The organism is Pseudohongiella sp., from assembly GCF_040877505.1.
In the GTDB taxonomy this organism is placed as follows: domain Bacteria; phylum Pseudomonadota; class Gammaproteobacteria; order Pseudomonadales; family Pseudohongiellaceae; genus Pseudohongiella.
Genome location: NZ_JBBDNQ010000045.1, coordinates 1 through 57,671, shown reverse-complemented (window position 1 = coordinate 57,671; position 57,671 = coordinate 1). Strand labels below are relative to the sequence as shown.

Sequence of the window (57,671 nt, the reverse complement as noted above, 5' to 3'; positions counted from 1 at the left end):
GCTGCCCATGACAAAACTGAGCATGCCCTTCAGGTAAGGCGTGCTGGCGTTCGCCAGGCGCGCGCTGTGCTCGGCATGGATTCTGTCCCATTGCCCAAACACTTTATCGATAACCCATTCATGCGCGATGTTCTTCTGACCCCGACCGCTGGCAACAGACGCATTGGCGGCATTGCGGGCCGCGGCCTCAGACGCCTGCGCATAGTTGCCCTGCAGCATGTTGGCATAGCGCACAAAATCCAGTGCGTGTCCTGCGTGTGAGCGGTGCGACAACGAGTAAGTGCCAATGGTCGGGAAATTGGTGTCACCCCACAGCTCGGCAAACTGCTGGTCAACAATCTGTGAACGCTCATTGGTGCTGACCGCTTTTTCGTATTCACCCACACGCAAATAGATGTGCCCCGGCATGTGCACCATGTGCCCGGAAATCGGCACGATGGATTCCAGCTTCTGCGCGGCCGGCATGGCCAGTTCAGGCTGGGCAGAGGCTTCCATCAAATGGATATACAAATGATTGGCGCCGGGATGATCGTGCTCCACCGTCATCGCAGTTTCCAGTGCCGTCTGCGCTTCGGCAGTACCCGGTTTTGCCGAGCCGTCCAGGTTCCAGTAATCCCAGCGCGTGGTGTTCATGTAGGCTTCGGCAAACACGGTGGCGATATCCGGATCGTCCGGGTATTGCTGATGTAATTCACGCATGGCGTTCAAGTAGGCGGCATCACGCTCACGATCATCGGCAATGGCATCTTTGTTGTACAGCACAAACAGTGCGTTGATCATGCCCTGCTCTTTGACGCTGCCGTTGTTGGACAATTCCAGCGCGCGGCGAATTGCGGCCAGGCCGGCGCCTTGCGGATCATCCGGCATATTGGCGTAACGGCTGTTAGGGTTTGGGCCCGCCGCATGCGCCAGGCCCCAGTGGGGCATGGGATTGTCCGGTGCCAGGCGGGCAGCTTCCTGATACGAAGCTATGGATTCCGGGAAATAGAAACTCCACGCCATGCGCAGCCCCTGATCAAAAAATGCCTGCGCATCGGCATTGTCCAGAGACGTCGGGCGGCTATAGCTGCCGCCACCGGGCACCAATACTGCCAGCGGTTCATCCTGCGCCAGCGCCGCGGGGGTGAACAACAATCCTGACATCAGGAGAAATATGGGTAGTACTCGTTTCATAATCATTACCTTGCAAGCGGGTCAGGCCGCATTTGAAATTGATACACCTTGCTGGTGGCATCCGTGTCGGTTTCTTCCATGTGAAAAGGTGCCCGGCTGCTGATAGTAGCCCACACGCCCCGGCCCTTCCAGCCCGCGTCCGGATCATCAATACGCCCATCCAGCCACTTGGTGTAGAACCCAAGCGGATACGGCACCCGCATGGTCACCCACTCACCGTCATCGAGCACCTGCAGACCATCGGCCTGATTGCCGGTATTGATGGGAGTGTTGTCGCCCAGCCCCAGGGTATTGAACTGATCCACCCAGGTGTAATAGCTGCCCTCGGAGCTGCCTGGCAAGTCCAGGTTCTTGAACTGTGGCATGGGTTCAGTGTAGAAGGTCCAGCCTTCCGGGCAATGCTGGCCGGTGGCTTCAGGGCCATTCAGCGGACCGGTGCACAAACGCCGGTCAAAGCTGGCCATATGACCACTGCCCATGGCTGCCCAGGCCACGCCGTTGCGGTCTACGTCCATACCGCGCGGCGAGAAACCTGCCACCGCATCTCCATTCTCGTCAAGCGGGGGCTGGTAGTACTCGATCAGCGCCGTTTCGGTGGGATTATCCCCAGGTATCAGGCGCACCAGGCCGCCCGGATAACCCAGGCTGGAGCCCCACACCGAGCCGTCAGGGGCCGGTGAAACGGCATAAAAACCAGTGGTAATGCGCTTGTCCCGCGCCGGATCCACCTCGTCATCCGGCCCGACATAGTCTTCGTCGCGCACGCCATTGCCGTTGGTATCCAGAATCAGCGGCGTCCAGCCCTGCGCAGCCACTGCATCGCCGGTTTCCAGATATTCGTTGGTATTCAACCAGCCAATGACCTGCCCGCCGCCACTGGTCCACAGGGTGTTGCTGGCATCCTCGGCAAACATCAGATGATGCGTCGAGAAGCAGGTATCGATGGGCGTGTATTCGTCAGTGGTCGGGTCATACAGACCCAGGTGACGACCGGACCGTTCGACCGGGAACGCCACTGCAGATGGATGTTCGGAACCTTCCCGGCAGAATTCGGGGTTGTTCTCTGGCGCACGCGTGCGGGCAGTGATCCACACCCGGCCTTCGGCATCCATCATGGGGTTATGCACCGTGGTGGCACTGTCCCAGATGGATTCATCATCCCAGTAGGGAGACGGCGCCGCCACGGCCGCGGGCTCCGGGTCGTAACCCGATTCAGGCAGCGGGAACACGGGCACCTCATCGATGCTGTGGGTCTGCGGGTCAAGCACCGGCAGATAATCCGCGCTGTTCTCCAGTGCGCCGTAGATCTTGCCATAGGCATTGACCGTGGGATCGCGCCTGTCGGTGGATACCAGGTCGTGCAGATACGCGGTCGGGTCGGCCCAGTCCCACTGAGTGATCACAACGTTACGCTCGGCGCCCTGCGGCCTCAGTGGGACCGGTGGCAGTTCACCCGCCTCAATACGGTCAGTCCAGTCAGCATACATCGCCAGCGTCCGTTCCGCGCCCATGGCCGTGATGGTGCCCAGCATGCTGCCGCCCGCCTGACCCGACTGCACCCGGCGATGCCAGGCTTCAACGGTGGTGTCAAACTCCTGGAACATGGGCAACAATTCACGTGTCGCCTTATTGCCCATCTGGTGACATACCACACAACCACCATTCGTCAGGCGGCGAATATAGTCGGCCTGGTTGGACACACCGGGGGATATACCGTTGCCCTGCGGACCAGTGCCAGGAAACTCGCTCTGCCCGGGAACCTCAAGCAAGGAATACCAGTAACCCGCAGGATAGTACTCGGCAGCCGCAGCCGCATCGGGCGCAACCACAGCTTCCAGGTCCAGTTGCACACCCGGTACAGCGGACACTTTGGGAGAATCCACCAGGCCATAACCACGCACCCAGACATCGTAATTTGCGTCCGGCAGATCCGGAATCAGGTAACGTCCTTCGTCATCGGTGACCACGATCTTCGCATAACGCGTTGGCAGATCCATGGTTTCGGCAATGACCCAGACCCCGGCTTCGGCGCCATCGGGGCCGGTGACCACACCTCCAACATCATCGGCGTCGATACTGACCGTGGTTGAAGGTGAGGTTGCAGGCTCGGCGCTGACCGAAGACGTCGTCACAGGCGTATCCTGGGGTGCATCAGGGCCACAGGCTGCCAGTGCCAGAACGGAGGAAGTTACCGCGAGAAAAAGCGCTGTGCGTTTGAAGTGCATGGTGCCTCCAGAACAGGACAATTCCTGATTTCTGTTATTAATGTTTGGATGGACCTGTGAAAACATTACCTGAAAATAATCGCGGCGGGTAGTTCTGCCTTGCACGGCTACATGCGGCAGCTAACATACGCGCCCTGCGCTAATTTGATAGCATGGTGCTCGCACCCCGATATACCTGCTGTGGTCGCGCCAACCGTGGAGCAACCACAGCAGGCTCCAGGAGGACAGCATGACCAACAACAGTTCAGCGCCGGACAAGGAAGACGCTGTTGCAGGTTTCGCGCGCTGGGGCTACGCCTCGCGCGGTGTGGTCTATGTCATTATCGGCAGCCTGGCAGCACTGGCCGCGCTGGGCCAGGGTGGTGAAACAACTGACAGCCAGGGCGCTCTGGAATGGATTCTGGCTGCCCCGCTGGGCAAAATACTCCTCGGTCTCATGGCGCTGGGTCTGCTGGGCTACGCCATGTGGCGCTGTATCCAGGCGTTAAAAGACACCGATGATCACGGGCATGACGCCTCAGGTTTGGCCGTGCGGGCGGGGCTGCTGGTAAGCGCCATAACGCATACGCTGCTGGCGTTGTCTGCGGCGAATTTGATATTCAATATTGTTGGGCCTTCCGGGGATTCGGACGGTGGTTCCCAGGGCATTTCCGCCTGGCTGATGCAACAACCATTCGGTCGCTGGATGGTGGGCGCGGTAGGTCTGGTTTTGATTGGGGTGGGATTCGCACATGCACGGAAAGGCTTGAAAACGCAGTTTCATCGCCACTTCAGCATGCCAAAAAACGTCGAATACTGGGCCTATCCGGTGTGCCGTTTCGGCCTGGTAGCGCGTGGTGTTGTCTTCACCATGATTGGCGCCTTTTTTCTTATCGCCGCTTACCAGTTTGACGCAGACCAGGCCGGTGGTCTGTCTGAGGTGTTCAACACACTTCGTGAGCAGCCCTTTGGCCCATGGTTGTTGGGTTTCATGGCCTTGGGCCTGATTGCCTTTGGCATCTACAGTTTGATGCAGGCCGTTTATCGAACCATCAATCCGTCGTCATAGGTCCTAACGCAGCATGGCATTGCATTCACAACGCGCCAAACAATGGCTGGACCGATTAAACGCATCGAACCACATGCTCTGGCTTCTGGGCGTGATTTCATTTCTGGAAACCATCATCATCCCCATACCGATCGAAGTGGTGCTGATTCCACTGTTGGCCGTCAACAGAGATCGCGTCTGGGTCATCGCCACCGTGGCGATGACCGGGTGCCTGATCGCCTCTCTGGTGGGTTATGGCGTAGGCATGGTGTTGTTCCAGTCCATAGGCGTCTGGTTTATAGACGCCATGGGCATGCAGGACGCGTACGCTGCCTTCCAGGCCTTCTTTGATGAACACGGTTTCATCGCCATCATAACGCTGGGCATTTTGCCCATCCCTTTCCAGGTTGCAATGATTACGGCGGGACTGTCCGGCTACCCTGTGCACCTGTTCGTGCTCGCCGCGGTGATCTCTCGCGGGATTCGCTACTTTGGCCTGGCCTGGCTGGTCCTTAAGTTTGGCGAGCGGGCGCAAACGCTTTGGCAGCGCCATGCCCTGGTCACCAGTATCGTGGCCGCAGCTCTGGTGCTGGGTTTTTCACTGGGCATGAGGGCATTGGCAGGCATGGTGATGTGATGTTCACCGGGGCTACGTGCATGATAGTATTAATAGTCATTGTTACCGAATCAGGGCCAACACGTCTGACGACACGAACATTGCTGAACACGAGTTTTGCATGACTGATCCCAAACAAAAGGACAACATGGCCTGCAGCCCGCACGATGCAGGCTTTCGCACCGGTGGCAGCTGGATGTCGAAACTGCAGACGGGTGACGAATCGCCCGCGGCGCTTTTGTGGCAACGCTATCACGTGAAGCTGGTTACGCTGGCTCAGCAACGACTGAGCATGTCGCCTCAGCGCCTGGCCGACGGCGACGACGTCGTGGTATCGGCTTTTGGCAGCTTTTTCCGCGCTGTGCACGAATCCCGTGTTGACCGTAATATCTCGGAAAACGAACTGTGGCGACTGCTGGTTACCCTCACCGCACGCAAAGCCATCAAGGTACTGCGCAGTGAAGGTCGTCAGTGCCGTGATTCGCGTGCCAGCAAGGATTCCGTCGATATGGATTCTCTTGTCAGTGACGAACCCGGCCCGGAATTTGCCAATGCCCTGGTGCAGCAGTATCACTGGCTAAATGCACAACTGGTCGATGATGACATGCGTTTGTTAGTGCAGCTTAAACTGGAAGGTTTCAGCAACGCCGAAATTGCCCAGCAGCTTGATTGCAGTGTCCGCACGGTCAAACGCCGCCTTTTGCTCATTCGTACCCTGATCAGCCAGGCCATAGACCAGGCCGGCAACGATGAAGGGGTGCCTTTGCAGCTGTCGCCTCGTGAGCCCCGATTACTGCAATGACTAGTACAAGCCATGACCTCTCTCTGGATGACCTGATAGTGCTGGACGGTCTGGCCGTTCAGTTTGAGAAAGCGCTGTCAAAGGCAGACCCGACAAATATTGAGAGCGTACTGGCATCTGCGCCAGACCACATCAAAACGGCCCTGTTCAGCGAACTGATTGCGCTGGAACTGTCATATCGTCGCCGCACACATCATGCGACGCCCCTGCAACAAAGCTACTACACACGGTTCCCGCAGTACAAAGACATCATTGATGAAGCCTACTCGGAACAGGGCATACCACAGCCTGACAAAACGGAACGGGTCATCGACGGCTACCTGCTTCAGCGCCAGCTTGGTCGCGGTGGCATGGGTGTGGTTTATCAGGCACTCGATCTGCACCTGAACCGGACTGTGGCGCTGAAAATGCTGTCCGCCGATTGCATCAGCGGCGAGCAATTGTCGCGATTTCAGACCGAATCCCGCGTACTGGCAAAACTGGACCATCACAATGTGCTGAAGATCCACGCTGTCGGCTATTGGCACGATCAACCTTATCTGGTGCTGGAATATGCTGATGGTGGTTCTCTGGCTGATCGTCTGGCACAGGGACCGCTGGGTCTTCAGGACACATTACAGTTGATGACGGCGCTGGTGGACGCCGTCACCTTTTTACATGAACAGACCTTGATTCACCGGGACCTCAAGCCCTCCAATATACTGTTCACTCAGGACGGAACGGTGAAAATTGCCGACTTTGGCCTGGTGCGGGACTCGTTCAGTGATGCATGCCACACGCACGCCGACTCACAACTGGGCACGCCCGCCTACATGGCCCCAGAGCAGCTGAATGCCGACATGGGGGTCGCCAGTCCGGCGTCCGATATATTTTCACTGGGCGCGATCATGCACCATATGCTCACCGGCACGGTGCCTTATGCCGGTCTGGCCGTATCCGACATGGTCAGCGCTCTGTCCAGCCAGCGACCCGTGCCTGTCCAGCATCTGCAACAGGGCGGCATTCCAGCCTCTTTCGCGCGAATCTGTCGACGCTGCCTTAAGAAAGAGCCCGCACAGCGCTATCCTTCCGCGGCAGCTTTGTCAGCGGACCTGCAGCGCCTGCAACAGGGGCTGCGGATCAGTCCGCTGCCACTATTCTGGCAAAGTGTGCTTGGGCAATCACGCAAACTTGCCGCCACAGTGGCAGTTTTTGTACTGGGTGCTGTTCTGATGGCCTCATTTCAGTATTCCGCAACAGACACTGAACCCGGTTTCATGAGCAGTGAAAGACTGGGCAGGCTGCCGCCGGAGACTCTCGCGTTGCTTCGTGAAGGCACGGCAGTTGAAAACGCTTCTGTTGACAACACGTCCACGGAAAACAGCCCTTTGGCGATGACGCTACTGGATGGGAATACGCTGCCGGGTGTGTCTCTCAAAGCACCACTCGGCCTCGCCCTGCATGACGAGCGTTACCTTGCCATCGCCGATACGCTCAATAACCGTATATTGCTGCTCGATCTGCAGTCTGGCGAACTGAGCCGGCTTGCCGGCAATGGCGACGCCAGTTATGCCGGCGACGGCGGCCCCGCAATCAACAGCACGCTTAATACACCCGGCGCCCTGACGTTCGATCCGGATGGCAATCTGTATGTCGCCGACCGACGTAATCACACCATTCGCGTTATTGATCCGACCGGTACAATACAGACGCTGACCGGGTTCAACGGTTGCCTCGCTCCCACGACATTGTCTTCGCGCCCCTACCTTTGCCATCCCACCGATATAGCAACGCCTGACAACATGGCAACACCTGGCGGGCAAGGCTACTACGTCGCGGACGGATTCCATCAGCGTATCCGCCATCAGCAGAACAATGTTGTCATGACCACGATTCTGGATGCCAGCGAAGCTGGATACGATGCTGTCGAGGCCCGACCGTTTGCACCCTTCCCGCGCGCAATCGAGTATTCCGATGGACGCCTGTACTTTCTGGATGCCAGTGCGGGGACGCTGAACGCCCTGGACGAGCAAGACGGGATCGAGCAGATTGCCAGCGGTTTTTTCCACCCCACGGCACTCGCGATTGACCACAACGGATACCTGTACGTCAGTGATGCCAGCAATGTTCCGATTACCCGCGTCAATCCGGCAAATGGTCACACAACGATGCTGACGGCCACGGCCCTGTTCGGCGACCCGGACCAGGCTTACAGCGTAGATTCCCTGGCAATCGACAGCACGGGCAATCTGTTTTTCACCAGCCTGACTGACAACAGCCTGCGCATGGTGCCATCGGCGCAATTAACACGATGGTTGTCAGAAACCACTGCCGACGACCTGTCTCCGCGACTGGCAAGACATACGGATCGAGTCTCTGATTCACTGTCTGAGATCACTGCCTTCAGCTATGTAGGTTTCCCCTATCAACTACTGATGACCGATATTACCGCAAGACTCGGGTTCGATCTGATCATGGAGAATGGTTTTGACAGCGATTCCCGCATCAATCTGACTAATTATCCACTCACCGGACGCGACATGCTGGCGGTGAGCTGCTTTTTCATCGGGGCGCAATGTGGCATTGAAGGCAATCGGTTGATTGTGGCCAGTCCTGAGCAATACGACAACTTCACGGGAGTGCCCCCCTTGTCGTTGCCAGACATTGTGACGCGCATCGAAAACGCCAGCGCATTACCTGAGACCTGGCGTGAGGCGCTGCGGCGGACCTACGATATGAGTCGATCCGACAGCAGGACATTTGGTGAATTTCTGGCATTCATAGAGCAAGAGTCTGTCATCGAATTCGAACTGAACGCCAGTGCCGAAGAGTTCCGCAACGCCAGCTACCATCTTGAGCATGAATACCGATTGAGTGACCTTCTGGTAACCATGATTCTGGCCAGAGACATCAGTTTTCACTTCGTCGCCAATCCTGATCGTCTGCAAATAGGCTACCAACCGAACAACAACGACTGAATCCCTCAGCGTGTCCCCTTTCTCCTGTCGGTGACTATACGCTTACCTTTGATAGCTTCGAATTCTGCGCACATCCCGCCCGACTTCCCACAACGGAAATAAGGCAATGATTACCAGCGTGATCACAGCGCTGCGCTCAAGTTGCGCCAGGTCGAATACATTCTGCCACTGCGCGGCATCGGCATGGATCAGCGGTCCGCTGGCGGCCAGTGTCAGCGTGACGACGACCAGGGCCAGATTCAATGCAATATTGCCCATCAGCATCTGTCGGCTCCAGAAACGCTGGCGCAGTTGCCACAGGCTGGCAGCAATGCCCAGCACGGCCAGCGGGCTGACCCACTTGAGAAACTGATGTGCCTGGTCACTGACCATAAAACGCAGGGTATCCAGCTGATCTGCGGGCATCCATACCGGATACCAGATGACCACCAGCAAAAACATATACGTTGCCAGATCGGTAAATATGTCCTGAAAGGAAATATGTTGCCAACCCGGCCCTGCATCAGGTAACTGGTCTGGCTGCCAATCCGTATCGCAGCCTGGACCGGTTTCAACAGGCTGGCGCGACATCAACCAGAAGCCGGCGGTAATGCTGGCAAAACCGAAAATGGCATCGTCAAGAAAACCACCGGCCAGATTCAACAGATACCGCACCAGTCCCATATCAGCACTGGACAGCCAGGCCATGGTTGTCTGCAGTACCTGCAGCAAAAACAGAATGCCCAGCACCATAAACAGCGTGTACTGATACAGCGGCATATATGACAGCCGAATCAAGGGCTGCGGCGGGACAAACTGCTGCGCCACCGAACGTGGCCGGCCCATCTGCTTCAGCACGACCGCGATATCTGACTCACTCAATTCACCCTGCTGCTCAGCCAGCGCATCCAGCTGATCCATGATATTGGCTTTGAGTTCGCGACCAATTTCTTCCCGTTTGTTGTCGGGCAATTCACGCTGCACGGCAGCGACATAACGTGTGACCAGATTCATCAGCAATCCTCCTTTTCTGCGCCGCCGAGGATACTGCCCAGCGCGCCGTTCAATTGTTGCCACTCTTCACTCAACTGCCCAAGCAACTCTGCCCCCAGCTCTGACAGCTGGTAATAACGCCGCTCACGACCCTCACCCTGCCGCCATTCGCTGTCCAGCAGCTCCTGCTCAGCCAGCCGACGAATCAGCGGGTATAACGTGCCTTCGTCAATCTCTATGCCACGGGCCTGCAACTGCCTGCGCAAAGAGTAGCCATAATGCGGCTGTTTCAGGGAGGCCAGTACCGCCAGCACCAGCACACCACGCCGAAGTTCCAGTCGCATCTTGTCCAGTTGGGCTGCTGTCATCATTTAGATCCTTTGTTATACGACTACTGCGATATTACTGTGTAGCGCATACTGTGTGACACACAGCAATATACTAGGCGGCACACAGTAAGAATGCAAGGTTTTTCTCAGATTCGGTGCACTTGCTCAATTCGCCGCTTGCAACAGCATCGAAGTGATACTAATATTCAAATAACAACGATTCTTATTCTCGTTACACTCAAGAGCCACAATCAGGCTCCAGGTGTTCCGTCACAGGCCGGAAGTCATGACCTCAAAGCGTTCCACTGCCAGACCGCCTCTATTTACGGCTCCGTTTTCCCGAACCATCGCCTGCACTCTGGGCGTGCTGATTACCTCGGTGATTGTGGGCGCCGGCGCCACGCTCTATCTGCCCATCAATGAAATCGACCGCATTGGCATGCCTGCTGTGCTTTTCCCGTTGATATGGCTGGGCCTGCTTTTTTTCGCAACGATGACCCGCAACATCCGGACCGTCTGGTTGTGGCTGACGGGCCTATGCACCCTACATACCGTGCTTATCTATTGGCACCTGACAGGAGCCTGACAGCTATGCAACGGGACACGACGCGCAAATATTACGCACTGTACAGCTGGGTTGGTGCTGTCACCGCCATTTTGCTGTTCATCATCGCCTTCACCGGCGCTATGTCGGTATTTGGCCGAGGTGAGTTACAGGTCTGGTCGAACGAGTCCATTCGGGGCCTGGACAACATAGATCTTCCGGCCATAGAGCTGTTGCTGAAAGAACACGCGGCGCAAGTGGACCCTGCTTACCATGATCACGTTCAGGTTATTTTTCCCGGACCCCATGCCGGCAATACGCTTGCCATGATTTTCGAGAAAGAAGTCGAAGCGCCTCAGGGTGGGCATATTCATGAAGCCATCTGGCTGGGTTTTGATCCTGAGACCCTGGAGCTGATAGAGCGCCACGAAGGTGAAATAAATGAACTGTTTCTGAATCGACCTTCTAATATGTCAGATTTTCTGATCACCTTTCACGGCGATCTGCATCTTGGCTCACCGCTTGGCCTGATACTGACTGGACTGTTGGGGCTGACACTGTTCGCGTCGGTGATTACCGGCGTAGTGATTCACCCAAAAATTCTCAAAGAACTATTCAGCTTGCGCCCGTGGCGCAGCCTGCGTTTGCTGTTCACGGACACCCATAAGGTGCTTGGTGTCTGGGGGTTGTTGTTCCACGGCACCATCGGTTTTACCGGCGCCTATCTGGGGCTGACAGCTGCCGTGTTGATTCCGGCAGGCGCTTTTGTCAGTTTCGGCGGTGACCAGGAAAAACTGATCGCGACATTTCTGCCGGAAATTGAACCGGTCATGACCGGCGCGCCAGCAGAGATGCACCTGACCCGTCCTCTGCTTGACCTGCAGGCGGAACATGACTCGGTCATCGTGGGCAGTGCCATCTATCATGGCTGGGGTGATGAAGGCGCCGTGGTGGCATTCAGCGCGCTGGGCGGATCCAGCCTCAGCGGCGAAACACATGAATACAGTGCGGCAACGGGTGAACCCATTCAGCACTACTCCGGTTTTGGCCGCCTGCAGGGCGTCACCAAATATCTGCTGGATGCCATGGTGCCTTTGCACTACGGTAACTTCGGTGGCTTCTGGGTCAAGCTTACCTGGTTTGTACTGGGCCTTGGCACGGCACTGGTTTCCGTCAGTGGCATGATGATCTGGCTGGAGCGGCGAGCCTACAGCAGCGAGGGCAGCCTGTCCGCAGCGCAATACCACTGGATCGGCAAATTTACGGCGGGTTGCTGCACCGGCGTGGTCGTGGCTACCCTGAGCCTTTTCCACGCCCAGCTTTTATTGTCGGTACCCGCAGCACAAATGGGTCAGGCGCTGGGCACGGTATTTTTTGGCACCTGGGCGCTGGCAACTTGCTGGGCCCTGCTCCGGCCCAACGCCTACCTGGGCACACGCGAACTTTTATTTATCGGCGGGCTGATCGCGATGACCGTGGCGCCCGTTAACGGGCTCATGACAGGAGACTGGTTCATCAGCACCTTGCGTCAGGGACACTGGATCACTGCCGGCGTGGACCTGGCATTACTGGCCAGTGGCATTTTGATGATACTCGCCGCGCGCGCCATTCCCGGGCAAAGACCGCTGCGCGAACGCAGCTCCCGTGCCGAACAAGTTGTGCGCAATGAAGCGCTCAATTCTGACTACACGGAGGGCGCTACTCCATGAGCACCCTGCCGTTTCTGATCACGCTGGCATTGTGTGTTGCCGCGCTGTTTTTCCTGCGGCAATGGCACAGGCATCGACGTCATGCCGGGGTCGCGCTGCGCCCGGCATTATTTTCAGGTATTCTGCTGACAGGTGGTCTGTGGGTGGCGGGCATCGACATGGGGTGGCAGCGGGCACCATTCATGTGGCTGGGCATACTGAGCATGGTCGCCCTGTTCTACGTGATTCTGGTCAACCTGCGCCAGACATCAGAACCCGGCGCTTGAAGATACGTTTAATAAACAGTTGTATTTTTAGTGGAGTCGAACATGAACAAACTGCTAAGCATGACAATGCTGTTATTTTTTTCGATCGTCGCACAGGCAGAGCAATACGGTGCCGCAATCAGTGACGGCCAGGCCATCTCAGTGCCGGAGGCGATTGCGTCTGCCGACGCTGGCATTCAGGAAACCCTGCTACTTGAGGCCGACGTCACATCGGTCTGTCAGGCCAAGGGCTGCTGGCTGGGATTCTCCAGCGAAGCGGGTGATGTGCGTGTCACCTTCAAAGACTACGGTTTTTTTGTGCCTTTTTCTATCCGTGGCAAAACAGTACGCGTCGAAGGCACCCTGGAAAAAACTGAGCTCAGCCTGGAAGACAGCAAACATCTGATTGAGGATGCCGGCGGCGACCCGGCAACCGTAACTGAACCCATCGTGGAATACCAGTTTGTTGCATCAGGCGTTGACGTGCTGTCCTGACGTAAATGGGGTAAACGACAGTGAATGGCATATCGAAAACCTTGTCACAAAAAACGCCCCCGACAGACCAGTCGCCCGCAGACACTATCGCGGATCAGTGGCGTGAATGACAACCCTCGGTGCCGGTGCCACACCCATTTTGTAAACGTTCCACGGACGATCGGTCGGTGGCAGCTCATCGTCTCCGGGAGCTTCGTAAGCCAGGTGTCCGTCCAGCCGGCAGATGCGCCAGCATTTAAAACCAATGGAGTAAGAAATGGCCGGGCTTCTGGCCGCCTTGCCATCCGCCCTGTCCCACGCCATCTTTCCATTCCAGTAGCCCGTACTGGACATCACATTCGCCTCCGACTTGGCAGGCGGTGCCTCTGAGGGTACATACAGGCCATCGACCTCGGGCAACCCTGAGCCGGTTACTTCAATAAAAAGGGTGTTGGATGGTTGTGTAACAGTATCTGTCATGCTGTGGTCCTTGTACGTTCGGGCAGGGAGCTGAAACCCTCTGCATTTCTCAGATGGCCGTCAGATCGGCAACTTCGGTTCGTGATTATACCTGAACCCGCTTAATCTATCATTTAATACGATATCGTACTTGTTTAGTTCGATATCGTACTATATGCTGATTTGCCGTTTTGTTATTATTTGAGGCAGATTTCATGAAAACACATCAAGCTGGAATGACCCGAAGAGGATTTATTGCCGTGCTCGGCGGCGGCATCATTGTCGCCGCTGGCGGTGGCGCCACCGGATTCGCCCTGACCCGCACACCGCACGCTGCCCTGGCGCCATGGACAGAGGCCGGACAAACCAACGAGCCTCGCCGGTTCGCCCTGTCGTATGCGATTCTTGCGCCCAATCCACACAACCTGCAGCCCTGGCTGGTGGACCTTGCCGAACCAGATGTGGTCACCTTGCTGGCCGACCCGACGCGCCGCCTGCCGGAGACAGACCCGTTTGACCGCCAGCTGACCATCGGCCTGGGCTGCTTTCTGGAACTGATGCGCATCGCAGCTTCGCAGCTAGGTTATGAGTTGGATATGACCCTGTTTCCGGAAGGCAGTGATGCGCAACTGCTGGGCTCACACCCTGTCGCCAGAGTCGTTTTCCGACAAGTTGCCAACTCAACTGGCAACCAGCCGCTGGCCGCCGATCCGCTGTTTGACAGCATTCTGCGGCGCAGCTCAACCAAGGAACCGTTCGACATGCAACGGCCCGTTGCGACCAATGCCATTGATGCTCTCAACCCGGCAATCGAGGGAGTCCGTTTTGCGGGCAGTATCGACCCCGACCAAGTCACGGAATTGCGCGAATTGATCTGGCAAGCCTTCAAAGTAGAATATGAAACGCCTGCCACACTGCAGGAAAGTATTGACCTGATGCGTCTTGGCAAGGCCTCAATCAATGCCTCACCGGACGGTATTGACGTCGGGGGCATGCCGCTGGAGGGACTGCAGCGCCTGGGTCTGCTGACCAAAACAGCGCTGGCCACACCCGGCTCATTCGCCTGGCAGACCGGTCTGGACATGTACCAGACCATGTTCGCGGCGACACCGGCCTTTGTCTGGCTGTGTACACCCGGTAATAGCCGCGAACAACAGATTGCCACGGGTCGGGCCTGGCTGCGGCTGAACCTGATGACAACACAGACAGGCCTGGCCCTGCACCCGGTCAGCCAGTGTCTGCAGGAATATCCAGAGATGTCGACTCACTTCAGTCATGCGCATGAAATGCTATCGCAGCCCGGCGAAACCGTGCAGATGCTGGGGCGATTGGGTTATGCTGCACCGGTTGCACGCACACCTCGCTGGAGACTGGATGAAAAAATCCGACGCACCTGAAACCGCCAACGGCAATGAAGGCAATGACAGCCAATTGATGTTCGATGTGCTGAACGAGATTGGCATCATCGCCCAGCTCAGCCGCTCATTGCTGGAATCCAGACTGGGTGACGGACTGACACAACATCATTTTGGCGCTCTCAATCATCTTGTCAGGCTCGGTGATGGCCGCACGCCGCTGCAAATGGCGCGATCCTTTCAGGTGCCCAAAACCAGCATGTCACACACGCTGGCGGGGCTGGAAAAACGCGGCTTGATCGAGATGGTCGCGAACCCGCAGGACGGACGTGGCAAACTGATCTACCTGACTGACGCCGGGCGTACGCTGCGCGATCATGCCGTGGCAAACATCACGCCCGATGTCATGACGCTGATTCCCCAGTTCGGACTTGACGATGCCCGGGCGGCCTTGCCCATTCTTAGAAAGTTGCGCGTCCTGCTTGATGAGGCGCGCGACAGACGAAATTAAATGCGGCATTCCCACCAAGAGCCCTGATCTTTTCGCACATGAATGCGCACATGGATGGAAGTCAGTTATTTAGCCATCTTGCCAAGCCGTTTTCGCAAATCATCGGGTGCGTAAAATACAAAAGCGTTTCCCTGACGGGTTACCTCCAGTAAGTTCAATTCTGCCAGTGTCAGCAGATCACTACGTGCAGTTTGATAAGCAACTGCGTGCGAGCGCTGATGGGCATCCACTCGATAGCCTTCACCGGTGTTTCGCAGAGCATGATTCAGCAGTGCAACCTGCCGGTGGTTAAAGCGTCCTCTCAGGGCGGCCGAGCGCGACAGTAGCTGTTGAGTCTCTCTCTGCTCCGTGACCTTCCTGTCTACGTAGGCATGTAGTGCAGCAATTGCCTGCCGGATGGTCTGCAGTTGGTGCAGCAGAAAGTAGGTTGTATCGTTTTTGTCGGTTTCCGTGTGCAAATAGGCGCGCATGTACTTGACCGGCGCTTTGCGCAAAATGTGGCTGATAGAAGTGTACTCCATCAACCAATAACCACTGCGCGCCATGGACCAGTAAAACAGCGCCCTCGCGGTACGGCCATTGCCGTCCGCAAAGGGATGGTCATAACCGATCATGAAGTGCAGCAGGACGGCACGAATGACCGGGTGGATAAAGGGTTGCGATTGCTCATCAGCATTGGCAAAGTCGCACAAACGCTGCATGCGCTCCGGTAGCTCAGTATGGCTGGGAGGCACATGCAAGGCAGTATTGTCGCGTACATCGACCACCTGAACACTGTCATTGCGACGATAACAACCCACATCGGCAGCATCCTCCAGCGTGTCTTCCGACAACATACGATGCAATGCCAGCACATGGTCGGGTGTCAGCGGCTCGTCCCGGAGCGAACGAAGATGTTCCATCGCCTGGTAATTGTTAAAAATCATTCGTTCGCTGATATCTCTGGGCCTGCGCCCACTGCGCAACATCGCAGCCGCTACCTTGCGCGTGGTGGCCGCACCTTCCAACTGACTGGAGGTGATAGCTTCCTCAATCAGCGAACTGATCAGAAAACGATGAGAATCGGTCTTTAAGGTGTCTCCTTCCCCTCGAATCTGGCCTGCCGCGTCCCGATCAATGTGGTGCAGGTCGATGGTCACCGGAGCGGGCGTCGCAAACATGAACGGCTCCCCCTGCTTGTCCTTCAAGGGCAGTGTTTGCACCAACGCTCCCCTTGAAAGCGTAACGGCTGCCCACCATTCCGCGTGCGTCAGCCCCTCTGGCGTGGGCCTGCGCCGCAGCTCATCCCAATGCAGGTATTTGCCACCGGGTAATGGTGTCATGTGAGGCAGTAGCTGAGACATCCGGTCGGGTGTCAGTGCTTTCATGCTCTCACTGAGAGAAGGAGATGTTTGAGGAAGTCGCATTTTCTACTAATTTAGCAATGGATTAGTAGAAAATAGTATAGATGCAGAGCGTTTATAATGTCTACTAATTTTCTATTAAATTAGTACAAAAATGAAACCAGTCACTTTGCAGCGCCACCACAGCCAATCAGCGTTGCGAAACCATCTAGTTCTTTGACGGATGTAATTCTGTAGACATCCGTATCTTTGCTGCACGACCGGGTTTTCCAAAAACAACGATCCTGTTCATTTATTGATGAATCCTTTATAGCCATCATCACCAGCCGCATGCCCATACTCTGCCGCCGTCAAAACCGCCGCCAAACGCTGCCAGTTCACATCACTATCCGGCTGCGCCTGACCCACTCGCCCCAAATGCGCAGCAATCGTCTCCCCCGGCTCCCGCCCTAGACTTTGCTTGCGCAACTTCGCATCCAGCCGCAAATATTCTCGCATCGCCGGCGACAATTTTTGTCTGCCCCGCCGCCCGCTCCACATTGCTCGCACACCCACGGCGACCAACAGCAAAGCCAGCAGCCACACCGGCAGATTACCCAGGCCCTGACCGTCAAGCCAGTCGCTGAGGTCTTCAGTCCGCAGATTGCCCTGATCGTCATACATGCTCAGGTTCCAGCCGTATTGCAGTGCGTCCAGGGTGTTACGGACGCTTTGGTAGCCGGGGATGGCGGCCAGTTGCAGGCGCAGCCGGGTGTTGCGGTCAACGCCGGGGTCGCGGGAAGTGTCAAGGGACGACAGCCAGGCATCCATACCCAGCTGAATACGTTCGGGCGCGATGTAACGGGTAGGGTCAAGTTGCTGCCAGCCGCTGCCGGGGAACCAGGCTTCAACCCAGGCGTGGGCATTGTACTGATAGACACTCCAGTGGCCGGTGATGGGATTGTAGTTGCCGCCCTGATAGCCCGCGACGATACGCGCAGGAATACCGGCGGTGCGCAGCACAAAGGTCAGCGCGCTGGCGTAGTGTTCACAGTAACCCTGGCGGGTACTAAACAGAAAATCGTCCACGCTTTGTTCACTGTTCTGTCCGGGCGTCAGCGTATAGTAGAAATTCTGCTCGGTAAATTGACGCAGCACGGCATCGGTTAATGACCGGTCGTTTGTGTACTGTGACCTCAACGCTTGCACCCATTGCCGGGTCTGTGGATTACTGTTGGTGGGTAATGCCAGATTGCGTTGACGGGTGTCTGCGTCCAGTGTCAATTCGGGTTGCGGGGGGATGGAGGTGACCGGGTAGCGGACACGCTGGCGGATCATGTCGGATGTCACCAGCACACCGCGGGCATCGCGGTAAGTCTGCGGGCGCATGACGTAGGCCTGATGCAGACCATACAACCAGAACTGGCGGGCAGGCTCCAGGGTCACCAGATAACGCAGTTGCTCATTGGCCGGCACCCCGTCAGGCACCGGGTCCAGGTCGAACTCCAGACGATTGCTGCGTGACCAGCTGCGACCGTCAAACGCTTCCAGTACCAGACCACGCCAGTACAGATCCTGCGGCTGCAAGCGTTCAGCGCGGTCGCCTTCCGTGAAACTGACGCGCATGGCCAGATTGTTGTCATTGGCCAGTTCGCTGACCGCGCCGGGTGTCATGGTTTCACTGACGCCAGTGGTGGCACGGTCGGGTGAACTGCGCTCGGACCAGCGGGCACCAGCGGCCAGCATTAACAACAAGATCACCAGCAAAATCGGTATGGCCAGGACAATCTGCCGCAAGGCGCCGGCCACCTGGGTCAGGCTGTTGGCTACAGGATTACTGTGCAGGCGCATCAACACCAACACACTCAGCACAAAATAGTACCCGCCAGTAGCCCAGCTATCGGCAAAACTCATACTGGCGAACAGCAGTACAAACGCAAACAGCTGCCAGCGCAGAATCAGGCAGATCAGACAGGGTAATATCAGCCACCAGGGCTGGGTCTGCAGCGGCGGCAGAATCAGGACAATCGCGGCCATCAATGTGGCGGGTATCACCAGATCCGGGTTGGCGCCAGAGTGGGTGCTGCGACTTGCCGTCGGCATGTTCATGTCCATAACGCCAACGCCCGCAGCAAAGTGTGCTTGTGGGCATCGCCCTGCCCCGGCTTGAAGGTTGTGTCACGGCTTTCACCACCGGCCAATTGCAAACCCACACGCAGGCCATGGCGGCTGAGTTGCAGCACCTGAAAACACAGGCAGGACAGCACTGCCTCTGGTTCGCGTCCGGGGAACTGATCAAACGACAGCAGAATCTCGGGCTCGGCTTCGCGGGCAAACTGTTTGGTTTTGATGCCCTGCCCGCGCGCCAGCGAATGCCAGGCAATGTGACGTTGGCGGTCTCCAGCCTGGTAGTTACGCAGGCCGACAAAGTCGTCGACACCACTGTTCCGACCGGCAAGCTGTTGACCAACGGCATTGGCAGACGTTCGCAACGCAGCGGCAGGCAACGCGCAGATTTGCGGCTGCGGATACACCAGCGCACGCATGGCCAGATCCGGGCGGCTCCAGGCCTGCCATAGACCGGCCGGGTAGCGTGTGCGCAGTATCAGCCGTGGCGCTGACATCAGGCCACGCTGCACGGCGGCAGATGTCAACGCGACCGTGGTTACAGCGCCAGGTAGCACAGACACCGGCTGCAGGGCATCAGCCGCAAGACCCAGCCACAGATCCTGATGCCTGCGGTGTTTACCGGCAGCTTGGATTGTCAGCGTAAATGTCGCCGAGTCACCGACAAAACAGCGTTGCGCCGGACTGACCGGATCAACGTGCGCCGCCTGCAGACGCAGACCACTCAGATTGCGGTAGCACAGCACCAGACTGAGCAGAAACAGGCTCAACAACAGGGAAGACAAAAACAGCGACACCGGATTGCGTTCAGCAATGGCAATGATCATCACCACAATCGCGCCCAACGCAAACAGCGCGCCTTGAAAGGTGGGCAGAATGAAGATGGTTTTCTGACCCAGTTGCAGACTGGTGGCCGGGGGCACACGCCGGTCCAGCCATCGGGCCTGGCGTTTTGCCAGCGCCTGCGAGAACAACTGTTGCCAGCGCTGCCTCAGACCGGCAGCACGTTGACGGATGCCAGTATCCATTGCGCCAGGGTCCTGTGCTCCGGGGTGGGTGTGCCGGTCGCGGTGCCGGTCTCTCTGTCGGCCTTTCTGTCCGCCTTTCTGTCGGTCAGGGCAGCCAGATTGGTCTGCTCATCCGAGCTCAAACGATGATCAGCCACCGCCGGAAACACCGCCTGCACATCATCAGGTGTCACGTAGTCACGCCCGGCCATCAGCGCATAACAGCGCGCCGCCCGCACAATGGCCAGACCGCCACGCGGCGACAGGCCCAGCTGAATGCGTTGGTTTTGACGCGAAAACTCAATCAGTCGCTGAATATAGTCCAGCACCGCATCGCTGCAATGTATCTGGGTCAGTTGCTGCCGCCACTGCTGCAGATCAGCCGCTGACAGGCAGGGTGCAACAGGCATGGGTTTCAGGCGCTGATCAGGCCGGGCCAGCAACTGGCGCTCGGCATCGCGATCGGGATATCCCAGCGACAGACACATCAAAAAGCGGTCAGTCTGTGACTCGGGCAACGGATAAGTACCGGCCAATTCAGAAGGGTTCTGGGTGGCAATGACAAAAAACGGCTCCGGCAAGGGCCGGGTCTCGCCATCCATTGACACCTGCCCTTCTTCCATGGCTTCCAGCAAGGCGCTCTGGGTGCGCGGCGTGGCACGATTGATCTCGTCGGCCATCAGCACTTGGCAGAATACCGGGCCTTCATGAAAGTGGAATTTTGCAGTGGATGGATCGAACACCGATCCGCCCAGTATATCGGCTGGCAACAGGTCACTGGTGAACTGGATGCGCCGGAACGACAGTCCCATCACCCCGGCCAGCGCGTGCGCCAGCGTGGTTTTGCCCATACCTGGCAGATCTTCCAGGAGAAGATGGCCGCCGCTGAGCAGGCAGCACAGTGCCAGGCGGATTTGTTGATCCTTGCCCAGCACGGCACTTTGTATCTGTTCCAGAGCGTGTTGAATGCTGCGTTGAGCTGTGTTCTGCATCGGCTGTTTTACTCCATGACTAGCGGGAGTGTAGCGCGAATCAGAACATCAGGGCCATGCTCAGTTACCGGTGCCATCCCTGGCACCGGTTCCGGTTGACGTCAGAAGTCGTAGACCATACGGGCATAGATTGAACGCCCCATCGGGTCCTGCAATTCACCCAGCACACCAGCCAGTTGTGGCGTACGCTGTGCTTCACGGTCAAACACGTTGCGTGACCCGACACTCATCGCCAGTTCACCATCGAACAATTGCAGTCCACGATAGGTGTAGGCGATATCCATGTCGGTCCAGGCCTTGATGCCGGTTTCGACAATATTACCGGGACGATAGGTGCCGCCGAAGAAGTCTATGTGGCCGAATGTCGGACCATCGTAGATCATATCGTCGACGTAGTGAACCGTCGATACGATGGAGTGGTCGCCCCTCGACCATCCCATAGTCAGATTGACTTTCCACTCCGGCAGCGCCGGTGCGGCGCCAGTTCCGTCGTTCTGGATTCCGGCCCCGTCCGAGACAGGATCGCTGGCGCGGGCCTGGAACAGGAACTCATCGATGTACGTTGCCTGCAGGCCAATGCGGAAGTCACCCCAGTCATTGAAGCCGAACCGGTAGTTCGACTGGATATCGTAGGCTGTCACCTTGACAGTTTCCGCGTTGACACTGCCGGTGTTGTTTATCTGCAGAATCGCCTGGATATTGTTCGGATCGCGAACGATGGACGCATTGGCCAGACCGCTGTTAACCCAGTCCGTCAGCTGCGCAGCAGTAGGCCTGTTGCCTGGCGTTCCGTCGCCTGCAAAACCGGACCAGTCCTTGAAGTCCTGGAAGTCTTCGTTCACGATTTGCTGACCGGTAGTGCCGACAATACGATTCTGGAAATCGGTCTCGTTCCAGGTGAGACTGAAATCGAATTGATCGAAGTCCAGGTCAATGCCCAGTTGCCTTGATTCTGACGACTCGTTTTCCAGGGTCGGGTTACCGCCGCCACAGGCAACCGTGAAGCCCGAGTGAGGGCCGAACAGGTCGGTGACTTCATTCAGAGCGCAGGTGACCGGATCCAGCAGTTGCTCCAGGGATGGTGCGATGAACGCCTCTCCCATCGTGCCGCGCAGAGTCAGCCAGTCGGTGGCCGCCCAGGTCACGCCGACTTTGGGGTCGGTGGACTTCTGCCCGGTGCTGAAATCCTCATGCCGCACTGCGGCTTCAATCTCGACGGAGGGCAGAACGGGGATAGCCAGTTCCATAAAGTACGCATCCACCTCACGGCTACCGCTGGTAACCCCTTCGGTGGCGGCGGTACCGATAAAGGTATCGCCACGGATCTCCTGCAGGGAGGGTGTGTTGCGATAGCTGTTGGCGCGGTTCTGGAAACCCACGGCGGCGCCGATTATGCCGCCAGGCAGTTCAAAGCCACCGGGAAGAGGCACTTCACCGTTGAGCACGATGTCGACGGTAGACAGCGTGTCCCGCGTGTACTCGTAGCTTCGACCTGCAACCGCATTCATCACGTCCTTGGTGTTATTGGTTGACTCGTCCACCACAATGAAGGGGTTGTAGCAGGCCTCGCGGTCGTTGGCCACGTCGCAGTTCAGGCCTTGTACCATGGCTGAAAAAGAGTAGTTCTGGTTCGACATGAACTTCAGTTCCGCCTCGCTGTAGGAGTAGGCCGCCATACCTTCCCAGCCCTCGATAAACGGCACGGCAAAGTCAGCCTGGAACGAGTAACGACTGACCCGGTCGGTCCAGCTACCCAGGTTGTCCATATCCGAGGTGTGTCCATCAGAGGGCGTATGGGTTTTGTTGATCGGACGCAGGCTGCGTGCCTGGACATCCTCGTACAAAGGAACCAGCCCGGGGCCGGCAGCCGTGCCAGCGACGATGGCGTCCATCCAACCGTCGTTGTTAAGATCCTGCGTACCGCGATCGGGCACACCGTCGCCATTGGCATCGACGCCGAACAACGGCTGATTATTGGCATTGACCGCGCGGAAGGGGTTACCGGGAATTTCGCCGCGTACAGTCGGAAGCTCAGGGACGCGGGAGTCCCCGGGGTTGGATGTGGATGTATAGGTAAGCGAGTGGTACCGGGTGCGATAGGCCTGCAGAGACAGTGTCAGGTCGTCGTCTACGTCCCAGGTGATGTTGCTGAAGTACTGTGTGATGTCCTGGGGCTCGCGGAAGCTTCGGGTATCACCGAAGTCGAAGTAGCAGTTGCTGCCCAAACGCGCCCCGGTGGGGTTATTGTTTGCACCTGCCACGTAATCGGTACGCTGTGAGGCAGGTGCACAGTTCGGGTCGACGGCGGAAGAGCGGCTGCCGGTATATTGCCCGCTGGCGTCACGCTCGGGAACGAACCAGTTACCGGGTGCATTGCTGGAGAGCACCAGGCCGGAATTGGTCAGCTTGTTGCGCTCGTCCCAGGCAAGGCGGCTGTTGGTACGGAACTGGCCCGCCAGGACAACATCAAGGGGGCCAATTTGCTCACCCCACAATGCCTGCACGGAATGTTCTTCGTAGTCTCCCCGAGAATCCTGCTCCGAGAAGACATCGAGCTTTAAACCGTCATAGGACTTATACGGGATAAAGTTGACCACGCCGGCCACTGCTTCGTTGCCGTAGAGTGCGGCGGCGCCGTCAGCCACGATGTCCAGGCGCTGAATGGCGATGGTGGGGATCATGTTATTGAGGTTCTCATCCACCACCCGCTTGCCGTCAAGCAACGTCAGCGTCGAGCTTGCACCCAGACCTCGCAGGTCAACGGAGTTGCTGAGGGAGCTTGTCCCCTGGATGGTATTGGTGGTCGAGGAAGCCGCGCCATTAACGAAGCTGAGGTTTTGAATCACCTCACCCATGTTCAGTGTGCCTGTGTCTATCAAATCTTCAGCGGTGACCTGGGTTACCGAGGATGCCTGGCTGAAACCTTCACTGCGTCGGATAAAGGTACCGGTCACAACGACTTCTTCGATTTCCTGATCCTGCGTATTCTGGGCTTGTGTATGACTTGCCAGAGGGACTAATGCGAGGGTGATTGCGGTGCACAGCAAGCTGCGCTTGTGGGGAATGCGGTTCTTCATAGCTCGTTCCTTTTTATTGGAATTATTGAGATACGAGGAGCAAAGCAAATACTTGGCTAACTTCGGATGCCTCGCCCCAAACTAGTGGCGGAGTAATGCCGACTCTCCATTAAGTAACACAATGTTACAAACTGGACTCTAGCAGCGCATATATATAATTGGAAGTGTTTTATATCATCAGTTATGTGAATGATCCGGCCAGCACATTAAAACTGATGCTGACCCGGTCACTGTCGCTGTGGTTGATTTCGACACCATGTTCCAGCCAGCCGGGGAACACATACAGCCGCCCCTCCTCAGGTCGCATGCGCACCTCGCTGGTGGTGAAATCAGTCGCCTGATCAACGGGATAGGTCAGCATTCTGGAGGCCACGCGCGGATCCCGAAAGTAGATGCTGCCACAGTCAGGCGCCTGCAGGCTGACGTAATAGACGCCACTGAAATGGCAGTTGGCATGGTAGTGAACACTATTGAATGCGCCCGGCGGGCTGATATTGACCCAGGCCTGATGCCTGTAACGGGTGCCCGGCTTGAACCCCTGGGACTCCCCGATACGCTGACACACCTGCAGAATCCTGCGATTTATATCCTCAAATTCAGGCAGGTTCTGCAGAATGTTGGGACTTTGCCAACCATTGACGTTGGAATTTGCGACGCCGTCCGGATCTTGCTCACGCAACTGATACGCAAGTTCCAGCATCTGCGCGTTGAAGCCTTCGCGATCATCAAACAGGGTGGTCCATACCAGACTGGGGAATAGGGTTTGTGGGACTATCTGCACGGAATCTCCTCCTTGCTTCCGGCCCGGGTGCTCTGCGACCTGCCCGGCAGTTTATCCAAATCAGCGGCGACACGCCAATACCGCTTTGACTTCAACTTCCCTGTTGCCTTCGGTATTCCGACGGTGTTCTGCCCGTTCGCTCTTTAAACGCCCGATTGAATGCTGACAGCGACGAATAGCCCACATCCATGGCAATGCGGGAGACAGGGAATCTTGTGCTGTGGATCAGCTGACATGCTTCCTTGATCCGATAGTTATTGAGAAACTGGTTAAAATTCTTGTAACGCATTGACTTGTTGATCAATTGCCTGGCTTTGTACTCCAACACGCCAACGTGTTTAGCAAGATCAGCTATGGTCAGTCCGGCTTCACGGTATAGATGTTCGTCCTGCATGGCTCGCTCAATTGCCTGCACCAGATTTACATCCAGGGTATCAGTAGTATGGTTGCCCGGCTCGGCTGCCAGTTCAGTTGTCTCGTACGCCAGGACGCGGTTCAATGCGCCGCTCGACGACTGAACCAACCCCAGGTTAAAAATCAGCGCAACCAGAAAAAGACACAATGATGCCAGGATGACATACGGAGCACCGCCGCCAGCAAGCCCATCCTGAAGGACATCATTGAGAATGTCGCAGGTCACAATAAAAATAACCACCACACCCAGACCGGTAATGAAAGCCAGGCGGAACGTTCTGCGCTCCTCAAGCAGGTCAGAGTCATAACCGCGTATCGCCATATAAATGGCGTGCAGTGGAAAACCCAGCAGAATCAGCTGCGGCACAAAATAGACGGTGAACGAGACAGTTGTGTTCGAACCGTTCATGGCATTTCCGACAAAGCCTGCTGCGCTGACAATATCCAGCGTATAGCACAGTGCTATTGCCAGCCAGGCCAGCGTCTGTTTTTCCCGTTCATCAATAAACAACTTTGATGCGATGAGCCAGAGTAAAAATGGCGCCAGTGTGGCCATGACGTCCAGAACAATATCTGTCAGCGAGCCGTCCTCAAGACCCATGGATTCATTCAGCAGATACGCAATGGTACACACCGAAAAGGCGGCTACCAGTTTGCCCATGGATTGCCGGTAGTGAATCAGAAAATGCACCGCCAGAAACACGAACTGTGAAATGGCCATCGCAGAAATAATGATCGTCGCTGTGTTCATGAAAGCGGACTCGAGCCAAATGGACGGGTAGCTGACAGCTCAATGCCAAGCGCAACCAATTTTGAACGATGGCGGTGATGGTTGAAACACAAATTTGCCGAAAAACCTGAACAATTCCGGAGAACTCGGATACAGTCAGCGTAACAACCTGAAATAAAACAAAATAGTGCGAAAACTGAGCATTTCTGAAATCTGCAAAATAGTGTGTGCCAGTTCGATATAAGGCAGCGCCGCCCTGCCACCCTCCGCTACCATGACTCACGAAAGCATTCACAACATTGTCTGGAGAAACGCAATGATATCAACCAATCCCAACCGCTGGCTGCGCGGCATACTTTTCTGTGTGATATCGATCTGGCTGGCGGTGAGCACCGCCCATGCAGATGAACGCGTCACCAATTTCACCTTGATAGACCAGCATGGCGAGGCGATGGAGCTGCACTATCATGGCGATGCCTCCGCCGTGGTGCTGCTGGCACACCGCAACAATTCCCCGCTGGTGGCGGAATCAGCGCGAGCCCTGGCGGCACTGAAAGACGATTTCAGCGACGTGCGAATTTTCCTGATCAACGCCGTCACCGAGGAAGGCCGTGATGCCGTGCGCGCTGACATGCAGGCGCTGGGACTTGACCTGCCCGTCCTCGACGACCGCGCGCAACTGGTAACCCGGGCTCTGGGGCTGACCCATGCCGGCCAGGCACTGGTTGTCGATACCAAACGCTGGCAGGTGCTGTATCGCGGGCCGGTCACCGGCCAGCCCGGCGACAGCACCAACCCGGTCGCTGATGTGCTGACCCAATTCGCGGCAGGCGAAACCAACACAGTGGCATCACTGGACATGCCGGCAACGTACAACAGCGAAAAACTCGACCTGCCTGACGCCGCCGCGCGCGAAGCCTACAAAAACATCTCGTACAGCAACACCGTGGCGCCGATATTGATGCAGAAATGTGTCGACTGTCACCGCCCCGGCGGCATCGGACCCTGGGCCATGACCGGCCATGCCATGGTGCAGGGCTTCTCACCCATGATTCGTGAAACCATCCTTACCAAACGCATGCCGCCCTGGCACGCCGATCCTGAGACTGGCAGTTTCGCACACGACATCAGCCTGTCGATTGACGAGCAGCAGACAATAGTGAACTGGATAGATGCCGGTGCCCCGCGCGGCGACGGCCCCGACCCATTGCATGAGGTTACCGCCATCGAAAGCGCCTGGGCCCTGGGGGAGCCCGACCTGATCATCGACCTGCCGAATTTTATGGTGCCAGCAACCGGCGTGCTGGACTACGAGAATTTTGCCGTGCCCAACCCTCTGAAGGAATCCAAATGGGTGCGCGCCGTGCAGATTATTCCGGGTGACCGTCAGGCCGTTCACCATGTGATCGCCACGGTCGGACCATACTCTCCCGACAACAACGCGGACGACGGCGATGCGCTGACTGACCCGCAACTGATGACGTTTGTGCCCGGCAATGAAGTTTACGAATACCCACAGGGCACCGGTCTTTATGTACCGGCTGACAGTTCCGTCTATGCACAAATGCACTACACGACCTATGGCCGTGAATCAGCCGATGCCACGCGTATCGGTCTGTATTTTGCCGATGAGGCGCCTGAGCATGTGCTGCAGCATTACGCCATTATTAATCCACAGTTACAAATACCGGCTGGTGCCCGCGAACATGAGGAAACGGCGTATTATCAGCTCCAGCGCGACGCGGTGGTCTACGCCCTGTTCCCGCACGCACACTATCGCGGTAAGGCCTCCCGCTTCAGTTTCCGTTATCCGGACGGCAGCGAAGAGCTGGTGCTAAATTCACCCAACTACGATTTTAACTGGCAGCGCTACTTTAAGTTCGAGGAACCCAAAAACGTGCCAGCTGGCACCATGATCATCCATCGTACAGTCTATGATAATTCGGCAAACAATCTCAGCAACCCGGACCCTGAGCGGGATGTGAGCTGGGGTGAACAAACCTCTGAAGAAATGTTGTACGGCGGCATTTCCTATCGCTACACTGAACGCAAAGAGTCAGACTTTAAGTCCGACCCCGACGTGGATCCCGAAGCTCACTTCATGACAAGTCTGGCACTTGGCTTTATGGACACCAATCTCGATGGCAAAGTGTCGCTGAGCGAAATGCCTGAGGGCATGCGTCCACAATTGGCGGAGACCTTCACCATGCTGGACTACGACAATTCCGGTGGCCTGGAGTACGACCAGTTGTCTGTTCTGATGACACAGACGCCGGTTGGGGAGGCCTTGCTGGACGCGCTCTGACCCGTCCGCGTTCTTTTCATCGCGCTCCGGCCAGGCTATGGCGCCCCCGGAGCGACGATACGGCCGTCATGCTATCGGCATCAGGTCCATTCACGGTATCATTGCCTTAAACAACTTCACCGCGACCATGCGCCAGCCGCAGGAGGCTTCATGCCCTACACTCTCACGATCAACGGACAACAGCACGAACTGGACGTAGACGGCGACATGCCGCTGCTCTGGGCCGTGCGCGACCACCTGAAATTCACCGGTACCAAGTTCGGCTGCGGCATGGCCCAGTGCGGCGCCTGTACCCTGCATATTGACGGCGTGGCCACCCGCAGCTGCGTACTGCCGGTAGCAGACGCCGTTGATAAAAACATCACCACCATCGAGGGCCTGGCCTCACCGGCCGCCCAGGCGGTACAAAGCGCCTGGGTTGAGTTGCAGGTGCCACAATGTGGCTACTGCCAGTCCGGTCAGGTGATGTCGGCCACCGCGCTGCTGGAGCAGAACAATGCGCCGAGCGACGCCGATATTGATGCCGCCATGTCCGGCAACATATGCCGCTGCGGTACCTATCCACGCATCAAGGCTGGCATCAAGATGGCCGCCAGCCAGATGAAAAATGCCGGAGGAGCCGCCTGATGAACATCAATCGATTTTTCGCCAACACAGCGAACGCCAACGTTGACACCGGTCGCAGAACCTTCCTGAAAGTTGCAACCGCAGGCTCAGCCGGGCTTACCCTTGGTATCAGCCTCAGCGCAGGCGCGCAGGCACAGGCCACGGCTGCTTCAGTTGCCGACACGGCACTGGAATACAATGCCTTCGTCAGCATCACCCCCGACAACACCGTGCGCATCTATATCAAACATCTGGAAATGGGCCAGGGTGTTTACACCGGTCTGGCCACCTGTGTCGCAGAAGAGCTGGATGCCGACTGGGCACAGATTGTCTGCGAACATGCGCCGGTAGACACCGCCAAATACGCCAACTTGCTGATGGGCCAACAAGGCACCGGCGGCAGCACCGCCATGGCCAACAGCTTTATGCAACTGCGCCGCGCTGGCGCCGCCGCCAAAGCCATGCTGGTATCCGCTGCAGCCCAACGCTGGCAGGTATCTGCCGACGAAATCAGCGTCCGCGATGGCGTTGTGTCTCATGGTTCGCACAGCACCACGTTTGGCGAACTGGCAATGGATGCCGCCCAGCAGACACCGCCGGCCAACGACTCCCTGGTATTAAAGACACCCGACCAGTTCCGGCTGATCGGCAGTGAATCAACGCTGCGCAAAGATGTCGGCAAACACGATGGCACTGCCATCTACACCCAGGATGTGCAACTGCCCGGCATGCTGACTGCGGTAGTGGCACACGCGCCGCGTTTCGGCGCCCGCGTCAGATCCTTTGATGCCTCAGCGGCACTGGCACGCAAAGGCGTGCGCCAGGTATTTGAAATTGACACCGGCATTGCCGTGGTTGCAGACGACTACTGGTCAGCCACCAAAGGCAGAGAGCTGTTGCAAATCGAATGGGATGAATCCCGTGCCGAAACCCGAAGCAGCAACACCCTGCTGCAACAATACCGCGACTTGCTGGATACTGAGGGGGCCATTGCCGAGCAACATGGCAACGCAACCGCGACTCTGGCCGATGCCAGTGACAAAGTCGAACTGGTTTTTGAATTTCCGTACCTGGCGCACGCACAAATGGAACCGGTGAACTGCGTTGCGCAGGTCAAGGGCAATAGCGCGGAGTTATGGTATGGCTGCCAGAGCGCCACCGGCGATCAAATGGCAGTGGCACAATTGTTGGGCGTGCAGCCGCAGGATGTGAAAATCAATACCGTCTTTGCCGGCGGGGGTTTTGGCCGTCGCGCCAATCCGATGGCAGACTATGTACTGGAGGCAGTTCGCATCGCCCGACAGTTGCCGGATACGCCGGTGAAGCTGGTATGGTCGCGCGAAGATGATATGCAGGGTGGTTTCTATCGACCAGCGTATGCGCACAAACTTTCTGCCGCATTAAACAGTCAGGGCAAACCCACGGCCTTTCAGGCGCGCATAGCCGGTCAGTCGATCATGGCAGGCACGTCGATGGCGGCCATGATGGTGTCCAATGGTATCGACAATACGTCAGTCGAAGGGCTTACCGAGTTCAGCTACGATATACCGGAGCGCCGGGTCGAACTGCATACCACAGAAGTCGGCATACCGGTGCAATGGTGGCGCTCGGTAGGCAATACGCATACCGCCTTCAGCAAAGAAGTATTTATTGACGCATTGGCGCGCAACGCTGGAATTGATCCGGTGGAGTACCGCCTGTCCCTGCTCGCCAACAACCCGCGTGAAACCGCGGTACTGAAGCTGGCGGCAGAAAAAGCCGGTTGGGGCACAAAAGAGCTACCGGCAGGCTGGGGCCGCGGCGTGGCCGTGCATACCTCGTTTGGATCGACGGTGGCAGAAGTCGCCGAAGTTTCGGTGCAGGGCAACAGCTTCAAAGTGGAGCGTGTGGTCGCTGCGATTGATTGTGGTATCGCCGTTAACCCAAGTATTGTCAGGGCGCAGGTTGAAGGCGCCATTGCCTACGGTTTGTCGGCGGCCCTGCAGGACGAGCTGACATTGACCGATGGCATTGTCGACCAGAGCAACTTCCATAATTACCAAGTGCTGCGCATGAACGCGATGCCGGTGATAGAAACTCATATCCTGCCATCGACCAACGCGCCCAGCGGCGTCGGCGAACCCGGGACGCCGCCGATCGCGCCAGCCGTTGCCAATGCCCTGGCCGATGCGACCGGGCAAAGGCTGACGCGGCTGCCGCTGAAGCTGGCTTGAGGCAAGACCTTGAAGGCGACACCTTTGACAGCACCCTGGCCGCAGCCTCTACGGCCAGCGTTGTGACGAAGTGTTCGACGCCTGTTCAGAGCGGATGCTGGATACGGATCAGAGCCCATTTCTAAATTGTTTAGTTAATGGGCAATGACCTATTCGTCGATCGGACTGGAAAACATGCGAGCTACAGTAGTCTGTTTTGCCCTAAGTTTACACCGCACAATCGAGGTCGTGAATTCTCTGGTAAGCGGATTCGCGAACCTTCTTATACTCCTGATCGGGACACACGCCAGTTCTTCAATCTCGAAGGGACTGTCAACTATCAGGCGTTCGAATCGACGTATCGTCATTTGATTCAACCCACCTTCGACCTCTTCAAATCGCGTGGCGCCGTCTGTTTTAAAGCCGGACCTCCACTTGATCAGAACCTTTTCCGAGAATATCAGGTGAGCCCACGGAAATACTGAGAACAGGTGCCCGCCATAGGGGTGGTACCATGTCGGTCCGAACGACGCCAGGACTCGCCCACCGGGCTTAAGCATCTCGTGCATGGTGCGAAGAATTTGTGCCGGATCGTCAAAATGTTCGAATGAATCCAAAGCAACAATAATATCGGCTGGCTGTTCCGGGCTGACTGTAAAATGGCATCGGTCAGTCAATTTTTTTTCAACCGCTCTTGCTCGGCCAATTTCGAGATACCTCTCCTGGATATCTACCCCGATAACCTTGAGAGCGTTGTTTTCCGCCATTTCTATCGCTTCTAGTCCGGTTCCGCATCCGAAATCAATGACGACTTTGCCTTTGATATCAGAGAGAAAGTCTTTTCCCATGAGAGTCTGCAACTTGCTTTTGTTCTCGTAGGCGGTCGCCGTCGCAAGCCCAACTTTTACGCCATTGCCTGCGTAAGCTCTCAATATGTTGTAGCCGACTTTTCCGCCCAAAATCGCCATGGAGGAATTCCTTTGTTAAAACGAGGGACAATTCTGATGGTAGGCATCAAGAAGTGAACTGCCCATAAGGTGAAACCCTATGACGGGACATGCATTTCCCCGGGCCAGAAGTTCTGCAGGTAACGTTCTGAGGGTTCGTTCCTGACTCGTGTCACGTTCGCACTGGAGAGGCTGATGGGTACAGGTCGGTTATCAAGCTGCTATCATGCGGTTGTAGACAATTCACGGACCACCCATGACACTGAACGTATTACACACCTCCGACTGGCACCTGGGCCGCAGCCTTTACGGCCAGCGGCGTTACGAAGAGTTCGACGCCTTTCTCGACTGGATGTTGACCACGCTGCGCGAGCAACAGATCGACGTGCTGCTCATTGCCGGTGACATTTTTGACACCACCGCGCCCAGCAACCGTGCCATGCAGCAGTACTACGATTTTCTGCGCCGGACGGCTGACACCCAGTGCCGCCATATTGTCATCATTGGCGGCAATCATGACTCACCCACCTTCCTGAATGCGCCGCGTGAGCTCCTCAAGGTGCTCAATGTGCACGTGGTCGGCGCCAAAACCGACGACCCGGCAGAGGAAGTGTTGTGCCTGGACGACACCAACGGCCAGCCGTCACTGATGGTCTGTGCGGTGCCCTATCTGCGCGACCGCGATGTGCGCACGGCCGAAGCGGGCGAGACAATAGATGACAAAGAGCAAAAGCTGCTCGAAGGGATTCGTGACCACTACCAGGCAGTGACCGGGGCGGCTGAAGCCCAGCGTGCGCGGCTTGAAACACAGCATAAAAGCAGGATCCCCATGGTTGGCATGGGCCACCTGTGGACGGCCGGCGCAGTGAAAGTAGAGGGCGATGGCGTTCGCGACCTGTACGTGGGGTCACTGGCCCATGTCGGCACCGATATCTTCCCGGCGTCACTGGATTATGTGGCGCTGGGTCACCTGCATGTGCCGCAGCCGGTCGGCGGCAAACATCATATCCGCTACAGCGGCTCCCCGCTGCCGATGGGCTTTGGCGAAGCCCGGCAGCAAAAGTCAGTGTGTGTGATTGCCTTTGATGATGGCAAGGCGACCATCGAGCAGGTCGATATCCCGTGTTTTCAGCGTCTACGCCAGCTCAGCGGCAGTCTTGCCACACTGCAGACTGAATTGCAGGCCTTGCTGAGGGAAGGCGAATCCACCTGGGTAGAAATCGTTTATACCGGCCAGGACATTGTGCCGGATTTGCGCGAAAAACTGCTGGAAGCCCTGACCGAAGACAAGGAGGGACTGATTACCCTGTTGCGGGTTAAAAATCAGCGAATCACCGCACAAACTCTGCAGGCTCAGGACACTGAGCAGACGCTGGATGATCTGAGCCCGCAGGATGTGTTCCAGCGCTGTCTGGATGCCCATGAGGTACCCGATGAGCAGCGCCCGGAACTACTGCATCTTTATCAGGATGTGCTGACACGAGTGCAGGAGTCCGATGGGCGCGCGGACTAGGTAACCGGGCGACACGAGCTTTACACATCCTGAAATGCCCAATGAACCAGTCAATCATGCGTGTCCAGAGCAGCGCCTTCAGCCAGCTAAATATCTCTTGATAAGGGTGCAAGAGTGGTGGAGGATATAGCACTTTTGGCCGCATTGGCTCGGAGTAGCGGCGCTGCAACTGCAGCTGGACAAACATCAGAATCTATTCATGAAACACCCACTGCTCAAATGGGCTGCTTTTCTTTTTGCCCTCTTTCACGTCTACGTCAACGTTTTCTCCGCCATCCCGGAACTGTGGTTCTCTGCCATTCACTTTGGCGGGTTCGCAGCACTGTGCGCCTTGTCCGCCAATGAAGCCAGTGTGGACAGAGCCAGTCCAGGCCTGGTGATGAAGCTTGTTAATGTAGCACTGGCAATTCTGGCGGTGCTGGTCCCGGCTTATTTGATGCTGTTTGAAGATGCCTTGTATGCACGCGAGGCAGAGTTTATCTGGTCAGACTATCTGGTTACCGGCATTGCGGTTTTGTTGGCTGCCGAGTTTACCCGTCGCACAACAGGCTGGTTCATGCCGATACTGATTGCCGTTGCACTCAGCTATATATTGTTCATGGGCCGCTACATCTCAGGTGTGTTTGCGTTCCCCGGCTTGAGCCTGGAGACCGTGTTGTATCGCAGTTACTTCGGTGAAGAAGGCATGTTCGGCACCACGGCCAATATCTCTGCCACCTTTGTTTTTATGTTCATTCTGTTCGGTGCCTTTCTGTTGCGCTCCGGTGCGGGCGATTTTATCGTCAATTTTGCCCGCTGCCTGGCGGGACGTTTTACCGGTGGCGCTGGCATCGTGGCGGTCATTGGCTCCGGTTTGATGGGTTCGGTGTCCGGCTCTGCGGTTGCCAATACCGTGTCTACCGGCTGTATCACCATACCGATGATGAAACGTTCCGGCTTCAGCCCGCAATTTTCCGCAGGTGTCGAAGCCGCCGCCTCCACCGGTGGCGCACTGATGCCCCCGATTATGGGGGCCGGTGCATTTGTTATGGCGGGTTACACACAGATTCCCTACCAGACCATCATTGCCGTATCGCTGCTGCCGGCAATGCTCTACTACCTGACAGTGTTTTATTTTGTGCGTATTGAAGCCAAGCGCCTGGGGTTGAAAGTCGATCAGAAAGGCGATCATGAAAGTATCTGGCAACTTGTGAAACAGGGATGGCATTTTCTGATCCCCCTGGGCATCCTGATCACACTGCTGGTCATTGGTTACACGCCGATTCGTGCCGCAGCCGTGTCCATCGCAGCTGTGATTGTTTCGTCATGGCTGTCGGCCACACCCATGAAATGGAATGATATTTTTGAAGCGACAGTAGACGCGGTCAGAACGGCTTTGTCGACGGCGCTGCTGTTGGTCGCGGTGGGTATTCTGGTCAATGTTGTGGTGACAACCGGCGTAGGCAATGCATTTTCGCTGATGATTGTGGCCTGGGCCGATGGCAGCCTGCTGATTACCCTGGTGTTGATCGCTCTGGCATCGCTGGTGCTGGGTCTCGGATTACCGGTAACCGCCTCGTATATTGTACTGGCGACACTGTCCGCGCCCATCCTGTTTGACCTGATTGCGCAGGAGCAACTGTTGCAGGCCCTGATGGCCCCCGACCTGCCAGCCAGTGTCACGGCCACACTGAATCTGTTTGGTGGCGACGCCATGGTTGCCCTGCGTGAAATGCCACTGGAAATGCGGCAGCTATTGCGCGCTGAGCTGTTAAGCCCGGAGCTGTTGACTGGCATGTTGCTCAGCGCACACCTGATAATTTTCTGGTTGTCGCAGGACAGTAACGTCACGCCTCCAATCGCGCTGGCATCCTTTGCCGCCGCAGCCATTGCCGGCTCCAGACCGATGGCAACGTCGATGACTTCCTGGAAGCTCGCCAAAGGTCTGTACCTGGTGCCGTTGCTGTTCGCCTACTCGCCGTTGATTACCGGCAGCTGGCTTGAACGGATTGAGATATTTATCTGGGCGACCATGGGCCTCTACGCTCTGTGCGCGCTCCTGCAATGGCGGGCATCCCGCGCACTCAATCCGGTACAGGCCGTGATGCTGACAACTGCCGCCTGGTTGCTGATGTGGGCACCGCTGCCCCTGCCGTGGCATCTGGGCGGTGCCATTCTGCTATGGGGCGTGCTACTTTGGCAGCATTGGCAAAACAGGCGATAGGAGCTCTACACACCAATGCGGATACTGGCAATCCGGTTCAGGAACCTGAATTCCCTGGCGGGCGAATGGGAGGTAGATTTCACCGATCCGGCCTACACCAGCGATGGTATTTTTGCTATCACCGGCCCTACCGGCGCCGGCAAAACCACCTTGCTTGATGCCATGTGCCTGGCCCTGTACAGGCAAACCCCACGCTTGGGCGACATCACCGCCAACAGCAATGAAATCATGACCCGACAAACCGGCGATTGTTTTGCCGAAGTGACTTTCAGCACGCAAAATGGAAGTTATCGCGCCCACTGGTCGCAGCACAAGGCGCGCAAACAGGCCGACGGTAAGCTGCAGGCGGCGAAACATGAAATCGCCGATGCGGAATCCGGGAAAATCATTGACAGTAAGTTTGGCACCGTTGCTAAACGTATCGAAGAGATCACCGGCATGGACTTCGGGCGTTTCACCCAATCCATGCTGCTGGCACAGGGTGGCTTTGATGCCTTCCTGCGCGCCGGTGCTGATGACCGCGCACCCATCCTGGAAAAGATAACCGGCACCGCCATTTACAGCGTCATTTCCATGACCGTGCATGAATGTCGGGGCCGGGAGGATCAACAGTTAAATATGCTAATGGCAAAGCAGGATGGCATGCGCCTGCTTTCGCCTGAAGCAGAAGCCGAAATACGCAAAGACGAGTCCGCACTCACCCAACAACTCAGCGTAGAAGCAAACAAGGCGGATACGCTAAGGCAGCAGCATCAGTGGAAACAGCGCTGTCTGCAGTTGGAGCAGCAGCGAGCGGAACTGGCGCAGACGCTGGAAACCTGGCAGCAACAGGACAATGCCTTCAAAGATCAGCGCGAACGGCTGGCAGACGCTACGCGCGCGCTCGAATTGAGCGCAACTTATGCCACCCTGATCAATTTGCGCGAGGATCAACAGCAAGAACAGCAAGCCATGGCGCTGGACCAGGCAAAACTGCCGGGGCTGACCGCGTTGCTGGAAACCCGACGAGGCCAGGTCGAACAACTTGGCAAAGCCTTGACAGTCGCCGAACAGCAATTGGAATCGGCGCGGCCGCTTTTGAAAAAAGTGCATGTGCTGGACAGTCGCCTGGCGGATGGTCAAGTTGGCCTGCAGACTCGACAGAAAACTTTGGACGAGAAGCTGTTCGCCGTGCGCCAACACAAAGCGAACTTTGATCTGGCAACATTTGCCGATGACAAGCAGGCTGAACAACACTACCAACATGCGCTAAAAGCAGCGGCTCAGGCACAACAGCAACTCGACAACATCACACAAGGCAGCAGACCCGCTCAATGGCGAGAACAGCTTGATGCCTTGGGCGACCAGATCACCCACACTGACACCTTGCGCCAGCGCATGGCAGAACAGACACAACAGGTGCAGCGACATCAACAACTGGTAAAGGATATTCAACAAAACCAGGCCGAGCTGGTTCGCAGCGCCAATACGTTGGCGCAGGCAGAGGAGGTACTGACTGCTCACAAGACCACACTCAGGTCTCTGCAGAATCAGCGTGACCTGCAGCAACGCATTATCAACCTGGAAGCCATGCGCACTGAACTTGAAGTCGGCGAACCCTGCCCATTGTGTGGTGCCAGTGACCACCCCTTTGCCGATCATGCACCGAACATGGATATCGACGGCCTGTCACAACAAATCCGGGCGTTGGAAAAACAGGTAAATGCCAGCGAGGCGGCTCGCAACACGGCACACGCCATAAAGATCCAGCAAAGCACAACCATCAGCAATCTTGACATTCAGTGCAGGCAGATTGACCAAATCCTGGCGTCTCTCGCGCAGGAGATTCAGGATGCTTGTCAGCGGCTTAACGTTGACAACAGCGCAGAGGCAGTTACAGAGCGTCTGCAGGTGTTGCAAAAACGCAAACACGAGATCACCAGAACACTGCAGGAAATCGACGACCTGGACGCAGCGCTCAAAACCTGTCAGCGCGACCTGAACCTGGCTACCTTGATCAGGGAGGCAGTTGAGGTGCGCGATGACCTGCAACAACAACAAAAGAAATTGCAGACATTGCAAACCGAGCGACATGACCTGTTGCAGGACAAGGACCCGAATCAGGAAGAAGAACGTTTGCAGGCGTGCGTCGACGAGGCGCAAAGGTCGCTGACTTCAGCACAGCAGCAACTCCAGAAATCCCGGGACCAGCATCAGCATCTGCAACAACAAACTCAGACGCATGAAAAAAATATCCAGGCACGTGCGGAAAAACTGCAACAGACGGAGCGCGAATTTATCGGGGCACTGCAACAACATCATTTCGACAGTGAACAGGCGTACGTCAGCGCCCTGCTCCCCGAGCCCGAACGTAAAGCGCTGGAAGCCAGGTCGCAGGCATTGCTACAAAAAGGTATTGAGCTGCGCAGCGCACTGGCACGCAACCGGGAGGAACTGGATGAGGTTCTGACCAGAGCTCTGACCAACCGCCCACTCGACGAGATACACCAACAATGGCAGTCCCAGGAAGCGGTCGTCAGTGCCTTGCGCGAGAAGCTGGGCGCACTACGGCAGCGCCTGAAAGACAATGACGATACCCGCCACCAGCAACAGACGCTTGCCGAAAAAATTGACCAACAGAAAATTGAAGTTGAACGCTGGCGACGCCTGCATGTACTGATCGGCTCCAATGACGGCAAGAAGTTTCGAAATTTCGCCCAGGGCCTGACCTTTGAATTGATGATTCAGCACGCCAATGTCCAATTACAGAAAATGACCGACCGCTACCTGTTGCAGCGCGATCAGGAACAACCACTGGACCTGAATGTCATCGACAATTATCAGGCGGGCGAGGTGCGTTCAACCAAAAATCTGTCCGGCGGGGAAAGTTTTATTGTATCGCTGGCACTCGCACTGGGTCTGTCGCGCATGGCGAGTCGCAATGTACGCGTCGATTCGCTGTTCCTGGATGAAGGTTTTGGCACGCTGGATGAAGACGCTCTGGATACAGCACTGGAAACGCTGAGCAGCCTGCAGCAGGAAGGCAAACTGATTGGTGTGATTTCTCATGTCTCTGCCCTGAAGGAACGCATCGGCACCCAGATCAGGGTAAGCCCGCTGGCCGGCGGGCGAAGCTCGATCAGCGGGCCGGGCTGCCAGGAAGTCACACGAACGGCAGATCAGTGACACCCGGATCTATGCCCATCTGGGACAGCAGCGTCGTCACTTGTCCCCGGTGATGGGTCTGGTGATTAAAAAAATGGGTCACGGCCAGCCACATCGGCAAAGTCTTGGGTGTCGGGCTGGTAACAGGCCCGTACGTCAGGTCCTCACCAAAAATATCTGCCCGCAAATCCGCTACCCAGTCGACAATACGCTGATCCTGCTGCTCTCGCTCCTGCCTGAGCCCGACGAAATCAGCGTGCAGTTCCTGCGCCAGCGATGACACCGCAAACGGATCGTTGGTGAAGCGGCCGAGCCATACCTTGTCCGCCAGCAGAATATGATTGAGCGTGCCATGAATCGATTTAAAGAATGCGCCTCTGTCTTCCTTGAGCCGGGCATCTGGCAGCATCGTGCAGACATCGTATAACCGTGTGTTCATCTGCTGGTTATAGTTTGCCATGGTTTTGGCGTACACCAGCCAACTGTCATTTTGATTGCTCATGATTGACTCCCGGGTCTGGCTGTAGCCAGTCCTATTGTAGCAGCGGGTACATCGAGCCCAGCAACAACACTGCCATACTGATATTGAAGATACGAGCACGGCGCGCATCCTGTAAAAACGTTCGTAGCGACGCACCAAACAGATTCCACACACTGATGCAGGGCATGCCAACCACAACAAACAACAAAGCTATTACCGCAAGACTACTGATCATCGCCGCTGGCTGGGTATAAGTCGCGATCGCCGTAATCATCATCAGCCACGCCTTGGGGTTGACCCATTGAAACATGGCTGCCTGCCAGAAGGTCAGAGGCTTCGGCACCTTGACCTCACCTGACGCCGGCAGCACTTTGGTCGGACGCACCAGGGTCCAGGCCAGATAAATCAGTGCAAAACCGCACATAATCTTCAATACCAGACCCAGCAAGGGATATCGTATCAGCAATTGTCCAATGCCCAGCGCCACCGCTATCAATAACACCTGACAGCCGACGGTAATGCCTGCGATATGTGGCATGGAGCGGCGGAATCCGAAATTCGCGCCCGATGCCAGCAACATCATATTGTTGGGCCCTGGTGTGCCGGTCATTACCACCACAAAACCGATCAGTGCCAATAATTGCTCCAGCGGCATTGCTTTCTCCTTTTTGCCGGCGCTGCGCGCCGGCTGAATGCATTTTCAGAATGGCAGTGTAGATAGACAAGCGCAATCAATACAGATATAAAATATGATTTTTGAACCGGTACAGATGCGAAATTGATGGTTCTGTACCGTTGGCATTCTGCGCATCTGTGCTGATACAACCCCGGCAAGCATTGTTAAGCTGCTTCAGGTAACAGGAGTCTGACATGTTGTATCAAAATCTGGCTGACCGCCTGCAGAGTCTGATCCATGAAAAAGTATACGAGGTAGGATCGCGCCTGCCCGGCGTCCGTCAGCTCAGCCAGCAACATGAGGTCAGCGTTTCCACTGCGGTCAGTGCCTGTCGCGAACTGGAGCAACGCGGATTGCTTGAAGCCCGCCCCCGCGCCGGTTACTTTGTGCGTCAGCCACCGGCCCTTCGCGATGCCCCCAGGCCCGGCACAGCCAGCCAGAAACCACGAGTGATTACCGGCCAGAGCCGGGTGCTGACACTGGTGCAGGCGGTCAATAATCCCGATGTCGTCAACCTCGGCGCAGCCGTCCCGAATGCCGACTATCTGCCGGTGGCCATCGTGGAGCGCGCCTACCGTCATGTGTTGCGAACCCAGCGGCGCCGCTGCATGGGTTATGAGTTTCCGCCCGGCGCCCCGGAACTGCGTCAGCAGATTGCGCGACGCATGGCCGGTTATCAATGCAAAGTCACCGCCGATGAGGTGCTGGTAACCAACAGCTGTCAGGAAGCGATCGCAATCGCTTTGAAGCTGCTCACCCAACCCGGTGACACCGTCGCGCTGGAATCACCGACTTATTATGGTCTACTGCAGGTAGTTGAGTCGCTGGGGCTGAAGGCATTGGAAATCCCAACCGATCCGGTGCACGGCGTTTCCATCGAGGCCCTGGAATTGGCGCTGGAGCGCTGGCCGGTCGCGGCCTGCGTGCTGGTGACCAATTTTTCGAACCCCCTGGGCGTGTGTATGACAGATCAACGCAAACAAGCCTTGTTGAAGTGTCTGTACAAGTACCAGGTGCCGCTGGTAGAGGACGACATTTATGGCGATCTCCCCTTTAACGGCCGCCGGCCATCACCGGTGAAACGCTGGGATACGCAGGGGCTGGTGTATTACTGTTCATCGGTCTCCAAAACCCTGTCTGCCGGTATGCGCACAGGCTGGCTGATACCTGGCGCCCAGCACGAGAAGGCGCGGCACCTGCAGTTCGTCAGCACGGTATCCGTCAACACGCCGGCACAACTGGCCCTGGCGCATTTTCTGCAACACGGCCATTACGAGCGCTGCCTGCGTCAGTCCGCCAGTGATTATGCCCGCGCAGTGGCACGGATGATTGATCGCGTCACCCAGCTGTTTCCGGCCGACACCCGGGTCAGCCGACCCGCCGGTGGTTTTGTGTTGTGGGTCGAACTGCCGGAAGCGGTCAATACCCTGTCGCTGATGGAACAGGCGCTGGATGTAGGCGTGAGCTTTGCGCCGGGCGAACTGTTTTCCGCCTCGGGCAAATTCTCCAACTGTATGCGCCTGAATTGTGCAGTACGCTGGGATGCGAGGCTGGAAAGAGCGCTGATTGCCCTCTCCCGCCTGCTATAGATGCGTCCTTGACTCATGTCCCCAAACGATAACGCAACTTGATCACCAGCTGACTGGCCAGTGGGTCATTCCACGCGTTGTCAAACTGCTCATTGAAGTTGATCAGGTTATCGCGCTTGTTGCCGTTGCGGTTGTAAACAATAAACAGATCGGACAACGGTGCCAGCTCGAGACGATAACGCAGCTGGAAGTTCATCTGCGAGATAGAGAAATCACCCGGCGTGCCCGAATGCTGATCAATTTCTACCAGATCACGGTTGCGGGTTGGCGCATCGGCCGGCAGATTGAAGTAGCGATCACCGGCGGCCTTGATGCCGACCCACTGCAGACCCGCACTCAACTGCTGTTTGGCGGTCAGGTAATACTCCAGACGGAATCCTGTTTCCCACTGACTGGTTTCAAACGCGGTGAAGTTCTGCCCGCCCTGGTGCAGCAGCCAACCGTCCCTGTCCTGATACTGCACGTCACCCGACACGCTGATATTGGCAGCCGGGCGCCAGGTGGCACCGACTTCGTAAGACTCACTGTAGCCACCGGCAAACTCGATCGACCGACCCACCTGGGCATTCAGGCTAAGCTGGCGCGCCGTGTTTGTGGTGTAACTGGCACTGTAGTTGGTGCGTTCACGGGTCGAAAAGGTACCATTGCCAAAACTGTTGAGGTCGTCATAGCGCTTCGGGAAATGCTGCAGGTTGATGTTGACCCGATCAAGGTTGTTAAGGGTAATCGCCGTGCTGATCACCGGTATGGCGTTATTGGTCCTATCACCCTGCAGATTTTCCTCGTAGCGCAGGAACGAGGATACCCGCAGGTCTCGAACGCGGGTCAGACCGGTCTTGACCCATTCAAACCGGTACCAGGCTTCCTTGGCGTTGTTACGATCCTGGTAGCCAAAATCATTGACGTCAAGATCTTCATCAAAGTAGGTCAGGTGCAATGTGTGGGTAAACCCTTGCTGTGGCGAGTACACGATATCAGTGAAGGCACCAAACCCCTGGTCGCCATCATCCACATCCGAGGTCACCACCTGCCCGTCAAAACTCCAGATGCCGCCCTGCGTCAGGTAGCGAAAATCGATTGCGTGCACCTGGGCGTCCGATTCCGGATGCGCAACCATGGTACCGATGTACCCGATACCCCGATAGGCAGCCGTGGTGTCGCCACCCTGATCTTCGTAGAGCACGCGGAAAGCGGTAAAATCCCGCCCTTGTTGTTCGATGCGTTGCCCACCGACTCGATACAGGGTTTCGTCTTCTGACGCCGCCAGTATCCCGTACCGGAAGTTGCCGGCCTGGCCGGTTGCCTTGGCTGCACCCAGTAGATCAGCGTTCTGGATCCGCTCGCGTGGGGGCAAGGCAACACCATCAGGCAGGTCCGGTGAGCGCGGACGGCCGCCGATACGGCGTGTATTCAAAATTGTGAAACGTTTGCCGATGCTGCCATTGGAGCGCGAGGTGGTGTTAAAGATTTCCTGGCCTTCCTGGAAAAACAGGCGCTTTTCCGGAAAAAACGTTTCGCTGGCAGTCAGGTTTACCACCACATCGTCGGCCTCCGCCGAACCAAAATCCGGATTCAACGTCGCTGTCATCTGGAAGTTGCTGGACGGACGCCAGAACACATCGACGCCCGCACGATGCTCCCAGTCGGCATCAATTTCATCGTAGGTCGACGCAAACGACGGAAACAGGCTCCATTGCTGCTGCGGGTTGACACCCTCCATTTCCAGCAGCGGGAAGTTGCTCAGGAAAATCGGATCTGACTTGGCAATCGGCGGCCAAGCCCAGTTCTGGTTCAGGTGGGCCACAATGCGTTCACCGTAGAACCCGATCTGTCGTCTGCCTTCACGCCCGGGCATCGCCAGTTGACCCCAGGGGATGTAGAACTCGGCTGACCAACCGTTATCATTTTCTGCCGTTGCACCGTACCAGGCGCCGTCCCACTGACTGTTGTATTGGCGCTCTGGCAATATGGTGCCATCCAGCTGGTTGTCGCCCAATGCCAGGCTGACCCAATAGCCAAATTGCCCTTCACCCGACGTATCCAGTGTGATGGAGACCCGATCACGGTTAACGTCACGGTTGTCGCGAGCGGTAATTCGGCGCACCAGCGTATCGGCAGGTTGCTCCATGTCGACCGCTATGTAGATACCGTCATCGGTGTAAAACACCTTCATTTCCGTATCGTAAGGGGCCCGCGCCAGCGTTTCCGGCTCCACCACCCACATGCCGTTTTGTGCCGGTACTTGCGCCCAGACCGCGTCATTCAACCGGCCATCCAGGGCAATTTCAACGTTGTCAGGATAGCGTTGCAGCGGGATAACCATTTCACGGCCAAAGCGTGCCTGCACGCCAAGGGGGGCGGGGTTGATGCCGTCAATGCCAGGCTGGGCCTGAGCAGCAGTATAAAGACACAGGGACGACAGTCCCACAAGCGAGAGTCGGAGCAAGGAGTTCAAAACGACATACCTGTAGTTGGAATTATTAGTTGAATTTGTTTGGGTGACAAACATGTAACCGCGGGAGTATAACGGCAACAAAATGTGATGGCATCAATGTTTTGCAGCAAAGTTTGACAGATTGTAAGCAAGAGACTGGCCGCTCACGTCATTCCCATGACTTGTCAGACAAGGGCTATTGATCAATAATCAGGCTGAAACCACAGTTTTTACGAGGGAGAACAACAATGACAACCCGACAAAACCTGGTAAATGCCACCCTGACACTGGCCCTGACAATGGCCTGCGGGCAGGCAATGGCCCAGGACGATCTGCCGCGCACCCCCAATGGCAAACCCGACCTGCAGGGCGTGTGGAGCAATGCCACCCTGACTCCGCTGACCCGCGATCGCGAGCTGGGCGAGACCCTGGTGCTGAATGCCGACCAGGTGCGTGCCATGGAAGGTGGTCATCAGGAATTCCTGGAAGCGGAGTATGCCGCCAGTGATCCCGACCGGGAGCCTGGTGCAGGCGCTCAGGGCGGCGATGACGGCGATACCAATGACGGTTATAACGAGTTCTGGAAAGAAGTCGGCGACCGCATTCAGGTCATCAACGGTGAACCGCGCTCCTCCATTATCATCGACCCGCCCAACGGCCAGATCCCCTTCGCCGGTGACCCGCGAGCGCGCTTTGCCCGCGCGCCCGGGGCACCTGATCCCAATGATGGTCCGGAAGGACGCCCGCTGTCCGAGCGCTGCCTGATCTCCTTTGGCACCCATTCCGGTCCGCCCATGCTGCCGGTGATGTACAACAACAACTACCAGATTGTGCAGACCGAAGACTATGTCATGATCCTGGCGGAAATGATTCACGATGCCCGCATCATTCGCATTGATGATGAACCCATGCCGCACATGCAAAAGTGGATGGGTGACTCGGTGGGGCGCTGGGAAGATGACACCCTGGTCGTCACCACCACCGGTTATCACCCGCAGCACACGGTGTTCGGCGCGTCAGAGAATCTGACGGTTACCGAACGTTTCGAGCGCGTTTCGTCATCAGAAATTGTTTACAGCTTCACCGTTGAAGACCCTACAGTCTTCAGCCAGCCGTGGACAGGTGAGCTGATGTTCAATGCCAAGTCCGCTGACGAACCCATGTACGAATACGCCTGCCACGAAGGCAACTATGCACTGCCCGGCGTGCTGGCCGGTGCCCGTCGCGCTGAAGCCGAGGCTGCCAGTCAGTAGCGGGGTGAGTTAAATGTGCCGGAGCGGGTTGTCAGCGTTGAACTGATCAGTTTCAGTACAGCTGTTGGTGAGCTGCAGTGGGCTTGCAGGCAACTGCAATGGCGTTATAACTGTCCCCGGTCCATGGCGCCAGGCGATCATAGTCGTGCTCCAGCATGGTGACCTCAAAGCCGGTCGCCAGCAGCAGGTCCCTTACCTGCGGCAGGGTTGTTGCTGTCATGGTGTGATGATCATGCCAGGTTTGTGTGTTATCGGCCGATTCGCGGGTAATGGACAAGCGCAAATCCAGCACTTCGCCCTGCCCCCGGTAGTACCAGCCTGATTCGAAACGCAGCAAGGCGTCTGCCTGCTGCACCTGCGTCACCACCTTGCGCTGCTGGCGCGCGCCATTGGCATCCACCGTATTGAACACCAGTACGCCACCGGGTTTCAGCGCACAAAAAGCACGCCTGAGGGTTTCGGCAAAGTTGTTCAGCGGGTGGCTGTAGTGAATCGAATATAAAAAACAGCTGATCAGATCAAACCTGTACACCTGCTCGAACGCTGCCAGGTCACACAGCAACAGGTTCGCCTGCGGACAGCGGACCTGCGCCTGTGCCAGCATGGCGGCGCTGTTGTCCAGCCCGGTGGGCACAAAACCCAGACGCGTCATTTCCTGCAAATGGGGCCCGGTGCCACAGGCGAGATCCAGGTAATCGCGCCCGCCCGACTGAGCAAAAGCATCAAACACCCGCACTGCGAACGCGCATTGCCCCGCATAATCCACTTCCGCACAAAACTGATCGTAATAGTCCGCCAGATCGGTGTACAGGTTTCCGTCGTTGCTTTTGACAGTAGCGGGCATGCTGACAGGCTCTTGCGCGTTGAGTAGCTGAATTAAAATGCGCGCAGGGTACACCAGAGTGAGGCATAACACACCATACCAATCAGCCCCAAAACGCTTATACTGGCAACCGGCAAAAAATGCAGACCCACGGACGAGCTAATGAGTTCAGCAGGAACAACACACCTCGCGGTAGCCATGCCCATACAACCGGGTTTTATGGTACTGCAGAGCAACCGGCTGGAGCAGTTGCGGCAGGTGACCGTATCCTGGCTGAGCCGCAATCCGCTGACACCGCTGGAAAACGAAGTCTTGCTGGTGCAAAGCAACGGTATTGCACAGTGGCTGAAACTGGCACTGGCCGCCGATACCGATGCCGAAGAACCCGGCTGTGGCATCGCAGCCGCCATGAACATCAGCCTGCCCGGCCGTTTTCACTGGCAGGCCTACCGCGCCGTGCTGGGTCAGCTCCCGGAAACCTCACCCTACGATAAGAACCTGCTGAGCTGGCGATTGCTGCGCCTGCTCCCCACCTTGCTGGCAGAACCCGAGTTTGGTGCCCTTCGGCATTTTCTGAGCGATGACAGCGGCCAGCGCAAGCAGTTTCAACTGGCCCAGCGACTGGCCGATCTGCTGGATCAGTATCAGATCTATCGCGCCGACTGGTTGCAGGACTGGGCTCAGGGAGTAAACCAGATTACCCGCCACAATGAGCATGCGCCGCTGCCTGATGAACAAGGCTGGCAGGCCGAGCTCTGGCGACGCCTGCTCAACGACATCGCGCCGCAGGCACGCGACAGCGGCCGGGCCCAGGTACATCAGCAGTTTCTGGACGCCTGCCTGAAACTGACACCGGAAACCCGGCCAGCCGGTCTGCCCCGACGTGTGGTGGTATTTGGCATCTCCTCGTTGCCCCGGCAAAGCCTGGAGGTGCTGGCGGCGATAGCACGCTGCACCCAGGTATTGCTGTGTGTCCATAACCCCTGCGCGCATTACTGGGGCGACATCATCGAACCGCACATGGCACAGCGACTGTTTTCGCGGCCTTACAAGCGCCAACCGCCACGCGCAGACATGCCCCGGATCACAGATACTGACAGCGATATCGGTGTCGTTGATGAGTTGTTCCTGCGCGGCAACCCCCTGCTGGCGGCCTGGGGCAAACAGGGGCGCGACTATATCCGGCTGCTCGACGAGCATGACGAGCGCGCGGCATACGAACAGTTATTCCAGGACAACAAACTCAATATTGATCTGTTTGAAGAGCCGCAGGAGAGTGATCTGCTGGGCCGCATTCAGGGCGACATCTTCCATCTGCGCAGTACCGACGAAGCCCGGGCGGCGGGGACTGACTTGAACCCCGACGCCGGGCTGAGTTTTCATATCGCACACAGCGCACAACGCGAAGTGGAAATTCTGCAGGATCATTTGCTGGACCTGTTTGCCAACGACCCGACGCTGCGTCCGCGCGACATTCTGGTGATGGTGCCCGACATCAATCAATTTGCGCCGCATATCCAGGCCGTGTTCGGGCGCATTCAGCGTGATGATACACGGTTCATTCCGTTTACCATTTCCGACCAGGGCAGACGCCATCAGGCACCGATTTACCTGGCATTGGCCATGTTGATGAACCTGCCGTCGTCGCGGTTCGGGGTCAGCGAATTGCTGGACCTGCTGGATGTACCCGCCGTGCAAAACGCCTTTGACCTGGACGCTGCCGACAAGTCTCTGCTGCACCGCTGGGTAGAAGGTGCCGGCATCCGCTGGGGACTCAACGCGGCACAGCGCACCGCCCAGGGCATGCCTGCTGCATTGAACAAGGATGCCCTGGAACAGAACACCTGGCACTTTGGCCTGCGCCGCATGCTGCTGGGCTACGCCGTAGGTCAGGGCGACGCCTGGCAGGGCATCGAGCCCTTTGCCGAAGTCGGTGGTCTAAGCGCGGCGGTGACCGGCAAACTCACTCACCTGTTGCGCGTGCTGGAACATTACTGGCAGGTGTTCCAGCAGCCTGCGGATGCAGAGACCTGGAGCGCCAGGATCAGCACGCTGCTTAACCAGTGTTTTGTGGCCAGTGATGATCGCGACACCCTGCTGATCAATCGCGCCGAACAGCGCTTGCAGAGCTGGACGGACGCCTGCGCGCAGGCGGATTTCCACGAAGAGTTGCCGATTGAAGTGGTCAGCGAATATTTTCTGGAATCACTGGATGAACTGGACCTGAGCCAGCGCTTCCTGGCCGGTGCGGTAAATTTTGCTACCCTGATGCCCATGCGGGCAATACCGTTCAGACATATCTGCCTGCTGGGCATGAACGACGGGGACTACCCGCGCCAGGTCACCTCTGTGGATTTTGACCTGATGCGACAGGACTACCGGCCCGGGGACCGGTCCCGCCGCGAAGACGACCGATACCTGTTTCTGGAGGCACTGCTGTCTGCGCGCGAGTCCCTGTATATAAGCTGGACCGGACGCAGCATTCGCGATAACAGTGAACGACCACCCTCGGTGCTGGTGGCGCAGTTGCGCGACTATATTGAGGACACCGTTGAAAAGCAGGACAGTAACGAACCGCTACTGCAACGCATCACCCACGAGTATCCCCTGCAGCCCTTCAGCGCGGCGTACTTCAGCGCCAACTCGGCAATGACCACCTATGCGGCAGAATGGGCACCACAACCCGGACAGACTATTTCCGACGATCAAACCATAAGTGCAGTAAACCCCACTGAGAGTACCGTCAGCCTCAGTGATCTGGTCGCCCTGCTGCGCAATCCGGCCGCCGTTTTTTTTGACAAACATCTGGGCGTGGTATTCAACAACGAAGAATTAACCGGCGATGACCATGAAGCGTTTGCCGTCGACGGTCTGCACAAATGGCAGATTCAGGATCAGCTGATACGCGATGCCCAGCGGCTATTGCGCACACAGGTTGATAACACATCAGTCGACATGCCCGGCATACTGGATCAACTGATCAACAAACAACAGCGCCAGGGTGTACTGCCGCTGCCACCGTTTGCCGATCTGTACCGTGACCCGCTGACCCGGGCATTGATCAAACCCTTACAGCGCTATCACGACCTGATGCGCCACAGCGCAGAAACCGGAACACGGCTGGTTCAGGCCACCGCCGCCGATGGCAGTTTGATGCTGGAAGACACCCTTAACGACCTGCGGCAAAACGACGATGGTGCGTATATCCGCTGTGTGATGTTGAGCAGTCAGATCTGGTCTGGTAAAACGCCGGGCGGACATAAAGCTGCCAGCACGATCAAATGGCATTACCTGGCACGGCACTGGCCCGCGCATGTGGCGGCGCAACTGCATGGCCCGGTTAAAACGCACGTGCTGGGACCCGATACTGATGAAATCCTGGCGCCGCTGGACCTCGACACAGCACAGCATGTCTTGCAGACCCTGCTGAGCCTGTACCAGCAAAACCTCACGCATCCGCTGGCGGCGGAAGTCAAAACCAGTTGCGCTTACCTGACAACTGATCCGGAAAAATCACCCCTGGACGCCGCCCGCTCGGTATACGAAGGAACTTACACTGTGTCCGGCGCGATGCAAAGCAGTGAGGCGTTGTCCCGTTTGTGGCCCGACTTTGACACGCTAATGCAAGGTCAGTTGCCGGAGCAGACAACGGAGCTTGTGTCTGATGCTGATCACCCGGCGTTTGTCAGCAGCAGTACTGATCTGTACCACGCCATGGTCGAGCATTGGACCCGGCATCGTCAACGTAACAACACCGACGGGGAGGACGCCGAATGAGCAGTGGAAACCCGGTTCGCAGCGACAGCCAACCCCTGGATATCCGCAGTTTCCCCCTGCGCGGCAGCCAATTGATCGAAGCCAGCGCCGGCACCGGCAAAACCTTCACCATTGCCCTGCTCTACGCCCGTCTGATTCTGCAACATGGCGGTGACGCTGCCTTCCCTCGCGCGTTAACACCGGAAGACATACTGGTGGTCACCTTTACCGATGCGGCCACCCAGGAATTGAAAGACCGCATTCGAGCCCGGCTGTCCGACGCCGCACGTTGTTTTATCAAACCGGACACTGAGTGCGACGATGTCCTGCGCCTGCTGCGTGACGACTATGACGCCGCCCTGTGGCCACAATGTGGGCGCTTGCTCAGCATGGCCGCACAGAGCATGGACCAGGCGGCCGTGTCGACCATACACGGCTGGTGCTATCGCATGTTACGCGAGCACGCCTTTGACAGTGGCAGCCTGTTCCAGCAGACCCTGATCACCAACCAGCAGGACATGTTTGCCGACCTGATACGTGACTACTGGCGCCAGCATTTTTATGCCCTGCCCGAGACCACCGCGCGTATCATCAACCGGGAATTTGGCAACCCGGAAACGCTGTTACAGGCGGTGCGACCGTTAATACACAAAACCAATACCACGCTGACCTTCGCCGGTGAAACCCTGCCTGAGATCAGCGACCTGACGCAAACACTGGCGGGTTTTGCCAAGCAGGCACGGGAAATCGCCCGCCTGGAAGAGGCGGCCCGCAGTGCCTGGGCAGCGTCCCGGGCCGAGCTTGAAGACCTGCTTGATGAACTGCAGGCAGCGCTGAACAAGAATTCCTATGCCGAAGCAAAAACCCCGGACGGCTTTGCAGCCCTGAAACAGAGTCTCGCCGACTGGGCACAGGGTGGGGACGCGCCCGCGCGCATGGTGCGTTTTGCACAGGATCAATGGAAGCTCAGCGGAGGCAAAAAGGCGCCCGCGCAACCGCAACACCCGGCACTGGCGGCGATTGCTGACTGGCTGGCCGAGAGCGAAGCCGCTGACAACAGCACCGGTCCCAATGTCCGCGCACTGGTGCTCAGTCATGCGCGCCGCTGGCTGGAAACCGCTCTGCACAAACGCCTGCAAGAAAAAGCCGAACTGGGTTTTGACGACCTGTTGCTGCAGCTCGATCGCGCCCTGCAAGGTCCACTGGGTGACAAACTGGCGGCACAGATCAGGCGTGATTACCCGGTCGCCATGATTGATGAATTCCAGGACACCGATCCGCTGCAATACCGGATATTCGACAAGATCTACCAGCTCAGCCGCAATCACGCGGACAGCGCCCTGATCATGATTGGCGACCCCAAGCAGGCAATCTATTCTTTCCGCAATGCCGACATCCACACCTACCTGGCAGCACGCCAGGCGACAGCCGGGCGGCACTACAATCTGGGCACCAATTACCGGTCAACGCAGGGCATTGTTGACGGCATCAACTATCTGTTTGCACAGGCAGAGACGTTTACTGCCGGTGCCTTTCGATTCCGGCAAGGGGAACATAACCCGTTGCCTTTTCTGCCCGTGGCCGCCAAAGGCCGTGACCAGACTTTGATCATCAACAGCATAGAAGCGCCAGCTATCACATTCTGGCATCTGGGCTCCGTCAGTGACGATGACGAGTATGAAGACCGTGTCGAAACGATAGCCATCACGCAATTCCGCAAAAATATCGCCTTGCGCTGCGCCAGCGAAATTGCCAGCTGGCTGCATGATGAAAAGACGGGTTTTGAATCGGGGACCGGTTTTACCCGCCTGCGCCCGAAAGACATCGCCATTCTCGTGCGCGGCCGCAGCGAGGCTAACGAAATCCGCGCCGCCTTGCATGCCTACGGGCTGGCCAGTGTCTATCTGTCTGACCGCGAATCGGTCTTTGCCAGCGCCGAGGCCCACGACGTATTACGCTGGCTGCGCGCCTGCGCCGAGCCGGGCGACGAACGCAAGTTGCGGGCAGCGCTGGCAACCGCCTCACTGGACCTGCCACTGTCGCGTCTGGAACAATTGAATCGAGACGAACTCGCCTGGGAAACAGAGACCGAGTTGTTTCGTCAGCTGCACCGGCTATGGCAGACCCAGGGGGTACTGCCCATGCTGCGCCAACTGATGCAGTTTCATGACTTGCCGCAGCGCCTGATCAATCAACCTGACGGTGAACGCAGCCTGACCAATCTGTTGCACCTGGCGGAATACCTGCAGAAGGCCAGCGCGCAACACGAGGGGGAGCAGGCCTTGATCCGACACCTGGCGGAGCAGATGCAGGACCCCGGTGATGAAGAGATTCTGCGCCTGGAAAGTGACAGCGACCTGATACGTGTGGTGACCATTCACAAAGCCAAAGGTCTGGAATACCCGCTCGTGTGTCTGCCGTTTGCGCCGGCCCTGAAAGAAGTTGATGGCCGGGTGAAACAGGTCATGATCATAAACAACGATCAGGCTGGTATGCGCCGCCTGGAAATTTCCGGCAATAAAACCGATGCCGACGCCTGGCAACAGGCCGACCATGAACGTTTGTCTGAAGACATGCGACTGTTGTATGTGGCCCTGACACGTGCCCGCCACGGCCTCTGGCTGGGGGTGGCCGCCGTCAGTTCCGGCAACAGCGCCAAAACCATCAACCACAAAGGCGCGCTGGGCTACCTGATGAGTGGTGGCGAACCCATGGACGCCATCAACGTTGCCGAGGCCCTGCAGCGCTGGCACGAAGACGGCAATGATGACAGCGGCAACACGATCAAATTGAAACCGGCACCCGCCATTCGTGATCCGGACGCGTTTGATAATCCAGCGTCTACACCGCCTGCCTTCGCTCTGAAACCGGCACGGGTGTCACCGCGCAGCCCGGCAGAAAACTGGTGGATTGCCAGCTACTCGGCATTAAAAACCGGCGCGATCAATGACAGAGCAGGCGCCATCGAGTCCCCGGAACCTGAAGCACCGCAGGATGACCAGGTTCTGGAAGAGCAGTCAACAGCGGCCGAAGATTCACGCGCCATCGAACAGCAACAACGCCATGACTTCAGCCGCAGTGCGCCGGGACTGCATGGATTTCATCGCGGCCCGAAACCGGGCACCTTTCTGCATGGCTTGCTGGAATGGGCCGAGGCCGAGGGTTTTGCCAACGCAGCAAGCAACGATGAATCACGTCGGCAAATGATCGCGCAGCGCTGCCTGCCGCGTGACTGGCAGGACGATGTTGAACGCCTGGATACCTGGCTGAAGGCGTTTTTGCAGACCCGCTTCGTGCTACCCGACCATTCTTCCCTGCAGCTGACTCAGCTGACATCGCAGCAAGCGGAGATGGAATTTATGTTCGCCAGCTGTCGGGTGGACGCCCGGGAACTGGACAGACTGTGCCAACAGTTCATACAGCCCGGCACAACGCGTCCGGCGCTGCTGCCCAGGCAACTCAATGGCATGATGAAAGGCTTTATAGACCTGGTGTTTGAACACCAGGGCTGTTTCTATGTCGCCGACTGGAAATCGAACCACCTCGGACCCACCGAGAGCAGTTACACACAGCAGACACTTGCGCAAGAGATCCTGCACAACCGGTATGACGTTCAGTACGCCATCTACCTGCTGGCCCTGCATCGCCTTCTGCGCAGCCGATTGCCGACCTATGACTACGACAGCCATGTTGGCGGTGCGTTGTATTTCTTTCTGCGCGGTCATGCCGCCGAGACACAGGGCCTGGTGGCAGACAAGCCACCGCTGGCGTTTATTGAAGCCATGGACACATTGTTCCAGACCGGTCGGTCCATTCTCACTTCGAGCCAGGGAAAACAGGAGGTTTTGTTCTGATGGCTGACTTAGCGAACCCGGAAACAAGGCGTGAAACCACCGATTTTGACGCTATGCTGAGCGACACTACCCGGTTTTTAGCGGTTTTGGACGATTGGGCGCGAGCCGGCTGGATACGCTGGCTGGATACCGAGTTCGCGGTTTTTCTGCACCGTCAGGTCCCGGATGCCCCGGTTCCCCTGTTACTGGCAGCCGCGTTAACCAGTCACCAGAACGGCCACGGCCACGTTTGCCTGGATGTCGAATACTGCCTGTCCGAACCCGGCAAGGCCTTGTCCCTGCCACCGGAATCATCTGCACATCAACCTGACGTAACACCGCAGCAACTGCTGTCCCGCATCGGGCTCGATCAGTGGTTGAACGCCCTGCAATGCCCGCAACTGATAGACGAAGCTATGGCTGCAGACATGCTGGCAAACGGCAATCAACCGCTGGTGCTTGACCGCAGCAGCGGTCGCCCGCTGTTGTATTTGCGACGCTTCTGGCACTACGAACAGACCCTGGCGCACAGTATCCGGCAACGGCTGCTATCACCGCCCGACATCAATGACAGCTTGCTGACAGCAAGCATCGAATCTGTTTTCGACCAGCTATCTCATAACACGCCTCAAGCAGGGGAATCACCAAACCATTCATCCAACCACTCATCCAGGCACTGTGACTGGCAGAAAATTGCCTGCGCGCTGGCCGCACGCAATCGATTTGCCGTCGTTACCGGTGGCCCCGGAACCGGCAAAACCACCACTGTGGTCAAGCTGCTCGCCGTGCTTCAACAGATGCAGAACGACACCGGCCATCCGCCACTGCGTATTCGCCTGGCTGCCCCGACCGGCAAAGCCGCCGCGCGCCTAAGCGCCTCCATCACCTCGCAACTGGCAGCGCATGACCTGCAGGGCATCCCGGGTGAAGTCAGCACGGTCCATCGTCTGCTTGGTCCCATACGAAACAGTCGGTTCTTCCGGCACAATGCCGGTCATCCGCTGCCGGTCGATGTTGTCGTCATTGACGAAGCGTCCATGGTGGATGTCGAACTGATGGCGTTATTGCTGGATGCTCTGCCCGCGCAAGCACGGCTGGTATTACTCGGCGACAAAGACCAACTGGCATCCGTGGAAGCCGGCGCAGTGCTCGGCAGTCTGTGCCAGCGCGCCGGGCTGGCACACTACACGCAGGAAACCGCAGACTGGACAAGATCGGTGAGTGGGCAGAAGGTGCCTGCAGAGTTGACTGACAGCAACGGCACTGAACTGGACCAGGCCATCACCATGCTGCGCTACAGCCACCGCTTCGGTGCCATTCCCGGCATCGGCGAACTGGCGCAGGCAGTCAACACCAGTGCTGACGCGGACACGCTGAATGCGTATTTTGACGGACGGTTCAATGAACTCAGGCGCATCAAAATACGCAGCACGCAGGACAAGGCATTCGAGCACCTGATCAGCGATGTTGATAGCGGGTACGGTCACTATCTGACGCAGGTAGACAAGATGCCAGCAACAGAGGCCAACAGTCATGCCTGGGATGACTGGGCGCTGACCGTGCTCAAGGCACATGGCCACTTTCAGCTACTGGCCGCCCTGCGCAAAGGTGAGTTCGGTGTTGAGAGCTTGAACAGACGCATCGAACAGATACTGCTTAATACAGGTTTGCTGGTTGTCGGGCACGAGCGCGAGCATGCCACCTGGTACCCGGGGCGCCCGGTGATGGTGACGCGAAATGACTATCATCTGGATCTGATGAACGGAGACATCGGCATTACCCTGCCCTGTCCGGTTTCAGCGCCAGGTGGCACTGAATTGATGTTGCGGGTGGCTTTTCCCACAGCGGACAAACTCAAGCCCGTGCGCTGGATACTGCCCAGCCGTTTACAATCAGTAGAAACCGTATTTGCCATGACCGTTCACAAATCGCAGGGCTCGGAATTCAACCACACTGCGCTGATCCTGCCGCAACATGACAACCCGGTGCTGACACGTGAACTGATTTACACCGGCATTACCCGCGCTGCAAAACAGTTCACACTGATTGATGGCAATGCCAGCATACTGCCCCGGGCCGTCGCCAGCACGGTATTCAGAGCCAGTGGCCTGCTGCATACGATCAACAGCAGCGTTAATTAACTCATGAGCCCTAACGCATAACCAACGTATCAACGGGAATCAGACGCCCTCAGACGCCTGAATCTCCTCAGCAATGCGTTGCACTTCATCCAGCACTCGAAGTACATTCTCGCCCCAGATTTTGGCTATTTCTTCTTCGCTGTAGCCGCGTCGCACCAGCTCCAGGGTCACATTAAATGTTTCCGACGCATCGGCCCAACCGGTGACGCCACCACCGCCATCAAAGTCACCGCTGATGCCAACGTGATCAACGCCGATCAGCTCAACCATGTAGTCGATGTGGTCAACAAAGTCGCTGACATCCACCGGTGGCGCCACAACGTCTACCTCAGCAGCGATACGTGGCGCAGCCAGCTCGTTGATTTCCGACAGTTGCGCCAGATAGGCGGTGCGGGCGTCAGCATCCAGCGCCCGGGCTTCGGCTGGCGTCAGCAGGGTGTAGCCCAGGTCATCGGCTATGTCCGCCTGCAGCGTCCGCAATGCCTGGGTGTAGGCGCTCTGTTTTTCGGAGTCGACATAACTGCGGAAGGCAACGGCCTGCACTACCCCCCCGTTATCACGAATGGCCAGCAGCTCGTCGTCGTACAGATTGCGGCTGACGCTCGGATCCAGAGCCCGGGCCGAGGAGTGTGACGCCATCACCGGTGCACGGGACAACTCAATGGTCTCCTTGTTGGACTCATAGGACGGATGCGAAACATCAATGATGATGCCCCATTTGTTCATCTCGGCAATGGCTTCGCGCCCCAGATCACTGAGACCGTTGTGCAACCAGATATCGTCATTCTCACCGGTATTGGAATCAGCAAACTGGCTGTGGCCGTTGTGAGACAGGGATGCATAACGCGCACCCAATTCGTAGTAACGACGAACGTTTCCAATATCCATGCCCATCGGGTAAGCATTTTCGACTCCGATCATGGCGACCTTTTTACCGCTGGCGACAATACGGCGGACATCGTCTGAGGTATAGGCCAGTTCGATCTGATCTGGTGCGATTTCGGTCGCCAGGCGCTGAATTGCACTGAATTTGTCCAGCGCATTGGCCTCGGCAGCGGCGAAGCCTTCCTCGGTCAGCGGCCCCTGCCCGGTGTACACCACAAACCAGGCCACATCCATGTCACCGGCTTCCATTTTGGGCAGATTGACCTGCGTATCGAGATCCTGAACGTAGTTGGTGTCGGGCGCGAAATTGGCGGTGTTGATATCGACGTGTGTGTCCATCACGATGACCCGTTCGTGAATACCACGGGCGCGTTCGATCAGCGCCTCTTCGCTTTCTGCCGCCGGCGTGCTGGTTTCCGGCGCTGCTGCGGCAGCCGGGGCTGGCGCAGATGTGGCCGGGGTTTCCGAAGGCCCGCAGGCGGCCAGCAACAGTGATGATGCAAACGTTACCGCCAGCGCCCAACGAGAGCGGAAACTGCGGATAACACGGGTTGGATCATTGAGATTCTCAGACACAAGCTTTACCTCCGGAAAATGGATCGGGGATTTCGTATTTATATCTTCTAACGCATGACTGTCGTCACTCTATATTTGCTGCCTGCAAAACCTGTGCCTTATTGTGAATCCGTGGCCCGGGGTTGCCAGCCACCCGTTGCTATCGGTGCCAGGCCGGATACCGGCGGATTATACAAATACACCCAGGCGGGACCGTAGCGCGTCTGGAACATGCGGCGATCATAAAGTCCGTTGTCGGGCGACTCCGCCAGATAATCCTCCAGCAAATCCAGTTGGCGTAATTGCAGCGTGGTAACCGAAAAAACGTCAACCTCAATGCCCTGGGAAAACTCTGCTTTTGCGCCCGGATAAGGTCCAAGATCGTAGAGTGTAATTTCACGCAATATATCATTGCCCATGAACTCTGCATCTTCCAGCAAATGGTAATTACTGAGCCCCCGTTTGAGGGTTCCGTAAACGGCAACCA

Annotated in this window: 39 protein-coding genes and 1 pseudogene (1 of these 40 running past the window's edge); 21 read left to right on the top strand and 19 right to left on the bottom strand. The window is 57.1% G+C overall.

Translation table 11 applies throughout. The annotated features are described in order from the left end of the window. Both WD071_RS16215 and WD071_RS16210 read right to left on the bottom strand, forming a co-directional pair. Positions 1 to 1,173: the 5' portion of a hypothetical protein gene (locus WD071_RS16215; protein ID WP_368049445.1), read on the bottom strand. The gene continues 486 nt to the left of window position 1, outside the view; 1,173 of the gene's 1,659 nt are visible here — the first part of the coding sequence; it begins with the start codon at positions 1,171 to 1,173; its stop codon lies off the left edge, out of view. Positions 1,174 to 1,178: 5 nt separating this feature from the next. Further along, positions 1,179 to 3,398, bottom strand: coding sequence for a hypothetical protein (locus tag WD071_RS16210; protein ID WP_368049444.1), 2,220 nt, complete (start codon positions 3,396 to 3,398; stop codon positions 1,179 to 1,181). A 229-nt stretch (positions 3,399 to 3,627) separates the two neighbouring features. On the opposite strand from WD071_RS16210, the gene WD071_RS16205 reads away from it, so the two are divergent. From WD071_RS16205 to WD071_RS16190, 4 genes are all read left to right on the top strand, one after another. After that, the gene (locus WD071_RS16205; RefSeq protein WP_368049443.1) at positions 3,628 to 4,446 is read left to right on the top strand and encodes a DUF1206 domain-containing protein; all 819 of its coding nucleotides are present in this window, start codon (positions 3,628 to 3,630) and stop codon (positions 4,444 to 4,446) included. A gap of 13 nt (positions 4,447 to 4,459) precedes the next feature. Further along, positions 4,460 to 5,062 carry a YqaA family protein gene (locus WD071_RS16200; RefSeq protein WP_368049442.1) on the top strand — a complete coding sequence of 201 codons (603 nt, stop codon included), beginning with the start codon at positions 4,460 to 4,462 and terminating at the stop codon, positions 5,060 to 5,062. 100 nt (positions 5,063 to 5,162) lie between these two features. Further along, complete coding sequence (locus tag WD071_RS16195; RefSeq protein WP_368049441.1) at positions 5,163 to 5,843, top strand: ECF-type sigma factor; 681 nt, start codon at positions 5,163 to 5,165, stop codon at positions 5,841 to 5,843. Further along, positions 5,840 to 8,800 (top strand): protein kinase, encoded by a 2,961-nt coding sequence (locus WD071_RS16190; protein WP_368049440.1) that lies wholly within the window; start codon positions 5,840 to 5,842, stop codon positions 8,798 to 8,800. Before WD071_RS16195 ends, WD071_RS16190 begins: the two co-directional genes overlap by 4 nt. 42 nt (positions 8,801 to 8,842) lie before the next feature. Here WD071_RS16190 and WD071_RS16185 read toward each other — a convergent pair whose 3' ends face one another. Together WD071_RS16185 and WD071_RS16180 are read right to left on the bottom strand one after the other, a co-directional pair. Continuing rightward, entirely contained in the window at positions 8,843 to 9,793 is a 951-nt protein-coding gene (locus WD071_RS16185) for a hypothetical protein (RefSeq protein WP_368049439.1), read from the bottom strand. Next, positions 9,793 to 10,143, bottom strand: a complete 351-nt coding sequence (locus WD071_RS16180) for a PadR family transcriptional regulator (protein ID WP_368049438.1) — start codon at positions 10,141 to 10,143, stop codon at positions 9,793 to 9,795. Before WD071_RS16180 ends, WD071_RS16185 begins: the two co-directional genes overlap by 1 nt. Positions 10,144 to 10,387: 244 nt before the next feature. Between WD071_RS16180 and WD071_RS16175 the strand changes: the two genes are divergently transcribed. From WD071_RS16175 to WD071_RS16160, 4 genes are read left to right on the top strand one after another with little or no spacing between them, the layout of a single operon-like run. Continuing rightward, the gene (locus WD071_RS16175; protein ID WP_368049437.1) at positions 10,388 to 10,687 is read left to right on the top strand and encodes a hypothetical protein; all 300 of its coding nucleotides are present in this window, start codon (positions 10,388 to 10,390) and stop codon (positions 10,685 to 10,687) included. 5 nt (positions 10,688 to 10,692) lie between these two features. Next, the gene (locus WD071_RS16170) at positions 10,693 to 12,354 is read left to right on the top strand and encodes a PepSY-associated TM helix domain-containing protein (RefSeq protein WP_368049436.1); all 1,662 of its coding nucleotides are present in this window, start codon (positions 10,693 to 10,695) and stop codon (positions 12,352 to 12,354) included. Then, positions 12,351 to 12,620: a hypothetical protein gene (locus WD071_RS16165; protein ID WP_368049435.1), complete on the top strand. Its 270-nt coding sequence runs from the start codon at positions 12,351 to 12,353 to the stop codon at positions 12,618 to 12,620. Before WD071_RS16170 ends, WD071_RS16165 begins: the two co-directional genes overlap by 4 nt. 42 nt (positions 12,621 to 12,662) lie before the next feature. Beyond that, a complete protein-coding gene (locus tag WD071_RS16160; RefSeq protein WP_368049434.1) occupies positions 12,663 to 13,094 on the top strand; it encodes a DUF4920 domain-containing protein in 432 nt (143 codons plus the stop codon). Between the two features lie 84 nt (positions 13,095 to 13,178). Here the strand turns inward: WD071_RS16160 and WD071_RS16155 are convergent, their stop codons facing one another. Next, positions 13,179 to 13,553: a hypothetical protein gene (locus WD071_RS16155; protein WP_368049433.1), complete on the bottom strand. Its 375-nt coding sequence runs from the start codon at positions 13,551 to 13,553 to the stop codon at positions 13,179 to 13,181. Between the two features lie 194 nt (positions 13,554 to 13,747). Between WD071_RS16155 and WD071_RS16150 the strand changes: the two genes are divergently transcribed. Continuing rightward, positions 13,748 to 14,929 (top strand): hypothetical protein, encoded by a 1,182-nt coding sequence (locus WD071_RS16150; protein ID WP_368049432.1) that lies wholly within the window; start codon positions 13,748 to 13,750, stop codon positions 14,927 to 14,929. Beyond that, the gene (locus tag WD071_RS16145) at positions 14,907 to 15,398 is read left to right on the top strand and encodes a MarR family winged helix-turn-helix transcriptional regulator (RefSeq protein WP_368049431.1); all 492 of its coding nucleotides are present in this window, start codon (positions 14,907 to 14,909) and stop codon (positions 15,396 to 15,398) included. The genes WD071_RS16150 and WD071_RS16145 overlap by 23 nt, the downstream gene beginning before the upstream one ends. Positions 15,399 to 15,463: 65 nt before the next feature. On the opposite strand, the gene WD071_RS16140 is transcribed toward WD071_RS16145, so the two are convergent. The 7 genes and pseudogenes from WD071_RS16140 to WD071_RS16110 all read right to left on the bottom strand — a co-directional run bounded on the left by WD071_RS16140 (position 15,464) and on the right by WD071_RS16110 (position 25,869). Next, positions 15,464 to 16,765: a Fic family protein gene (locus tag WD071_RS16140; RefSeq protein WP_368049430.1), complete on the bottom strand. Its 1,302-nt coding sequence runs from the start codon at positions 16,763 to 16,765 to the stop codon at positions 15,464 to 15,466. Positions 16,766 to 17,029: 264 nt separating this feature from the next. After that, positions 17,030 to 18,823: a DUF3488 and DUF4129 domain-containing transglutaminase family protein gene (locus tag WD071_RS16135; RefSeq protein ID WP_368049429.1), complete on the bottom strand. Its 1,794-nt coding sequence runs from the start codon at positions 18,821 to 18,823 to the stop codon at positions 17,030 to 17,032. A gap of 2 nt (positions 18,824 to 18,825) precedes the next feature. After that, positions 18,826 to 19,875 (bottom strand): DUF58 domain-containing protein, encoded by a 1,050-nt coding sequence (locus tag WD071_RS16130; RefSeq protein WP_368049428.1) that lies wholly within the window; start codon positions 19,873 to 19,875, stop codon positions 18,826 to 18,828. 119 nt (positions 19,876 to 19,994) lie between these two features. Then, positions 19,995 to 20,846, bottom strand: a pseudogene (locus WD071_RS16125) (AAA family ATPase); the annotation flags it as partial. A 101-nt stretch (positions 20,847 to 20,947) separates the two neighbouring features. Further along, entirely contained in the window at positions 20,948 to 23,923 is a 2,976-nt protein-coding gene (locus WD071_RS16120; RefSeq protein WP_368049427.1) for a TonB-dependent receptor, read from the bottom strand. 181 nt (positions 23,924 to 24,104) lie between these two features. Beyond that, complete coding sequence (locus WD071_RS16115) at positions 24,105 to 24,704, bottom strand: TIGR02466 family protein (protein ID WP_368049426.1); 600 nt, start codon at positions 24,702 to 24,704, stop codon at positions 24,105 to 24,107. 91 nt (positions 24,705 to 24,795) lie between these two features. Continuing rightward, positions 24,796 to 25,869, bottom strand: coding sequence for a helix-turn-helix domain-containing protein (locus WD071_RS16110; RefSeq protein WP_368049425.1), 1,074 nt, complete (start codon positions 25,867 to 25,869; stop codon positions 24,796 to 24,798). A gap of 295 nt (positions 25,870 to 26,164) precedes the next feature. On the opposite strand from WD071_RS16110, the gene WD071_RS16105 reads away from it, so the two are divergent. From WD071_RS16105 to WD071_RS16095, 3 genes are all read left to right on the top strand, one after another. Next, a complete protein-coding gene (locus WD071_RS16105; protein WP_368049424.1) occupies positions 26,165 to 28,153 on the top strand; it encodes a redoxin domain-containing protein in 1,989 nt (662 codons plus the stop codon). Positions 28,154 to 28,303: 150 nt separating this feature from the next. Further along, positions 28,304 to 28,780 carry a (2Fe-2S)-binding protein gene (locus WD071_RS16100; protein ID WP_368049423.1) on the top strand — a complete coding sequence of 159 codons (477 nt, stop codon included), beginning with the start codon at positions 28,304 to 28,306 and terminating at the stop codon, positions 28,778 to 28,780. Beyond that, on the top strand, positions 28,780 to 30,972 hold the full coding sequence (locus tag WD071_RS16095) for a molybdopterin cofactor-binding domain-containing protein (RefSeq protein WP_368049422.1): 2,193 nt from the start codon (positions 28,780 to 28,782) through the stop codon (positions 30,970 to 30,972). The genes WD071_RS16100 and WD071_RS16095 overlap by 1 nt, the downstream gene beginning before the upstream one ends. Before the next feature lie 149 nt (positions 30,973 to 31,121). Here the strand turns inward: WD071_RS16095 and WD071_RS16090 are convergent, their stop codons facing one another. Then, positions 31,122 to 31,919 carry a class I SAM-dependent methyltransferase gene (locus WD071_RS16090; protein WP_368049421.1) on the bottom strand — a complete coding sequence of 266 codons (798 nt, stop codon included), beginning with the start codon at positions 31,917 to 31,919 and terminating at the stop codon, positions 31,122 to 31,124. A gap of 235 nt (positions 31,920 to 32,154) precedes the next feature. On the opposite strand from WD071_RS16090, the gene WD071_RS16085 reads away from it, so the two are divergent. The 3 genes from WD071_RS16085 to WD071_RS16075 all read left to right on the top strand — a co-directional run bounded on the left by WD071_RS16085 (position 32,155) and on the right by WD071_RS16075 (position 38,779). Further along, on the top strand, positions 32,155 to 33,411 hold the full coding sequence (locus WD071_RS16085) for an exonuclease SbcCD subunit D C-terminal domain-containing protein (RefSeq protein WP_368049420.1): 1,257 nt from the start codon (positions 32,155 to 32,157) through the stop codon (positions 33,409 to 33,411). Between the two features lie 199 nt (positions 33,412 to 33,610). After that, positions 33,611 to 35,614, top strand: coding sequence for a TRAP transporter permease (locus WD071_RS16080; protein WP_368049419.1), 2,004 nt, complete (start codon positions 33,611 to 33,613; stop codon positions 35,612 to 35,614). A gap of 15 nt (positions 35,615 to 35,629) precedes the next feature. Further along, a complete protein-coding gene (locus WD071_RS16075) occupies positions 35,630 to 38,779 on the top strand; it encodes an AAA family ATPase (RefSeq protein WP_368049418.1) in 3,150 nt (1,049 codons plus the stop codon). Here WD071_RS16075 and WD071_RS16070 read toward each other — a convergent pair. Both WD071_RS16070 and WD071_RS16065 read right to left on the bottom strand, forming a co-directional pair. Beyond that, on the bottom strand, positions 38,757 to 39,260 hold the full coding sequence (locus WD071_RS16070; RefSeq protein ID WP_368049417.1) for a DinB family protein: 504 nt from the start codon (positions 39,258 to 39,260) through the stop codon (positions 38,757 to 38,759). The genes WD071_RS16075 and WD071_RS16070 overlap by 23 nt on opposite strands. A gap of 31 nt (positions 39,261 to 39,291) precedes the next feature. Then, entirely contained in the window at positions 39,292 to 39,894 is a 603-nt protein-coding gene (locus WD071_RS16065; protein WP_368049416.1) for a LysE family translocator, read from the bottom strand. Between the two features lie 215 nt (positions 39,895 to 40,109). Here WD071_RS16065 and WD071_RS16060 point away from each other — a divergent pair, with 215 nt between their 5' ends. After that, complete coding sequence (locus tag WD071_RS16060) at positions 40,110 to 41,504, top strand: PLP-dependent aminotransferase family protein (protein ID WP_368049415.1); 1,395 nt, start codon at positions 40,110 to 40,112, stop codon at positions 41,502 to 41,504. 13 nt (positions 41,505 to 41,517) lie between these two features. On the opposite strand, the gene WD071_RS16055 is transcribed toward WD071_RS16060, so the two are convergent. Further along, the gene (locus WD071_RS16055) at positions 41,518 to 43,959 is read right to left on the bottom strand and encodes a DUF5916 domain-containing protein (RefSeq protein WP_368049414.1); all 2,442 of its coding nucleotides are present in this window, start codon (positions 43,957 to 43,959) and stop codon (positions 41,518 to 41,520) included. A 227-nt stretch (positions 43,960 to 44,186) separates the two neighbouring features. Here WD071_RS16055 and WD071_RS16050 point away from each other — a divergent pair, with 227 nt between their 5' ends. After that, the gene (locus tag WD071_RS16050) at positions 44,187 to 45,191 is read left to right on the top strand and encodes a hypothetical protein (RefSeq protein ID WP_368049413.1); all 1,005 of its coding nucleotides are present in this window, start codon (positions 44,187 to 44,189) and stop codon (positions 45,189 to 45,191) included. A 52-nt stretch (positions 45,192 to 45,243) separates the two neighbouring features. On the opposite strand, the gene WD071_RS16045 is transcribed toward WD071_RS16050, so the two are convergent. Next, on the bottom strand, positions 45,244 to 46,035 hold the full coding sequence (locus WD071_RS16045; RefSeq protein ID WP_368049412.1) for a class I SAM-dependent methyltransferase: 792 nt from the start codon (positions 46,033 to 46,035) through the stop codon (positions 45,244 to 45,246). A gap of 141 nt (positions 46,036 to 46,176) precedes the next feature. Between WD071_RS16045 and recC the strand changes: the two genes are divergently transcribed. Genes recC through recD form a run of 3 tightly spaced genes read left to right on the top strand, consistent with a single transcriptional unit; the run spans position 46,177 to position 55,744 of the window. After that, the gene (recC, locus tag WD071_RS16040) at positions 46,177 to 49,791 is read left to right on the top strand and encodes an exodeoxyribonuclease V subunit gamma (protein ID WP_368049411.1); all 3,615 of its coding nucleotides are present in this window, start codon (positions 46,177 to 46,179) and stop codon (positions 49,789 to 49,791) included. Continuing rightward, positions 49,788 to 53,624 (top strand): exodeoxyribonuclease V subunit beta, encoded by a 3,837-nt coding sequence (recB, locus tag WD071_RS16035; RefSeq protein WP_368049409.1) that lies wholly within the window; start codon positions 49,788 to 49,790, stop codon positions 53,622 to 53,624. The genes recC and recB overlap by 4 nt, the downstream gene beginning before the upstream one ends. After that, positions 53,624 to 55,744, top strand: coding sequence for an exodeoxyribonuclease V subunit alpha (gene recD / locus WD071_RS16030; RefSeq protein ID WP_368049408.1), 2,121 nt, complete (start codon positions 53,624 to 53,626; stop codon positions 55,742 to 55,744). Before recB ends, recD begins: the two co-directional genes overlap by 1 nt. A 39-nt stretch (positions 55,745 to 55,783) precedes the next feature. On the opposite strand, the gene WD071_RS16025 is transcribed toward recD, so the two are convergent. Together WD071_RS16025 and WD071_RS16020 are read right to left on the bottom strand one after the other, a co-directional pair. Continuing rightward, a complete protein-coding gene (locus WD071_RS16025) occupies positions 55,784 to 57,205 on the bottom strand; it encodes a dipeptidase (RefSeq protein WP_368049407.1) in 1,422 nt (473 codons plus the stop codon). A gap of 98 nt (positions 57,206 to 57,303) precedes the next feature. Beyond that, positions 57,304 to 57,671: gamma-glutamylcyclotransferase (locus tag WD071_RS16020; protein WP_368049405.1), on the bottom strand; the 368-nt coding region annotated here is incomplete at its 5' end.

What these genes read in the sequence shown, in the direction of transcription:
- WD071_RS16210 (WP_368049444.1), bottom strand. Translation starts at nt 3,398, where the DNA reads ATGCACTTCAAACGCACAGCGCTTTTTCTCGCGGTAACTTCCTCCGTT.
- WD071_RS16205 (WP_368049443.1), top strand. Translation starts at nt 3,628, where the DNA reads ATGACCAACAACAGTTCAGCGCCGGACAAGGAAGACGCTGTTGCAGGT.
- WD071_RS16200 (WP_368049442.1), top strand. Translation starts at nt 4,460, where the DNA reads ATGGCATTGCATTCACAACGCGCCAAACAATGGCTGGACCGATTAAAC.
- WD071_RS16195 (WP_368049441.1), top strand. Translation starts at nt 5,163, where the DNA reads ATGACTGATCCCAAACAAAAGGACAACATGGCCTGCAGCCCGCACGAT.
- WD071_RS16190 (WP_368049440.1), top strand. Translation starts at nt 5,840, where the DNA reads ATGACTAGTACAAGCCATGACCTCTCTCTGGATGACCTGATAGTGCTG.
- WD071_RS16185 (WP_368049439.1), bottom strand. Translation starts at nt 9,793, where the DNA reads ATGAATCTGGTCACACGTTATGTCGCTGCCGTGCAGCGTGAATTGCCC.
- WD071_RS16180 (WP_368049438.1), bottom strand. Translation starts at nt 10,143, where the DNA reads ATGATGACAGCAGCCCAACTGGACAAGATGCGACTGGAACTTCGGCGT.
- WD071_RS16175 (WP_368049437.1), top strand. Translation starts at nt 10,388, where the DNA reads ATGACCTCAAAGCGTTCCACTGCCAGACCGCCTCTATTTACGGCTCCG.
- WD071_RS16170 (WP_368049436.1), top strand. Translation starts at nt 10,693, where the DNA reads ATGCAACGGGACACGACGCGCAAATATTACGCACTGTACAGCTGGGTT.
- WD071_RS16165 (WP_368049435.1), top strand. Translation starts at nt 12,351, where the DNA reads ATGAGCACCCTGCCGTTTCTGATCACGCTGGCATTGTGTGTTGCCGCG.
- WD071_RS16160 (WP_368049434.1), top strand. Translation starts at nt 12,663, where the DNA reads ATGAACAAACTGCTAAGCATGACAATGCTGTTATTTTTTTCGATCGTC.
- WD071_RS16155 (WP_368049433.1), bottom strand. Translation starts at nt 13,553, where the DNA reads ATGACAGATACTGTTACACAACCATCCAACACCCTTTTTATTGAAGTA.
- WD071_RS16150 (WP_368049432.1), top strand. Translation starts at nt 13,748, where the DNA reads ATGAAAACACATCAAGCTGGAATGACCCGAAGAGGATTTATTGCCGTG.
- WD071_RS16145 (WP_368049431.1), top strand. Translation starts at nt 14,907, where the DNA reads ATGAAAAAATCCGACGCACCTGAAACCGCCAACGGCAATGAAGGCAAT.
- WD071_RS16140 (WP_368049430.1), bottom strand. Translation starts at nt 16,765, where the DNA reads ATGAAAGCACTGACACCCGACCGGATGTCTCAGCTACTGCCTCACATG.
- WD071_RS16135 (WP_368049429.1), bottom strand. Translation starts at nt 18,823, where the DNA reads ATGCCGACGGCAAGTCGCAGCACCCACTCTGGCGCCAACCCGGATCTG.
- WD071_RS16130 (WP_368049428.1), bottom strand. Translation starts at nt 19,875, where the DNA reads ATGGATACTGGCATCCGTCAACGTGCTGCCGGTCTGAGGCAGCGCTGG.
- WD071_RS16120 (WP_368049427.1), bottom strand. Translation starts at nt 23,923, where the DNA reads ATGAAGAACCGCATTCCCCACAAGCGCAGCTTGCTGTGCACCGCAATC.
- WD071_RS16110 (WP_368049425.1), bottom strand. Translation starts at nt 25,869, where the DNA reads ATGAACACAGCGACGATCATTATTTCTGCGATGGCCATTTCACAGTTC.
- WD071_RS16105 (WP_368049424.1), top strand. Translation starts at nt 26,165, where the DNA reads ATGATATCAACCAATCCCAACCGCTGGCTGCGCGGCATACTTTTCTGT.
- WD071_RS16100 (WP_368049423.1), top strand. Translation starts at nt 28,304, where the DNA reads ATGCCCTACACTCTCACGATCAACGGACAACAGCACGAACTGGACGTA.
- WD071_RS16095 (WP_368049422.1), top strand. Translation starts at nt 28,780, where the DNA reads ATGAACATCAATCGATTTTTCGCCAACACAGCGAACGCCAACGTTGAC.
- WD071_RS16090 (WP_368049421.1), bottom strand. Translation starts at nt 31,919, where the DNA reads ATGGCGATTTTGGGCGGAAAAGTCGGCTACAACATATTGAGAGCTTAC.
- WD071_RS16085 (WP_368049420.1), top strand. Translation starts at nt 32,155, where the DNA reads ATGACACTGAACGTATTACACACCTCCGACTGGCACCTGGGCCGCAGC.
- WD071_RS16080 (WP_368049419.1), top strand. Translation starts at nt 33,611, where the DNA reads ATGAAACACCCACTGCTCAAATGGGCTGCTTTTCTTTTTGCCCTCTTT.
- WD071_RS16075 (WP_368049418.1), top strand. Translation starts at nt 35,630, where the DNA reads ATGCGGATACTGGCAATCCGGTTCAGGAACCTGAATTCCCTGGCGGGC.
- WD071_RS16070 (WP_368049417.1), bottom strand. Translation starts at nt 39,260, where the DNA reads ATGAGCAATCAAAATGACAGTTGGCTGGTGTACGCCAAAACCATGGCA.
- WD071_RS16065 (WP_368049416.1), bottom strand. Translation starts at nt 39,894, where the DNA reads ATGCCGCTGGAGCAATTATTGGCACTGATCGGTTTTGTGGTGGTAATG.
- WD071_RS16060 (WP_368049415.1), top strand. Translation starts at nt 40,110, where the DNA reads ATGTTGTATCAAAATCTGGCTGACCGCCTGCAGAGTCTGATCCATGAA.
- WD071_RS16050 (WP_368049413.1), top strand. Translation starts at nt 44,187, where the DNA reads ATGACAACCCGACAAAACCTGGTAAATGCCACCCTGACACTGGCCCTG.
- WD071_RS16045 (WP_368049412.1), bottom strand. Translation starts at nt 46,035, where the DNA reads ATGCCCGCTACTGTCAAAAGCAACGACGGAAACCTGTACACCGATCTG.
- recC (WP_368049411.1), top strand. Translation starts at nt 46,177, where the DNA reads ATGAGTTCAGCAGGAACAACACACCTCGCGGTAGCCATGCCCATACAA.
- recB (WP_368049409.1), top strand. Translation starts at nt 49,788, where the DNA reads ATGAGCAGTGGAAACCCGGTTCGCAGCGACAGCCAACCCCTGGATATC.
- recD (WP_368049408.1), top strand. Translation starts at nt 53,624, where the DNA reads ATGGCTGACTTAGCGAACCCGGAAACAAGGCGTGAAACCACCGATTTT.